Raw genomic sequence first — 57281 nt, 5'->3', positions numbered from 1 at the left:
GACAGGATAAAGAGCACGGGCCAACCGATGACTCACAGACTACGAGTCGGCGGCCGACCGCCGACCCACGATACCTCAGTATGAACCGAACCGACGACGACGCGCTCGACTCGCTCACCGGCTGGCTCATCGTCGCTCTCGGCCTGACGATCCTCGTACTCGATTGGGGCCTCATCTTCACCTTCACCGTCTACTCGGACGCGCTCGCGAGTGCGTTCGGGCTCTCGGGGTTGCAGGTCTCGTCGGTGTTCTCGATCACCACCGCCACGTTCTACGTCGCCGGAGGGCTGATCGGCGTTCTCATCGCCCGCGTGCCGCTCCGTCCGGTCGTCGCCGTCGCCGGAGTGGGCTTCGGCGTCGCAGTCGCCCTGCTGCAGGTCTCCGGCTCGTACGCCGGCCTCGTCGCGGCCTTCGCCCTCGTCGGGATGGCCGGCGGATCGATGTTCGTCATCGTCGTATCGCTGGTCCCGCAGTGGTTCGACCAGTACGAGGGCCGAGCGATGGGTATCACGATGATCGGGAACGGACTGGGTATCCTCGTGCTGCCCCCGCTGTGGATCTGGCTCCTCGAGCGAACGGGTATCCGCGACGCGTTCGCCGTCGTCGCGGGGGCGATGGCGCTCGTGATCCTCGGTGCCAGCCTCGTGTACCGCCGGCCGCCCGGCAGCCGGTCCACGTCGTCGCCGGTCGACGTCTCCTGGCTGCGGGCGAACCTCACCGATCCGCGGTTCGTCGGCGCGCTCGCCGGGTTCTCGTTCCTCTGGAGTTGGTACTTCGTGCTCTCGGTCGATGCCGTCGGCGTGCTCACTGCGAACGGGATCAGCAGATCGGTCGCCGCGACGGCGTTTGGGATCATCGGGGGCGTCAGCGTCGCCGGTCGCGTCGCCAGCGGCGAGTTCGGCGACCGGATCGGAATGCGGGTGACGCTGACAGGCGGCGTCGCGCTGGCCGCACTGGCGATGGTGGCGCTCCCGTGGATGAGTTCTCGGCTGATGATGTACGCGCTGTTGGTCCTGTTCGGGATCGGCCTGGGGACCGTCGCGCCGCTGTTCTCGCCGATCATCATCGGGCGCTTCGGCCCGGCGAACGCGACGGCCATCGTCGGCCTCTTCATCCTCGGCCAAGCGGCGACGTCGTTCACCACCCCCGTCGCGCTGAACGTCCTCTACGACCTCTCGGGTGGGTACACCGTCCCGCTGCTCGCCGTCGGTGGGCTGACGCTGCTCGGCGGGGGACTGTTCTACCGGGGCACGGCTCCGACTGACGACCCGACCGCCGGAAGCTGAACCCGGCCGCGCGAGACTACCGCGCCAGGCCGGCGGCGAGCGCCTCGATCGGTGTCGGCGGCTCCTCGCGATCTCGGTTCTCGCGAGCTAAGAGCGCGTGATCGACGGTCGTATCGAAATCGGAGAGTTGCGTCCGGCAGGAGGCACCGGGGGCGACGACCGACTCCGCGCCGCTGTCGTCGATCTGTTCTTTCAGCGTCTCTCCGATGGCCGTACTCATCGCGTGGTGTTCGGCCTCGTATCCGAAGCTCCCGGCCATCCCACAGCAGCCCGAGTCGAGCGGGTCCACGCGGTAGCCCGCCCGGCGGAGCACGCCGACGGCGTGGTGATCTTTCTTCGTCGCCTTCTGATGGCAGTGGCCGTGGTACGCGACCGAGCGGTCGGGGGCGTCGAACTCGATCCCATCGTCCAGCCGGAACGTATCGAGGTACTCACAGACGCCGTAACTGTTCGCCCGGAACGTCTCGACGTCGGGGCCCGAGAGCAGGTCGCCGTAATCCGACTGGAGCATCACCGCGTCGGAGGGTTCGGCGACGACGACGTCCCACCCCGCCTCGATGCGCGGGAGCAGCGCGTCGACGTTCTCCCGGGCCGTCTCGCGGGCGACGTCGAGGAACCCTTTCGAGAACGCCGGGCGACCGCTGTCTGTCACGTCCGCGACGTCGACGTGCACGCCGGCGGCTTCCAGCACTTCGACGGCGGCCTTTCCGACGTCCGGGTGACTGTAGTTGGTGTACGTATCGGGGAGGAGCACGACCCGGTGCTCGGCGTCGTCGGGATCGACCCGTGACCCGCCGCGTGCCTCGAACCAGTCCTGCAGCGTTTCGCGCTCGAAGGTCGGGAGCGTCCGTTCGGTCGCGATACCGATCGTCTGCTCCAAGACGGTCCGTGCGCCGGGCACTTTCGTCGCCCAGTTGGTGAGTGGCGCGAACGTGCTCCCCAGACTGGCGAGCGTGTCCACGTTGGCGAAGATCTTCGAGCGCAGCGAGGACCCGTGTTCCTCGTGGTAGGCGTGCGTGACCTCGGCTTTGAGCTTCGCGAGGTCGACCTCGCTCGGGCAGTCGTTCGCACAGCCCTTGCAGCCGATACAGAGGTCCATCACCTCAGTGACGAATTTTTCATCCGTCGGGTCGTCGGGGAGGTCGCCGCTCATCGCCTGCCGGAGCATATTCGCCCGCCCGCGGGTCGCGGTGATCTCCTCGTCGGCCGCGCGGTAGGTCGGGCACATCACGCCGCCGTCGGACTGCTGAGTCCGACAGCCGCCACACCCGTGACAGAGTTCGACCATCCCCTGCATCCCGTTCTCGTTGTCCCACTCCAGGGCGGAATCGAACCCCGCCTCGAACTCGTAGTCGGGATCGAACCGGAGGTTCTCGGTGAGCGAGACGTCGCCGCAGACCTGTCCGGGATTGAGCAGCCAGTCGGGATCGAACGCGGTCTTGAGATCCTGGAAGGCGAACCAGAGTTCGTCGCCGTACAGTTTCCGGTTCCACTGGGTCCGCGCGCGTCCGTCACCGTGCTCGCCCGAGACTGACCCGCCGAGCTCGACGACCAGGTCGGTGACGGCCTCGCCGATGGCCTGCATCGCGTCGACGTCGGGCTGGGACTTCGTGTCCACGAGCGGGCGGACGTGCAGGACGCCCGGACCGGCGTGGGCGTAGAACGCCGCGAACGTGTCGTGTTCGTCCAAAACGTCCTGGAAGCCGGAGACGAACTCGGGGAGGTGCTCCGGCGGGACGGCGCAGTCTTCGAGGAAACTGATGTGTTTCGCGTCGCTCGTCCGGCTGAGGAGGATCGGAAGCCCCGATTTCCGGAGTTTCCAGAGCTCTTTGCGGTCCGCCTCGTCGTGTGCTTCCAGCGCGTCGAAGGCGTAGCACTCCGCCGCGCTGTCGGCGTCGTCGGCATCGCCGTCATCTTCGGCGTCGTCGGCGCCCCGTCCGGGGACACGATCGGCGAGGAGCCTCTGGATCTGCTCTCTCCCGTCGTCCTCGTCCTCGGCGTAGAATTCGACGAGCAGCGCGGCTTCGGTTCGGTCTGGCAGTTTCCCGGCGACTTCCTCGAACTCGGACGTCTCCGCGGCGAGTCCGATCAGCACGTCGTCGATGAGTTCGACGGCCGCGGGGTCGTGCTCGAGGACGTGAACGACGTCGCTGACGGTGTCGAGGACGCTGTCGTAGGTCAGCAGGGCGACCGATTTCGTCTCGGGTTTCGGTTCCAGCGAGACGGTCGCCTCCGTGATGACCGCGAGCGTGCCTTCCGATCCCGCGAGCAGTCGCGCGAGGTTGACCACGCCCGCCTCGCCGAACTCGCCTTCGGCCTCCGCGTGCAGGCGATCGAGGTTGTATCCCGACACGTTCCGCTTCATCTCGGGGTAGCGCCGCTCGATCTCCTCGCCGTGTTCGTCGAGCAGTTCGACGACGCCCGCGGCGATGCGTTCCGCTGCGTCGCCCTCGGGATCGGCGCGCTCGCGGAGTTCGGCCACCTCGACGTTGCCGAAGGTGGTGACCGTGCCGTCGGCCAGCACCGCTTCGACCTCTTCAACGTAGTGGTCCGTCTTCTCGTAGACGAGCGAGTGCGCGCCGGTCGAGTTGTTCCCGATCGCGCCGCCGATGGCGCTCCGGTTGCCCGCCGCCGGATCAGGGCCGAACGTCAGTCCGTGCTCGGCCGCGCGGTCGTTGAGCGTCGCGAGAACGGTACCCGCCTGCACTCGCGCCTCGCGGGCGTCGGGGTCGATCGACTGCACGCCGTCCATATGCCGCGTGAAGTCCAGCACGACGGCCTCGTTGACCGTCTGGCCGGCGAGGCTCGTCCCGCCGCCACGCGGGAGGACCGGGATCTCTTCGTCCGCGCAGTAGGCGACGACGCTCGCGACGTCGGCCGTCGACGTCGGGAAGACGACGCCGATCGGGGTCACCTCGTAGGCGCTCGCGTCGGTGGCGTACATCTGTCGGGTGTACGTATCGAAGCGGACCTCGCCGGTGACGCGCGCGTCGAGCGCGTCCACGAGGTCCGGCCGTTCGACCGACTCGGAGACGTACTGGTAGTCCGAGCGGTCGTCGCGGGCCGGCGCGGGACGTGCCACGCCGCCGTCGGGGACGGCATCGCTGTCGCGATCAGGCATATTGCCTATTACTGAGTGGAACGGGCACTTATATTCGCCGCTGTCGGGACCCCGGGTGCTCGTGAGTCGGCGGTGAGGAGAGCGACGTGAGCGGCCACACCAGCCGTCACCGAAGGTACTGTTTTCACCCTCCGCGCCGAGGTGCCTGCATAGGTGTCGGCGACCACCGAGCGATTGCAGGAACTGACCGATCGACTCCTGGTCCGCGACGCCGCCGCCCACGCGGACGCCATCGACGCGCTCGCCACGGAGGGCGACGAACGCGTCGTCCCCCACCTGGCCGAACTGATCGTGATCGACAGCATCGCCAACGACTGGGACTCCTTCGGCTTTCCCGCGGTCCTCAGAGACCGAGACCCCCCGCGGTATCTGGACCTCCCGGAGGTGCGCTGGCCCGGTGTCCGTGACGCGCTCGCGGCGCTCACCGAACCGGATTTCGACTCCGATCACGCGTGGGTCGAGTGGGAGTCGTGGTACTCTCAGCAAGAAATCGATCCCCTCCCGGGCTTCGAGGACTGGAAGCGTCGGCTCTATCACTCGTATCTGCCGCCCGTGGGCGGACTGCTGGACTGCGAACCGCGCGACTTCGAAATCCAGGACATCCGCTGGGGCAACTGCGACCGATCGTTCCTCGCGGCCCTGAACGCGCCGACGTTCGTCCCCGGCGACGCTGTCGACGCCGGAGCGGCGGGGGCCACTGAGGCGGACACCGACGCGGGCGACGGTGACGACGCCCCGGAGCGCTACCTGGAGGACGACCACCTCGTGTTCGGGTTCGAGATTCAGGGGACGGCCTACGCCGTGCCGCGATGGGTGCTGTTCCCGCACGAACTCCTGAACGCGGAGCTCGACGGCGTCCCGGTGAGCCTCACCTACTGCACGCTCTGTAACGCGCCGATCCTTTACGACCGACGGCTTCCGACGGGCGAGGGAGGCGACGACGGAGCCGCGCCGGGCGTGCGGACCTTCGGTAACAGCGGGATGCTCGCGTCCGGCAACAAGGTGATGTACGACGAGGAGACCGAGACACTCTGGGACCAGCACGCCGGCACGCCGATCGGGGGGCCGGAACTCGCCGAGAACCCGGATCTGTTCCTCGACCAGTTCGCGGTCACACAGACCGAGTGGGGTGACTGGAAAGCTCAGTACCCGGACACACTCGCGCTCGACATCGAGACGGGCTACGGGTACGACTACGCGCACTACGACGGCGACATCGGCTTCTTCGAACATTACTGGAACCGTGAGGAGGTCGTCCAGCCGGGCGTCAAGCGGGCCGATGGGCCGCTTCCGGAGAAAGCCTCGGTCTACGGTCTCACAGGCGACAGTCCGGACGAAGTCTGGGTCGTCCCCGTCGACGCGCTCAGCGAGCGAGAACACGGCGTGGTCACCGGCGAAGTGGCGGGTCGACGAGTGGTCGCGACGCTCGATGCGACCGACGACGTCGCCGTCTACGAGTCCCCAGGGTCGACGGTCGAGCGCGTCGCCGACGCGGACGGGGTCGCCCTCGTCGACGACTCTGGGACGCGCTGGGACCTCCACCGCAACGAACTCCGGTCGACCGACGGCGAGACGCGCGAGCGGATCCCCGGTCGCCACGGCCTCTGGTTCGCGTTCCGGACGCACTACGAGACAGTCCACGTCGTGGAGTGACCCGGCCGGCGGATCAGGTCCGCTCGGTATCGAGGTCCTCGACGCGCTGTGCCACCGCGTCGACCTGCTGTTCGAGGTCCGCCACCTGTCGTTCCAGGTCGTCGAGCCTTCGTGTTACTGTTCTGATCCGTTGCGCCAATTCTTCGTCCCGTCGCTCCGGCTGTTGACCGTCGGTGTCGCGGTTGAGGAATGCGACGACGCCCAGGAAAATCGGCACCGTCACCAGTCCGAACAGCAGGAGGACGAACGCCGTTCCGGGGTCCATCGTCGGACGTGGTCACGCCCGGAAATTATCTGTTGTGCTTCCCCGTCAGAGACTCGTTGCTACCGCATAGAAACCACGAGTGTGTTTATTCAGCTCCCCTAACTGCCTATTGCAGCCACCCTGCCTTCCCATCCAGTGACTGAAACGCCCTTTGGCGGTCGCTACGACAAGATATAGTTCAGAAGAAAACTATATAGTCGTTCTTATGCCTGCTCGCGATCCGCGAGCGCGGCCTCGACGTCGTCGACGAACTCCCGGTTGCCGACGTAGACCGGGGTCCGGGCGTGAAGGTCGTCTTTCTCGACGTCCAGCAGCGACTGCGACCCGTCGGAAGACGCGCCGCCGGCGCTCTCGACGATGTATCCGACCGGGTACCCCTCGAACTGGACGCGGAGTTTGCCCTCGGCCGCGGTTTCGAGCGTCGGATACGCGAAGATCCCGCCGTAGGTGAGCACTTGGTTCACGTCGCCGATCATCGCTCCGCCGTAGCGGAGTTTCATCGACGGGTCCGATTCGACTCCCGCGGCGAAGTCCGCGAACTCGTCGACCCAGTTGGGGACGCGGCCGCCGAAGCCGTACACCGAGGGGTCCTCGGGGATCGTGACCTCCTCCTGGATGACCTGGTACTGGCCGTCCGGATGGATGACGTACTCGGTGACACGTGACTCCTGGGCGGCCATCATCGTCGTCGTCGCTCCGTAGAGTACGTACGCCGCCCCCACCAACTGGTCGCCCGTGGCCGGCAGGTCCCCGTCGTAGATCGCGACGATCGTTCCCATCGCCGCGTTCGGTTCGAGGTTCGACGAGCCGTCCAGGGGATCGACGCACACCGAGAGCCCCGACCCGACGTCGATCGGCTCGGGCTGTTCCTCGCTGGCGTACGTGCCGACGCCGTCGAGGGCTCCGAGCCGCGATTCGAACAGCTCGTCCGCGTAGACGTCCGCTTGCTTCTGCGTCTCGCCGGAGGGGTTTTCGCCCTCGATCGTCGCCCGGCGACCCGGGAGACCCTCCCTGACGTCGGGCGCAGATTGTGCGACGACGTCGAAGACGGCGTCGACGGTCGCGCTGATCGATTCGGCGTCGGATGGAGCGGAGCGGTCGGGCATAACTGTGAGATCACTCGAGTTACGGCGTGAGTAGGAGACGATGCGACGACAGATCACATAAAATCTTTGTTCAAAAATCGATCGGTATCGAAGGCATACCGGCCGAATTCGCGTGCTTCTCCCTCCCGCCGATCGCCGGCTGTCGGGATACTGGTCGCGCTCGTCGTGTCGGGTTACTGACCGCGCCCGTCGGCGTCGTGGTCGCGGGCGCGTTGCCGCCACGATCGCACGCGTTCGAGGTCGATGTCGAGCGCGTCTGCGACGCTCTCGGGATCCGCCGTCGCGAGCCGTCGAACCGAGCCGATCCCCGCCTTTCGGAGGGTCGTCGCGACGTCGTCGTCGAAGCCGTCCACGGCCGTCAGCGGGGTCGGAGCGCTCCGGTCCCGCCAGATCGACTCGGCATCGCGGTCGGCGGCGGCGGCATCGCGGTCGGCGGCGGCGGCGTCGCGGTCGGCGTCGTCGGCATCGCGGTCGTCTGTGTCGTCGGCGTCCTCGGCCTCGTCGACCGCTGTCATCTCCCCGGCGCGCCACGCCGCTTCGCCGGCCGTCGACGGCGACCCGTCCGTGTCGGAATCGTCGTCGTCCGCCAGTTCGTTCGTTCGAGCCTGCCAGACGGCCTCACCGGCGGTCGCGTTCCCAGATCCGTCGGCCTCCGCGTCGGCGTCCGAATCCGACTCTGACCAGCCCGACGATTCGGCGATCCACGCGCGTTCGTCGTCGTCGAGTCCGCGAATCTGGTCGGAGCGCCGATCCAGATCGGTCCCGCCGCCGTCGAGTGACCACGACAGTGAGTGCTCTCGCCGGATCTTCGCCGCGACGCCGGGGTTGACGCCCGCGTCCGTCAGATCCCGGTAGGAGACGCGCTTCTTCCAGATGTCCGCGACCGAGATCTCCGACGCCGCGAGGAGCGGCGCAGACTTCGGGCCGACGAACCGGAGCTCCTCGAACTCCGCTGGGACGGGGCGATCCTCGGAGGTGTCCGCGCCTATGCCGTCGCCGCCGTCGTCCGTGTCTGACGCATCGGCTTCAGAAGCCGCATCCTCGGCGCCCTCGTCCGGGATCGTGTTCCACGGCAGCGGGATGTCGAGCGGTTCACCGTCGGGGACGTCGGCACCGCTCTCGAACCCCGGCTCCTCGGCGTCGGGATCGGGAGCGATCGGCTCGCTGGACTCGTCCCCATCGTCTGTCACAGTTGCCCCTCTGGTTGTAACTCCACAGTCGGTAACTTGAGTATTTCCGTCATCGGATCGACCAATCTCAGGGCTGATAGCCTCGCCGGCGGCTTTATTCGGGGTGCCGCCGACGATCCGACAATGGCGACGATACGTGTCGAGGGACTCAGAAAGACCTACGGCGACTTCCCCGCGGTCGTCGGGAGCGACTTCAGCGTCGACACCGGCGAGATCTTCGGTATCGTCGGGCCGAACGGCGCGGGCAAGACGACCACGCTGAAGATGCTGGCCGGACTCGTCGAGCCGACAGCGGGCGTCGCCGAGGTGGCCGGCCGCGACGCCGGCGATCCGGAGATGCGTCGAGACCTGGGGTTTCTCCCGGAGGAGTCTCCGCTGTACGAGGATATGACGCCGCGGTCGTATCTGGGATTCTTCGCGGACCTCTACGACGTCCCCCGCGAGGCCGCGCGCGAGCGAACGGAATCGACGCTCGACCGCCTCGAACTCGAACACCGCGAGCGACGCCTGGGAGATATGTCGAAAGGGATGAAGCGAAAGGTCGCGATCGCGCGCTCGCTCGTCAACGATCCGGATCTCCTCATTTACGACGAGCCTGCGTCCGGACTCGATCCGCTGACGACGAACTACGTACTGGAGTTCACGCGCGACCTCGCCGACCAGGGGAAGACGGTCGTCTTCAGCGCGCACAACCTCTATCACGTCGAGAGTATCTGCGATCGGATCGTGATCATGAACCGGGGCGAGATCATCGCCCGGGGGACCGTTCCGGAGATCCGCGAGGAGTACGGAACCACCGCGTACCACGTCTTCACGACCGTCCCGGTGGCGGGCGCAGAGCGCGACCATCGCGCCGATACGGAACGCTACCAGGCCGTCGTCGACGATATGGCCGCCGTGGAGTCGATTCGGGAGGCCGCCGCTGCGGCCGACGGGGAAGTCGTCGACATCCGGACGCGCGAGCAGAGCCTCGAGGACATCTTCCTCGACCTGGCGGACGAGACGCCGCCCGAAGCGGCCGCCGGTGGCGGGCGAGCGCCGAGTGAGGCGGCCGCGGAAGAAGCGAACGCGCAGCCGTCAGACGGCGGGCGAACGGGCGCGGAGCCATCGAACGGGAGCCGCGAGCAGTGACGCGCTCGCTCCGGGAACACCTCTCCGCGATCCGTCGGATCGCCCGCTGGGAGATCGAGCGCTCCGCCGGGATCGTCGATCGCCGGACGGCCGCCCTCGGGGCGGTCGCACTCCTCCTCGCCGGGGCAGTCGTCGGCGCGGGCGCGATGGCCGGCGGTGTCTCGCTCGACCGCGACATCTACCGCGTGGGCGTCGCCGAGGACAGCCCCTACCACGGGCCCGTCGAGCGAAGTGTCGCGCTCGAGGCGACGCGGCCCGATCCGGACGCGCTCCGCGCGGGCGACGTCGACGTCCTGGTAACCGACGGACGCGTCCGCATCGCCGACACGCCGAAGGGGCGCGCAGCGCTCTCGGAGTTCCGGTCGGCGGTTCGCTCCGCCAACGTCGAACTGATGCGAACGCAGGAGAACGGCTCCGCCGCGTTCCCGGTCGTCGTCGTCCTCCAGTACGTCTCGCGTTCTTCGGGACTTCCCGACGCGGTTACCGACGACGACGGCGGCGGGGGAATCAGTGGCGGCGACGGGGGCGACAGCGGCGGCGACGGAAGCGGTGGCGGAACGGCGACGCCGACCGGTGACGACAGCGATGCGGCAGCCGACGGTGGGAGCAGCGGGCCCCTCGGCGTGCCGGGACTCGGCGGCATCAACCCGCTCGGGAGCGGTGGATCGGGATCCCCCGCAGAGATCCAGCCGCCGTTCCCGTTCGGATCTCTGGTGCTGGCCTTCGCGTTCCTGGTCCCGATGAACTTCGTCGTGCAGGCCTACGGCAGCACGATGCTCAACGAGCGGATCAACCGCCGCGGCGAACTGCTGCTGGTGGCCCCGGTCTCACCGGCCGACATCGTCGCTGGGAAGACACTCCCGTACCTGGGTGCGATGATCGTGCTGACGGCGCTCGTTGCGCTCGGCGTCGGCGGGAGCCTCGTCTCCGTGGCGGCCGTCCTCCCGATCGCGCTCGTGTTCCTGGCCGCCACGTTCGCGGGCGCGATGTTCGCCCGGTCGTTCAAGGAACTCACCTTCGTGACGGTCACCGTGTCGGTGTTCTTGACCGCCTACACGTTCGTGCCCGCGATCTTCGCGAACGTGACGCCGATCGCGCTCATCTCGCCGCTCACGGTCGTCGTCCGCGACCTCCAGCCCCTGCAGTCGGTGACGCCGGACGCATTCCTGTTCGCGACCGCGCCGTTCACGCTGTGTGCCGGGGTGCTGTTCCTGCTCGGTGTCGGCATCTACCGGGAGGAGGACCTGTTCACACAGCGGCCGGTGCCGCTGAAATTCCTCGACGCGCTCGACGCTCGGGTGTCGCGACCGCGAGACGTCGCGATCCTCTCGGGGCTGTCGATCCCGTTCGTCTTCGTCGCGGAACTACTCGCCATCGCCGTGCTCTTCGCACTGCCGGTGTCGCTCACGATCCCGCTCTTGCTTTTCGTCGTGGCACTGATCGAGGAGGTCGCCAAGAGCCTCCACGTCTACGCCGCGTTCGAGAGCGGGACCTTCGCCGGAACGCGGCGCGTCGCACTCGTCCTCGGCGCGCTCTCGGGGCTCGGCTTCTTCGTCGGCGAGAAGTTCACCGCGGTCGCGCAGGTCGTCGGCCTCCCGGAGTTGGCGCTGGGGCAGGCCGCCTTCGCCCCCGCCGGGATCGGCCTGTTCTCGGCCGCCGGGTTGCTGGTCGCGCCGCTCGTCTTGCACGTCACCACGGCGAGCCTGACGGCGCTCGGCGCGAAGCGGGATCTCCGGTGGTACGCGCTGGCGTTCGCCGGCAGCGTCGTGCTGCACACGGCGTACAACCTCACGGTGGTGAGTCGCCTTGGCTGATCGGACCGACCCGCGTCTGACGATCGCCCGGCGAGAACTCGGGAGCCTCCGGAAGGAGAAGACGATCGTGCTCGCGTTGGTCTTACAGCTATTCATCGCGGCGTTCTCGTCGTTCCTGGTCGTCGGCCTCGTGTCGCTGTACGACCCCGGGCAAGTCCAGGGGACCGAGGTCGACATCGCGGTGACGGGCGACGCCTCCGAGGATCTGATCCGGGCCGCGAGCGAGGTCCGCGGTGTCGACGCGCAGTACTACCGCAGCGAGGAGACGGCCTTACGGGCGTTCCACGAGTACCGGGGGACTGGGATCGACGCGGTGTTGGTTGCGGAGACCCGGGACGAACGAGTGTTCGTGCGAGCGGTCGCCCCCGACGGCAACGTGCAGACGACGGTCGTCGTCGTCCAGTTGCGCGAGGTGTTACGGTCCTTCGAGGACCTCAAGCGCACCCAGCGCGCGGCGTATCTGGACTCGCTCCCGCTGGAGTTGCCGCCGGAGACCTCCTCAAGCCCGTACTTCGGGTTCACCTACACCGTGCTCCTGCCGCTGTTGCTCTTCCTCCCGGTGTTCATTTCGGGGTCGATCTCCGTCGACGCACTCACCGAGGAGATCGATCGCGGGACCTTGGAGTTGCTCCGGGTCGCACCCGTCTCGATGACTGACGTCGTCGACGGGAAGCTCCTCGCTGCCGCGGGGCTCGCTCCCGCGCAGGCCGCGCTGTGGGTACTCCTGCTCGAACTGAATGGGACCAGCGTCTCGAACGTCCCTGCCCTGCTCGTGCTGGTCGCGGCGATGGCGCTCCTGGTCTGTTCGGTCGGTGCCGCGGTCGCCCTGCTCGCCCCCGAGCGTCGGGCCGCGCAGCTCCTCTACTCGCTGGGGGTGTTGCTCGTCTTCGGCGGAACCGCGGTGTTCCCGAACGGGCCGATCAACGCCGCCGCGCGGCTCGCTATCGGGAGCGCCAGCGGGATCGAGTACGCGGCGGTGGGGGCCGTCGTCATCGCGTCGCTCGCCGCCTACCTAGGGCTCCGCGGGATCGTCGGGCGTGTCGATCCCGACGCGCTCTGATCAGGCGACGTTGAGCGGAGCCGGTGCGCGACGGTCGAAAGCCGGAACACACACAACCCCCGGGCGTCGAGAGAGCATATGGGACTCGGAGGCACGGCAAAGAAGCTCCAGAAAGTGACGGAGATGGCCGAGGACGTCTACACGCGGCTGAACGATCTGCGGGACCAGATCATCGGGATGCGTGAGACGACCCAGGAGACGGCCGACCGGGTCGAACGGCTCGAGAACGAAACCGCCGAGATGCGGGCGATACTCGAAACCCTCGCCGAGAACGAGGGAATCGACATCGACACCGTGACCGCTGAGGCACACATCGCAGAGGCCGAAGCCGACGACGCTGCCGCTGCGGACGGAGCGGAGGACTCGGCTGAGGCTGCGGACGCGGACGAATCAGACGCCTGATCTGAGTTCGCAGCCGTCTCGCCCGATTGCGCCCCCGATACCCGGGCGCGGAATCAGTCAGCGAGCCGGGCGTGTTCGACTTTCATACACTTGTCCTGGACGTAATCGAGTCCGGCCTCAACAGCGCGGTCAGCGGCGTCGTCGTTGGTGATGCCGAGTTGGAGCCACACCGCAGCGACGTCGCCGACGTTCTCGTGGCGGTCGATCGCCGCGTCGACGATGTCGCCGGTTTCCTCGCTCGGACGGAACACGTCGACGATGTCGATGTCGACCGAATCCGGAACGTCCGACAGCGAGTCGTAGGCCGTCTCGCCGAGGATCTGGTCCGCGAAGGGGTTGATCGGGATGATCTCGTAGCCCCGCCGCTGGAGGTACGCCGGGATGTCGTGAGCCGCTTTCCCGGCGGTCGTCGAGCATCCGACCACGGCGACCGTCTCGCCGTCCAGTACCGATCGGAGTCCGGTGTCGTCAGTGATGTGCATAGGTGGACAGACGTGCGCGGGGCGTAAAATACTGCCGTACGGCGGGGCTCGTCTGTCCCGTCCACCGGAGTCGGGACGAAATTTGAACGGAGTTTGCACTCATCCGGAGGGGATCTGGAGGTGACTTCGGATCGACCTTGAAAAATGTACTTCCGGGCATCGTGTCTCGACACTCGTAGATGAGTCACTCCATCCTCACACGACGGCGGCTGGTGCGTGCTGTCGGGGCGGCAACGGCCGCCGCGCTGGCCGGGTGTACGACCAGGTCCGATGACGGGGCACAGACGGCCGGTGACGACGAATCGACCGAGGCGTCGATGGACGGCCAGACCACAGACGACTCGATGGGAACTGAGACGATGAACGACTCGATGGGAACTGAGACGATGAACGACTCGATGGAGACCGAGACAATGAACGACTCGATGGAGACCGAGACGATGAACGACTCGACGGAGACTGAAACGATGAACAGTGCTATGCAGACAGAGACCGTGAATGAGACGATGACCGAATCCACGAGCACCGAGATGACGACCGGGACGTCGGGGTGACCGACAATGAACCGTAGACTCAGGCTCGCCGGCGCGGCCGGTGTCGGAGGCGTCGCCGGGTCGTACGCCGTGACGGGGTACTCCCGTCAGTTCGTCGTCGCCCCCATCGACGCGTTCGTCGTCAGAGCGACGCCCGGCCGGATCGTCTCGTTTATGATCACCAACGTCGGCTCGGAGGCGCACGTGCTCCACGTCGCGCTCGCGTTGGTCGCCGCGATCGGAGCGCTCGGAGCGGCCGGCTTGGTCGGGTACCTCGGTGCACAGCAGATCGGGCTTCGACCGCGCGTCGTGGGACCCGCGCTGGGTGGGGTCCTCGCGTGGGGTGTCACCGTGGGACTCACCGGACTGCCGGTCGAGTCGCTCGGCGCGGCCGTTCCGGTCGCACTGCTCGTCGCGCTGGAGGCTTCCTCGGGGGCGTTCGACCGCGACGCGACCACCTCCTCGCAGCGGCGCGTACTCCTCGCCGAACTCGGCTCGCTGGGAGTCGCGGTGCTTGCCGGCGGCGCCGGAGTGCTCCGAGCGATCGACGTCGGGAGGACGGCGGGGACTGAGACGGACGCCGAGGCGGTGAGCGAGCCGACCCAGACGTCCGAACCGACCGTCGAGGGGGAGGCCGAACCCGAATCGACGCCCGAGCCCAGCGAGGTGGAGCAGTTGCTCGGACAGGCCGAGTCGCAGTCGCTGGCGTTCGCCGGCGACGGGCTCCCCGGCCTCGTCAGCGAGATCGGCTCGTTCTACAACGTCGACATCGCGCAGTTCGACCCCGAACTGCCGCCGGAGGACTGGTCGCTGACGTTCACCGGGGAAGTCGGCTCCGAGCGCACCATCACGTTCGAGGAACTGACCGATCGCCCCGTCGAGCACCGGTACGTCACGTTGCGGTGCGTCGGTGAATCGCTCAACGGAAAGAAACTCGACACGGCTGTCTGGACGGGGACACCGCTGAAGCCGCTGCTCGACGAAGTCGATCCGCAGGGCGCCTGCGGGTGTGCGATGCTGCGGGCCGAAGACGATTACTTCGTCCAGTTCCCGGTCGATGCGCTCGAAGACGCGTTCCTCGCCTGGGAGATGAACGGGCAGGCGCTGCCGACGTCGCACGGTCACCCGGTTCGGGTGCTCGTCCCCGGCCACTGGGGCGAAACGAACGTCAAGTGGGTCACAGAGATCGAACTGCTGGAGGCCGAGGCCGACGGATACTGGGAACAGCGCGGGTGGCACGGCACCGGCCCGGTGAACACGGTCGCCAAACTGTGGAGCACCACGACGCTCGAGGACGGTCGCGTGGAAGTGGCCGGACACGCCTACGCGGGAACCCGTGGCATCGAGCGCGTCGAGGTCTCGACGGACGGCGGGTCCACCTGGACGGACGCCGAGCTGTCGGAGCCGCTCCCCGGCTCGGACGTCTGGCGGCAGTGGCGACACGTCTACGAGGCCGATTCGACGCACGAAGTCGTAGTCAGGGCCATCGACGGGACCGGGACGATGCAACCCAAAGAACAGTCGGACGCGTTCCCCAGCGGATCGACCGGCTGGGTCTCAGAGACCGTGCGACCCTGACCCGCATCGGGAGTAATTTATCAACACGCGCTGAATGGTCCGCAACTCGCGATGGAGAAGGCACTCTGGTATCTACTGGCGGGCACGCGCGGTGGGGCGAACCGGGCCCGCATCATTCGCCTCCTCGACGACAGACCGCGCAACGCCAACCAACTCGCGGAAGCGCTGGAGGTGGACTACAACACGATTCGACACTACCTCGACGTCCTTCTCGATCACGACGTCGTCGAGGCCGGCGGCGAGGACTACGGCGAACTGTACTTTCTCTCTGATCGGTTCGAGGCGAACCGGGAGGCGTTCGGTCGAATCGTCGACAGAGTGGAGTTCGAGACGGAGGATGAGAGTGATGACACACACACCGACTGACGCGGGCGCACAGCCGATAGACAGCCGCAGAGGGGAGGACCGAGTTCGATGACGCCCCTCTTGAGTTTCGCTGCGGCGCTCTCAGTGGTGAACGTGGTGCTGCTCGCCGTGGTGAGTGCGGTCTGGGCTCGAAACTACCGGACGTTTCGGTCGCCGCTCACGCTCGGACTCCTCAGTTTCGCCGCCGTCCTCGCCGTCGAGAATCTGGTCGCGCTGTCGTTCTTCTTCAGTATGGGGATGCTCTACACCGGGTCGGCCGCGGCCCAACAGGCGGTGCTGGCGATGCGGGGTCTCCAGTTCGTCGCCATCGTCTTCCTGACGATCGTGTCGCTCCGATAACCCCCGCAAAAGCGGTTCTACAGCGCCTCGCTCGTGGCTCGACCGCTTCTGTTCCCGAGGCGGACGCGCTACGGCTCCTGTAGGACGCCAGCGAGGTGATCCGCCACCGGCGGGACGTACGTGGCGTAGTGGAAGGTGTGTTTCAGACCGCCGTACACGTCGTTGATCAGACGCGTCGGCACCTCGCCGCCGTCTTCTGTCACTTCCTCGCGGAACTCGCGCATCCGGTAGTCGAATACGTCTGTCGCCGGCCAGTCCAGTTCGATCCGGATGCCTCGCGGCGCACCGGACCATACCATCCGGAGTGCATCGACCGCGTCGTCGTACGCCGACGCGATCTCCGTCGCCGAGTCCGGGACGCCGTACTCGCCCGCCTGAATCCCGTCGATGACCGTACGGAACGTTTCGATTCCGGCCAGTCCGGCGGCCGCCTGGAGAGACCACTTCGCGGGCTGGCGTTCGAGTCCCCGCCCGCGGATGAAGTCGTCGTCGACGAGATTCAGGGCAGCGCGGTAGAGCTCTTCGGCCGGCGTTCCATCGATCGATCGCGTGAACGGCGGCTCGTTCAGGTCCAGATAGTCGTGCACATCTGCGCGCGAGGACGTGATCTCGAACTCCCTGACTAACTGCTCCGCAGCCGCCTCGATCCGCGGGCGGTAGGCCGTCGGTTCCGAGAGCGAGTCGCGGTACGCCTCCCGGAGCGCCATCGCGTCGGCGAGTGCGGCCTCAGCGGATTCGACCGAGGCCGCGACGTCACTCACCCGGAACACGTCGCTTCTGGGCGCCTCTGGAAGGTCTTGACCACGACGGAGTGACCGTTGAACCGCCGCGATAAGAGTCTCGATGAAGTCGTGGACCAGCAGGGCCTCCAGCGGCGACGCGCCCTCGTACCGCCACGAAGCCAGGAAATCGTACATCGCCGACCGGACGGACTCCCGCCGCGATCGGGGGGACTCTGGATCGATCGCTCCGATCGCCGCACGGTAGGCCGCGTCGAGCCCGGCCGCTTCGGCACGAACCGACCGGAGGCGGGCCAGCCGTTCTCGGTCGGTCGACGGTCGCAGGGAGTACTCATCCCGGGATTCGCGGGATGAGCCCTCCCCGCTATTGAGTTCGCTGAACCGATCAGCGACGTGCGATCGCTGCTCCGCGAGTTCGGCCGAGAGCGCCTCGTTCGGGAACTCGGGCGATTCTGGGACGCCACCGAGGAGCGTCCGGATCCGGGACCGGTGCCGATCCATCGCCTCGGGTGGGATCGAGAGCGGAAACGGGTCCGGCCGCGTCGGCGGCGACCGCTCTGCTACCTCGGCCAAGGCGGCCTGATCGTACGAGACCGTGTCGTCGTCGCCCAGGAGCGACTCGCCCACCCCGCCGCACCCTGCGAGCGTCGCCGCGAGCGCCGTTCCGGCACCGGCGAGGAGGTCCCGACGTGAGCGGCGAGTCATCCTGCACCACCGCCCGACGCCGAGGTCGACGTCGCGGTCTCGTTCGACATCGGCGTGACTGGCTCGAAGTTGAGGACTGACGGTCGGTCCCTGCAGGAACTGCTGAATCCCATCCCGAGACTGTTGAACGAATCGCCAGCGAACGGGAGTCGGATCGCGACCCCGACCGTGTCTTCGGCATCCTGTTCGCACTGCACGTCGGCGGGTCGCATCGACCGGCAGTACTCGGAATCGACGCCGTCGTCTTCCTTTCTGACGGCGGTGAGTCGGAGTTCGTAGCACTCCGGGATCGGCCGGACGAGGAGCAGCACCGAGTCGGTCTCGAGGTCGGTGTCGCTGACGAATGCTTCGAGTTCACGGGCTTCTGCGACATCGCTGAATGCCGGCACGCTCTCGGCGTCGGTCAGGTGATCGTAGAAGTGGATCCGGTCGGAGGAAGCGCCGTCTGCGACGAGTGCGGCTCCCGCCTCGTTTCTGACCGTTCGTCGCTCGTAATCGGTGACTGGCTCTGTTCGGTGCGACGAGAGATCGACGTCCTGTCGGGCGCTGTCGCGGAACTCCAAACACCCGGCGACGCCGCCGAGGATCGGGAGGGAGGACGCCCTGAGGAAGGCTCTGCGGGACCAGCGGGACATAGATGGCTCCACAGCGCGGTACGGTGAAATTCTTGTGTCTCCTGCCAGCGGACCGGATCGAGGTGTTGAGCGCGCCTCGGTGAGTGGCCGTTCGACGTCGGCGGGACTCGTCCCGGGGGGTCGTCTGAGTGACAATCGGCCGACACCGAGCGGGCAGCCGTCGCCGTCGGGAACGAGGCCGAGATCTCCCCTTACTGTCTACCGGTAGCTTCAGCCGATGAAGCCGGCCGCTGGCCCTGATACTCCTTCCACCCCTCTATCCGGGTGTGATGCAATCGATCCGCTCACTGCTCGAACGACTCACCAACGAACAGCCGGTCGTCGTGTTTTCGATCCTCGCGATCGGCGTCTCCTGGACGGTATGGCTCACGACGTTTTCGGTGACCACGCCACGGTCGGGACTCGGATATCTCGGTATGGGTCTGGGTGCCTTCGGCCCCGGGGTCGCGGGAGCGGCCGTGACGCGTCTCCGTGGCGAATCAGTCCGCGCTTGGCTCGCGACGATCTTCGAGTGGCGACGACCACTCCGCTGGTACGGACTCGCAATCGCGGTCCCGGTGGTCGGAGCCCTCGGAGTCGGTGTTGTCGTCTTCTCACTCGTAGGGCTTCCCGACAGCAGTTCCCTCGGGCAGCTGGCCCCGCTCTTCCTGTTTAATCTGGTGCTGGCGACGCTGTTCACCGGCGGGAACGAGGAGTTCGGGTGGCGGGGATTCGCCCTCCCACATCTCCAGAAGCGATTCAGTGCGCTCACCGCGAGTGTCCTCGTCGGTGGCGTCTGGGCACTCTGGCACGTCCCGATGTTCGTCTACGACGTGTACCCCCACTCACCGGTGCTGTACACTGCCAGCGTGGTCAGTTTCGCGGTCATCCTCACGTGGTACTACAACGCGTCGGACGGATCCGTTCTCGGTGCCGTACTGCTCCACGGGACGATCAACGCCGCGGTGAACGTCCCTGGACAGGTCGTCGGTGGCGCTGCTGCGGTGCCGGTTCCATACGCGGTGATTTTGACCGGCGTGTTCGGGGTGCTCGCTGCACTGCTCGTCCTCCGCTATGGTCCTGCGACGCTGTCACACCGGGACGTGGTCCGGCCGCGGTGGACGGAGACCCAGTCGACTGACGGATCCGCGGCCGGGAACGCTACCGGCGGTCGCCCCGCCGCCGACCCGTCCGACTGACGCACCGACCGAACCGCGATGTTCGTTCGAACCGCGTCGAGTCCGACGGACGACGAGCGGTCTCAGTCTCGCCGCGGGGCCCAGAGGCCGTAGAGAATCAGTCCCAGCCCAGCGACCTCGCTGAACTGGCTGATACTGTTGACGACCGGCGCGGGAACGTTCAACAGGAGATACAGCGTGACGGCGAGGACGCCCGGAACGAACAGCACCAGGACGAATCCGACCGCGATGTACAGCATCGGCCGGCTCCGGTTCTGTCGATACGCCCTGTAGGCGATGTAACTGATCGCCAGTCCGAGAAGAACGATCACAGCCTCGCTGAGCTGGCGAGCGGTGCGTAACGCGTCGAGATCGATCGACTGGAGAATGAGGTCGAGCATCTTATCGTCCCTCCACGAACCGAGTGAACCGGTCGGTCATCCGTTCTCCGCGCGAGACCGTGATCTCGAAGCCGTCCTCCTCGAGGTCGAGTTCGATGCCTTCGAGTTCCGTCCGATAGACCTTGTAGTTCTTCCCGTCGGTGACGGGCTGGATGTCTTCGGTGACCAGATCGTACTCTCGGAGCCGTTCGAGCCGACGATACACCGTGGGTTCGGAGACGCCGGCGCAGTCACTGAGTTCTGCCGCCGAGCGTGGCTCCTTCTTCGCTTCGACGAGGATCGTCCTGGCACAGTCGTCTCCGAGCAGGTCCGCGAGTGCGTCTGGGTCTCGCACGTCGGACACGGTAGCTGATCCATCTCCCGGTTTCCCAATATGCGTTGCGTCGTTTCAAGCCCCTGATCAGCTTCACGCAGTGCAGTCAGTTGGAGCCGAGACTCGGGTTCGCCGGAGACGGGGAACAGATATCGACGAGACGGGGCGATCAGTGCGGATCATCCCCTCGTCGAGGCTGCTCGAGGCCCGTGACACTGCACACGGTCCCTTGCGACGCTTCACACCACCCCTCGGTCCAGGCCGATGGACCTCGCACCGGCGTCTGCAGGGGGTTCTCACTGGACTCTCCGCCGAGTACCCACAGACCGCCGCGGCAGCGAGGAGCCAGCGGGTCGGCAGGGTTTTTGCATCCGAGTCCGGATGCCGGGGTATGCAACGCCGGCTGGTCCTCGGGTGCGGGTCGACCGCACGCGGGACCGTCAAGCGCCTCGCTGAGTGGCCCGGCGAGCTGACGATCGTCGTCGGCGACGACTGCACGTTGCCGGAGGGGATCGGGAGCGATGTCGATATCGAGCGGCGTTCGCTGGACGATCCGACGGCGTACCCGCCGGCGGTGGATCTCGTCTACGTTGCGGGCGGTAACGACGGCACCAACGTCGACGCGGCCGAGCGCGCCCGCGAACACTTCCCCGATGCGGAGATCGTCGGATTTCTGAGTGGTGAGGCCGATCCCGAGGCGCAGACGCGGTTTCGACAGGTGGTCGATCAGGTCGTCGACGCCCGGCGCGCGCTGCTGGATCGCTTGGACGACCTGACCCGTGGCCCGGGGGCCGAACGGCTCAAGCGGCTGTTCGCGACGCTCCGCAGCACGCAGGGTCGGCTGGCGGTCGTGATGCACGACAACCCTGATCCCGACGCGATCGCCAGTGCACTCGCGCTCGCGCGGGTCGCCTCCCGCGCCGGGGTCGCCGCGGACGCGTGCTACTTCGGCAACATCGCTCATCAGGAGAACCGCGCACTGGTGAACCTCCTCGAACTCGACCTCGTCGAACTCGACGACGCCTCGTCGATGGACGACTACGGGGGCGTCGCGCTCGTCGATCACTCCCGGCCCGGCGTCAACGACGGCCTCCCCGAGGAAACGACGGTCGACATCGTCGTCGACCACCATCCCCCGCGTGCACCCGTAGAGGCACGCTTCGTCGACATTCGACGGGACATCGGAGCCACCAGCACGCTCTTGTCGGACTATCTGCGCCGCGCTGGCATCGACCCCGACGAGTCGTTGGCGACGGCGCTGCTCTTCGGGATCCGGGTCGATACCGACGACTTCACGCGTGAGGTCACGACGATCGACTTCGAGGCGGCCGCGTGGTTGCTCACGCACGCCGATCTCTCGGTCCTTGAACGCGTCGAGTCACCGAGTATGACCTCCGCCGTCGTGGAAACACTCGCCCGAGCCATCCGGAACCGCGACGTTCGCGGGGACGCGCTGGCGACGAACGTGGGGTCGATCTCCGACCGCGACGCCCTCGCGCAGGCCGCCGACCGGATCCTGAATATGGAAGGAGTCAAAATCGCTGTGGTCTACGGGTTCACCGACGGGACGGTGTACGTCTCCGGCCGGGCCCGCGGCACCGACGTCGACCTCGGAGAGACGCTCAGAGACGCCCTCGGTGCCATCGGTAGCGCGGGCGGGCACGCCGATATGGCCGGCGGACAGATCCCCCTGGGGATCCTCGCGGAGGCCGACTCGTCTCCCAACGAGTTGCAGACGATCGTCACGGACGTGATTGCCGGCCGTCTCTTCGAGACGCTCGAAGACGCGACGACGCTCCTCGACGCCGCCGACGACGAGACCGACTGGACGGTCGAGTTCCCGTTCGACGGTCACAGCGGCGAGCCGGTCGGCTCGGAGCCCCCGGGTGGCGGACGATCGCTGGACCGTCCCGAGGGCCCGGACCAGTGATCGTCGGCCGAAGGCACGGAGACGCTCGCGGAGCCCGCCGGCGGCCACGAGGAGTACGTTTTTGCGCGGCCACCGCGTATCGCCGCCAATGAGCGGGAGACCGAAAGTCGAGGAGTACATGACGCGAGAGGTGCAGACCGTCTCGCTGGACGATACGGTTGCCGACGTCGCTCGACGGATCAAAGAGAGCGACGGACACAACGGCTTTCCGGTCTCGAAGGGCCGCAAGGTCGAGGGCTTCATCACGGCCCGAGACCTGCTCTTGGTGGACGACGAGGATCCGGTGTTTACGGTGATGACTGAGGACATCATCGTCGCGGATCCGGATATGGATGTCATCGACGCGGCGCGGGTGATCCTCCGCTCAGGCATCCAGAAACTCCCAGTGGTCGACGACGCTGACAATCTCGTGGGCATCATCTCCAACACGGATGTCGTTCGCTCACAGATCGAGCGCGCCACGCCGGAGAAAGTCGGGAAACTGATGCGAACCCTCGAACAGATACACGAAACGACCGTCCATCAAGAGCCGCGGATCGTCGAACTCGACGATCTCACGCCCTCACAGGCGCGAGTCTATGCCGACGAACTCGAGGGACGGCAGTACGAACTCGAACGGGGCCTCGCGGAACCACTCGTCGTCATCGACAACGGCGGTTCACTGCTCCTTGCGGACGGGCACCACCGCGTGATGGCGGCCCACCAACTCGGCATTGAGGAGATGGACGCCTCGGTCATCGTCCTCGACGAAACCGTTGAACTGGGAATGGAACGGACCGCCGAACAAGAAGGCTTAGAGACGATCGAGGACATCGAAATCGCCGATTACGGCCGTCACCCGTTGATCGAGACGACCCAGCGGCTTCAGGAGTGACAGACACCAGTACTCACTCGGCGTCACTCGCGGCGTCGCGCTTCCACCGTTCGAGCAGGGAGGTGGCCGCCTCGGCGTCGTCCACGCGTTCTCGGCGGTAGGCGCTGCCTTCCGGGGATTGATGCAGGCGATCGAGCCTGACGACCCACGACCCGTCGGGGTGATGTCGACGACGCAGCGTCACGTACCCGTCCTCGCGCGTCCACTCCACGAGGTCCTCTTCGTCCCGCGTCCGTTCCCACTCCATACGCAGTGCATCGGCTCGGCGCGGTCTGTATGTTCCGGTCCCCAGAGATGAAGTCGCCGAGCGAACGGCACCAGGACCCGTCAGTCGGCGAGTTCCGGCTCGACTGCCTCGGCGGCTTCGACGCTCGCGAGCGGCCCGGTGCGGGCCGCGCACTCGGGACACTGGGGATAGCCCAGGTCGTCGTACTGAACCGAGTCGGCCGGGAGTTCGGTTCCACACGCGGCGCACTCGAAGTACGTTGGCCAGTCGAAGTCCATACGCCATCTTTGGAGGCATATGTAATAGTTAATGACTCGTTATGGCCGTCGAGCGGCCGGATTCGGATCGTCAGACGCGCGGCTGACGCTTGTATGACTGGCGACCGACGCGGGAGCGACGAGCACGGTCCCTTCGACAACCTTCTTGTGCGCATACGCGCACCTGCTACGTGTGAATCCGTACGAGCGCCGCACTGAAGCGGTCCAAGCCGAACTCGCCGACAGTGGCGCGGACGCGCTGATCTGCGTCCCCGGCCGGTCCCTCCAGTACCTCACGGGGTTCGCCGACGAACAGCGCGAGCGACACCTCTTCTTGCTGCTTCCCGCCGTCGGCGACGCGACGTTCTTCGCGCCCGAACTGTACGAATCGCAACTCCGTTCGACCACCTGGGTCCGGGAACTCGAGACCTGGGGCGACGCTGCGGATCCGGTGACAGCGCTCGCGACGCTCTTCGACGACCTCGGCATCCCGGCCGCGCCGGACCTCTACGTCGACGATCGGATGTGGGTGACGTTTATGCAGGACCTTCGGGCCGTCAGGCCGGGGGCGACGATCGAGCTCGCGAGCGGCGTGCTCGCCGACCTCCGGGCCCGGAAGGACGACGCGGAACTGGCGGCGCTCCGGACCGCCGCTCGGGCGGCAGATGCGGCGATGGAGCGCGTCCGTGCACTCGGCGAGGACGCGATCGGACTGACCGAGGCCGAACTCGCCGGTCGTATCGAGTCGTTCCTCACTGAGGCCGGCGGCGAAGGCGTCTCTTTCGAGACGATCGTCGGCTCCGGGCCGAACGGCGCAATGCCGCACCACACGCACGGCGAGCGGCGAATCGCGCCGGGCGATCCGGTCGTCCTCGACTTCGGGACGCGCGTCGACGGATACGCGAGCGATCAGACCCGAACCGTGGTCTTCGACGGCGACCCCGGCGAGCGGTTCCGCGAGGTGCACGCGGTCGTCGAGAAAGCGCAGGCGGCCGCAGTCGACACCGTCGCGCCCGGGGTCACCGCGTCGGCGGTCGACGAGGCGGCCCGTTCAGTGATCGAGGACGCCGGATACGGCGACGCGTTCGTCCACCGGACCGGGCACGGCGTCGGCCTCGACGTCCACGAAGCCCCCTACATCGTCGCCGGCAGCGATCGGACGCTGGAGCCGGGGATGGTCTTCAGCGTCGAGCCTGGGGTCTACCTCGACGGCGCGTTCGGCGTTCGAATCGAGGACCTGGTGGTCGTGACCGAAGACGGGTGCGAGCGATTGAACCGGACGACGAGAGGATGGGAACTGGACGCGGCAGCCGACTAGTTGGTCGGCCGTGAGCTATCGTTCGAGACGGACTCCGGGAGTTGGAACCCCCGCTGCGGCGCTCAGGTGTCCGCGTCCCCGTCGGATCCGTCTTCTGCCCCCTGCGGTGAGCCGAGCAGTGCGTCCACGTCGGCGTGGTCGTTGAGGAGGTCGCGCATCCGATCGATGGTCTCGGCGTCGCGGGCGCGGCCGGTGTTGACCACCGTCTCGGCGCGATCGACGACAGAGAGCGTGTCACCGGTGGCCAGGAGGATCGGCACGCCCTTCTCCTCGGCGTTCCCGAGCACGGCCGGGGTGGGACGATGTCCCCCGGTGAGGATGATGGCGTTGACGCCCGGGGCTTCGAGAGCGGCGGTGACGATCTCCGAGCGATCGCCGCCGGTGATGACCGCGGCGTTCTTCGTCCGACGGAAGTACCGCAGTGCGGCGTCGCCGCCCATCGCACCGACGAGGAACCGCTCGACGTAGGCGTCGCGATCGCCGCTGACGAGGTCCTCCGCGCCCAGTTCGGCCGCGAGCGCGTCGACGGTCACGCCCGCGAGGTCCCGCTCGCGGGAGACGATGCCGATCACGGGCACGCCGCGGCTCTCGAGGAACGGAACCACCTCCTGTTCGAGTTCGTCGAAGACGGCGTCCGCGACGCCGTTGAACAGCACGCCAGCGAGGCGGTCACCGAACGCGTCGGCGGCGGCGAGCACGTCATCGACGCTGCCGGGTTGCTCGTAGTCGGCGACGAGCAGGACGGAGGCGTCGAGTCGGGCAGCGACGTCTGGATCGGTCAACTCCACGATACCGCCGGTGGTCCACGAACCGCCGCCCTCGACGAGCATCAGGTCAGTGCCGGCGGCGAGGTCCGCGAAGTGTCCCTCGACGACGCCGGCGAGTTCCTCGGGGTCCTCCTGCCCCCTGATCGCGCCGTCGATGAACGTCGGCGAGTAGACGATCGGCTCCATCTGGTGCATCTCGCTGTCGAGATCCAGCAGTTCCCGCGCGAGCATCGGATCCTCGTCGAGCGTCTTGCCGACGTTCGACTGGAGGCGGGTGCCCATCGGTTTCATATAGCCCACCGAGAGGCCGCGGTCCTGCGCCAGGCGGCCGAGCGCGAGCGTAACTGCCGTCTTGCCGGTGCTTTCCTCCATCGAGGTGACGAGTAGGGTGTTGGTGTGCATCTGTGGGGTCCTCCGTCAGAGTCGGTCGGGGTCGACGGTGAGCCGCACGTCGACGGCGGAAACGCCGTCTGGCCCGGCCACCAGTGGGTTGATGTCCAGTTCCAAGATCGCGGGGAAGTCGGTCACGAGCTGTGAGAGCCGCTGAATCGTCTCGACGACGCCTTCGACGTCGACCGGATCGCGGCCGCGCGCCCCGCGCAGGAGCGGCGCGGCGTCGATCTCGTCGGTCATCGCCGCGGCCTCGGGGCGCGAGACGGGGGCGACGCGGAACGTCGTGTCTTCGAGCGTCTCGACGAAGATCCCACCGAGTCCGAAGAGTAAGAGCGGTCCGAACTGTGGGTCGCGGTTGACACCGACGATGGTCTCGACACCGGCGTCGAGGTCGACCATCTCCTGAACCTGAACGCCGATGATCGTCGCGTCCGGCTGGTAGTTGCGAGCCCGCGAGACCAGGTCCTCGTAGGCGTCGTAGACGTTCTCGTGGGAGACGCCGACCTTGACGCCGCCGATGTCCGATTTGTGCAGAATGTCGGGGCTGACGATCTTCATCACCACGTCGCCGTCGATGTCCTCTGCGATCTCCAGTGCGTCTGCGGGCGCATCCACGATGCCGCCTTGGGGTGTCTCGATGCCGTACGCGTCGAGCAACTCCATCGCTTCGACCCCGAGTCGGGTGTCCTCGCGGTCCTCGACGGCGGAGAGGATCTCTCGCGCGCGGTCGCGGTCGACGTCGAATTCGGTCGGCTCCCGGTACTCGCGTGTCGAGATGTCGCGGAACTGCGAGAGGGCGTCGAGGCCGCCCACAGCCCGCGCGGGATCGAAGTAGTTCGGGATCCCGGCCTCAGCGAGCGTCCGCGCTGCGGCGTCGACCCGCCCGCCGCCCATAAAGCAGGCCGCGACCGGTTTGCCGTGGTGGGCCTGCAGCGCGACGGTCTCCTCGGCCAGCGCCTCGTAGTCGAGGACCGCCGTCGGACAGGCGAGGACGATGACGCTCCCGACGTTCTCGTCGGCCAGGGCGACGTCGATTGCGTCGCGGAAGCGCTCGTTGTCTGCGTCGCCGACGACGTCGACGGGGTTGTAGACGTTGCCGCCTGCTGGCAGCGCCTCCCGGAAGGCGTCGAGCGTCTCGTCGGTGAACGAGGCCATCGAGAGCCGCGAGTCGCCGATGGCGTCTGTGGTCATCACGCCCGGGCCGCCCGCGTTGGTGATCACCGCGACGCCGTCGCGCTCGGGAACCGGTTGGCTCTCGAGGACGCGGGCGGCGTCGAAGAGTTCCTGCACCGACTCCGCGCGGATGACGCCGGCCTGATCGAGGCCCGCCTCGTAGGCCTCGTCGGACCCGGCAATGGTGCCGGTGTGACTCGAGGCCGCCTGCGCGCCCGCGTCGGTTCGGCCCGATTTCACGAGGACGATTGGCGTCTCCTGGGTGACTTCGCGGGCCGTCCGGATGAACTGCTGTCCGTCGTCGATGCCTTCGAGATACCCGATGACCACGTCGGTATCAGGGTCTTCGCCCCACGATTCGACGAAATCCGATTCGTCGAGGACGGCCTTGTTGCCGAGCGACACCACGTCTTTGAACCCGATCCCCTGCTCGTTGGCCCAGTCGAGGACGGCCGTGATGAACGCGCCCGACTGGCTCATAAACGACATCCGGCCCGACTGTGCGTCCTCGGGGCCGAAACTGGCGTTCATTCCGACCGGTGTCGACATAATCCCGAGGCTGTTCGGGCCGACCAGGTCGATGTCGTACGACTCGGCGACCGCTCGAAGCTCCTGCTCGCGGGCGGCACCTTCACTCCCGGTCTCGCCGAAGCCGGCGGTGATGACCACCACGCTCTTGATTCCGGCTTCACCGGCTTCGCGGACGGCCTCGACCGCGATGTCCGGCGGGACGACCACCACCGCGAGGTCGGCGTCGGTCTCCGCTACCCCGTCGTAGGCAGTGCGGTCGAAGACCGCCTCCCTGCTCGGATTCACGGGCACGACCGCACCGACGTAGGAATCGATGAGGTTCTCCATAATGGCCCGTCCGACGGAGCCCTCGCGATCGGTCGCGCCCACGACGGCGATGCGCTCGGGCGCGAACAACTCGGATAGCTCTGCCATCGGCTGGGGATACTCCGCCTCGGTGCTTAAATCCAGCCTTCGTGTACTCGGTTTCGAGTTATCGATCGCCGAACCGGTCGCTCACGTCCGATTGCTCCCGAACGCTCGATCGGCGCGAGAGAGATACTGATTACTCTCGTCCCGTACCGTCGGGCGCCGTCAACGGGGGGGCACCCGGCGGTGAATACTGAGAGTACCCACTAGCAGACGTCCACGACCGTCGCGTCGGTGAGTTCGACGAGTTCGTCCGGAGCGATCGGGAAGACTGCAGTGGGGGCACCCGCGGCCGCCCAGACGGTGTCGTGTGCGAGCAGTGTCTCGTCGACGTAGACCGGGAGCGACGCGTCGTGACAGAAGGGTGGGACACCGCCGATCGACCACCCCACGACGTCTTTGATTTCCTCGGGGGCGGCCATCGAGACGGACTCGCTCCCGAGATGCGACGCGAGCCGAGACTCGTTCACGCGGTTCGCACCGCTCGTCACGACGACGACCAGGTCGCCGTCGGCAGCGAACACCAGACTGCTCGCGATCTGTCCGACCGCACAGCCGATCGCCTCGGCGGCGTCCGCAGCCGTCTCCGTGCCCTCGGGGAACCCCTGGATCGTCAGATCGAGGCCGTATCGCTCGCGTGCTCGGTCGGCGAACTCGCGTGCTCGTGCGTGCATATACGCTCACTCCGTGCCCGGCGGCAAGAGCACTTCGCCGTGAGGGGTCACTCGCCGGAGCCTGGCGCCCCTCCGTCGTCGATTCGCGCCTCGTACTTCGCGATCGATTCCTCGAGTGCCGCTGCAGCGTCGATATCGAGTTCGTCTGCCAGCGCGAGCAGAGCGAAGAGCGCGTCACCCAGCTCGTCGCGCTGGACCGACAGCGCGTCGGGATCGGAGCCGTATCCGCTGGACGCTGTCGCGTCTGCGGCCAGTTCGCCGACCTCCGCGCTCAGGTCTAAGAGTCTGTACGCTGGCGGGGCGTGAAGGTCCTCGTCGTCGAGAAATTCGGCGACGCGTCGCTGGCTGTTGCGCATCGTCCGTCGCATACGAGTGTTCGGTCGAAAGTGTTTCGATTGTGAAACGACGCACACTGCGATCAGTCCGAAGCCTCTCGAACGGCTGATTTAGGTCTGCCAAAATTGGTAAGGAATATGAAATATTTATACTCGTTCGTCTGCTAGCCACTGGTATGGTGGCTCTCGGAGCGTTCCTCTTCGTCTTCGTCGCAGGGTTCATCACCGCGCTCGCCACCGGGTTGGGCGCGCTGCCGTTCTTCTTCGTCTCGGACGTGAGCGACCGATGGAACGTCGCGCTGTGGGGGATCGCCTCGGGGATTATGCTCTCGGCGTCGGTGTTCGGACTGGTACTCGAAGCCCTGGGCGCGTACATCAACGTCTCGCTGTCGGGGGCCTCGATCGAGGCGATTCCCCGACAGCAACTCGTTCTGCTCGGCACCGGGCTGTTCGCTGGGGTCGTTTTGGTCTACGTCGCACACGACCTCATCGAAGCCGCCGAGGTCGACCCGCGACAGTACGAGGAGGCCGACTTCAAGAAACTGGTCCTCATCCTCGGGGTCCTGACCATCCACTCGTTTCCCGAGGGCGTCGCCGTCGGCGTCTCCTTCGCCGATCTGGGTCTGGCGGGCGGAGCCGAGCTCTTCGGCTTCGTCGTCCCGCTGCTGGCGATCTTTATGACGATCGCGATCTCGATCCACAACATTCCCGAGGGCGTCGCGATCTCGATTCCGCTGCGCTCGATGGGCGTGAAGAACTGGAAACTCGTCTGGTGGTCGGTCTTCTCCAGCTTGCCCCAACCGATCGGTGCGGTGCTCGCGTTCTATTTCGTTCGCGTGGCGCGGCAGTTTCTCCCGGCGGGCTTCGGCTTCGCTGCGGGCGCGATGATCTATCTAGTGCTCTCTGAGTTCATTCCCGAGGCACTGGAAGCCGGTGCGGGGCTCCCCGGCGGCGGCCGGCGTGAGTTGCTGGCAGGCGTTACCGCGGGCGTACTCGCAATGGTTCCGCTGGCGTTCGTCTGACGAATCCCGCAGACGGCCTCAGTGGCTGTGGCCCATCGCCTCTTCGAGCGGGACGCCGAAGCGCTCCTCGAAGAGTTCCTCCATCTTCCCGTTCAGCGCGTCCAGATCCGCAGGTGTCTCGCCCTGACTGTGGTGAACGACGGCGTGCGCCTGCTGGGCGAACGACTGGACGAGGAGGTCGCCGACGACGGCCGTGGACGACTCGCCCTGCTCAGTGAAGACGTCGGCGAGTCCCTCGGGGAGTTCGAGTTCCTCGACGTCGCCGTTCGGCGCTTCGATCGTATAGGTCTCAGTGTCGACCATACCCCACCTGGGGGGGCTCGACATAAGGGTCTGTGGGAATCGGCCGCGAACCGCACCAACGCGACCGTGTCGATCAACACCCGACGATCCGGACTGCGTGTGAGTCGGGTCGACTCCCGACCGAGCGCGTCAGTCGTCGTCGGTGGTCGAGGAGGCAACCGGGGCTGCGTCGTCCGACTGCGCCACCGACGGGCTCTGGTCCTGATCCGACGAGAGCAGCGGTGAAACCGACTGGAACTCCCACGCCATCCCGGCTATCGCGACGATCGAAATGAGCGCGAAGGGGAAGCCCGTGATGATGGCGGAGGAACGGAGGGCGTCGATCCCGCCGCCGACGATGAGCAGAGACGCCAACCCGCCCATCAGTCCACTCCAGATGAGCCGATTGACCGTCGAGGGGTGCTCTTTGCCGCCGGTGGTGAGCATCCCGAGCGCCAGCGTCGAGGAGTCCGCCGACGTGACGAAGAACGTCACCACGAGCAGCATAAATACCGCCGAAAGAACGCCGCCGAACGGGAGCGCCCCGAACAGCGGGAAGCCGGAGACGGAGACGCCGTACTGGTCGACCATCTGGAGCATCGGCGCGATGTTGTTGCGCTCGAAAAAGATGGCGCTCCCGCCCATCGTGAGGAACCACGGAATCGTCGAGGCCGTCGCGCCGATGAGCGCCGTCGCGACGACCTGTCGGATCGTCCGCCCCTTCGAGATGCGGGCCACGAACAGTCCGCCGAAGGGCGCCCAGGAGAACACCCAGGCCCAGGAGAACACCCAGGCCCAGTAGAACACCGTCCAGTTACCGACCCACTCGCCGGTCCCTGTCGCGTTGGTGTAGAGGCTCATCGAGAGGAACTCACCGAAGTAGCTCCCGACGGCCTGGAGCCCGGTGTTCATAATGTAGTTCGTCGGTCCCAGGAGGAACGTCACGACCGCCAGACCAGCGAAGACGGCCATATTGAACAGTGAGACGCGCGCGATCCCCTTCTTCACGCCGAGCGTCACCGAGACGGTGAAGGCGACTGTTAGACCGGTGATCACGACGACGGTCCCGGCGTCGCCGAGCGACACGCCGGCCGTGTACTGCAGGCCGGTGAGGAACTGCCGGCCGACGAAGCCCAGCGTCGTGGCGATGCCGCCGATCGTCGCGAACACCGCGAGGACGTCGATCGTCTTCGCCCAGAAACCGTCGAGGTTGTCGATGCCGACGAATGGGGCGATGAGCGTCGAGACACGCATCGGCGCGTCCTTCCGGAAGGCGTAGTACGCGATCGGCAGCGCGACGATCAGGTACGGCACCCAGTAGGAGATCCCCCAGTGAAAGAGCGTGTACTGAATAGCGCCGACCGCAGCCCCGGGCGTCCCGGCTTCAGCGCCGATCAGCGGCGGAACGGTCTCGTAGTGCGCGAGCGCTTCGGCCGGCCCCCAGAACACGATTCCGGCTGCGATGCCGGCCGAGAACATCATCGAGAAGAACGACAACAGGCCGAACTCCGGTTCCTCGTTCGGCTTGCCGAGTTTGATGTTGCCCCAGCGACCGAACATCAGCCAGAGGCTGAACGTCACCATCAGGAACATCGTCCCGATGTACACCCACATAAACTCCGTCCAGAGGTATTCGTTTATTTGGCTCATCCGGTCCGCTGACGCGTCGGGATTGAGGAAGAAGACCAGAATGGCTACGAGCGATACCGAGAACCCGACCCCGAACACCACGGAGTCGAGTTCGTCCACGAATCGTTTCAGGCTCTCGCCTCCCATTCGCATACACGTACGGACCCTCGGATGAGACACTGTCAATTATGATAGTGCATATGTAACCCATTGAAATCCCCAGCGGTCAATCGACCGCTGAGGGTGTCTATCGAAACCCACATAGCCTCGTCCCGTCCTTTCGACGACCCGCGAGTCCAGGTGAATCAGTCGCTCGGATCGGGACGGTACCCGCGGCTGACGACCTTCCAGCGGTTCGAACGGAACCGCCAGAGGTTCACCGCCATCGGAATCACCTTTTCGGCCAAGAGCGCCACGAGCAGGCCGCTGATTCCGATTGCCGGGACGACCGTCCCGAGCCACGCGGCCGGGAGCGCGACGAGATACAACCCAGCGAGTGCCGAGAGGAAGGGGATTCGGGTGTCGCCTGCGCCCCGGAGGGCGCCTGTCACCGAACCGTCGACGCCGAGTGCGATCACGCTGATGGCCGCGACGCGGACGAACCGCGCCGATAACGCCTGATTGGCGGGATCGTCGACGAAGATTCCCGCGATCGGGTCCGCGAAAACGACGACCGCGGCGGCGACGACGATGTAGATCAACAGCGAGAGTCGGACGATCCCCCAGCCGTAGGCCTCCGCTTCCGCCTCGCCACCGGAGCCGAGTTCCTGACCGACGAGCGTCGAGGACGCGATCGAGAAGCCCCAGGTGAAACTCCCCATCAGTTCCCGGACCTGGCGCCCAACGCCGATCGCTGCGACTGCGACGGGACCGAACGTCGCCGCGATGGCGAGCAGCGGGAAGACGACGAGGCCCTGTGCGGCACGCCGGGCGATGAGCGGCGCAGAGACGGTCGCGAGTTGCCGGAGCAGTTCCCGATCGAAGATCGGTCCCGAGAGCGTCAGTGGGACGGGACTCGCCCCGCGACCGCGGACGTACGAGCGCCCCGTCATCCCCCACGCGAACACCACCGTCACGAGCGCCGTCGCCACCGCCGTCCCGAGGGCCGCGCCGGCCACACCCATCTCGAACCCGACCACGAACGTGGCCGAGAGCGCGATGTTCGCGACCGCCCCACCGGCCCGGACCGCCATCGGCGTGACCGTATCGCCCACGCCCGCGTACGTCCGGCTGGCGATCAGGTTCAGGTACTCGAAGAAGAGTCCCGGCGCGACGACGGCGAGGTACGTCGCACCGTAGCCGATGCTTTCGGCGTCGCCGCCGAGAAGCGACACGAGCGGCTCGGCTCCGAGCCCGAAGAACGCGACGACCGGGATGCCGGTCAGGATCGAGAGCACGACGGCCAATCGGACGACGGCGGCCGCGCGGTCGTCGTCGCCGCCGCCGTAGTTCTGCGAGACGAGTGCGACGGTTCCCCCGGCCAGCCCGATCGCGAGGAACTTCGCGACCATCCAGAAGGCACTCGCGAGCGTCAACCCCGCGACGGCCGTCGGCCCGATGACCAGTCCGACCAGTGCGAGGTCGACTGTCCGCTTGGACATAATCGCGAATCCGGTGACGACCCGCGGCCACGCCAGGTCGACGGTGTCGTGGAAATGCGGCTCTTCGATGACGCCCGCGGTCGCCAGTGCGCGTGCGATGGACGATTCGATCCCCCGGGGACTGGACACAGGCGAACGGAGGAACGCCTCGGGCTAAGGGATTCCGTTCTGTATCGATCGCTCACACACAAAATATCAATTTCGATAATTTTGACACTAGCCTTATATGTGGTGGAGATGAATCCGCAGTAGGGAGCGAGATACAATGCAACTGAAGAACTTATTTACAGACGATTCGGCGGTCAGTCCGGTCATCGGCGTTATCCTGATGGTCGCGATCACGGTCATCCTCGCGGCCGTCATCGGAACGTTCGTGCTCAACCTCGGCCAGAGCGTCCAGCAGACGGCGCCGCAGGCGTCGTTCGATTTCGACTATAATTCAAGCGACGTCACTGTCACACACTCAGCGGGGGACACGATCAGCAGTGGGAGCGTATCAATATCCGATGGGACACAGAATGAGTCTTGGACTACGCCGATTTCAGCAGGTGATTCGAAGGTTCTCACCGACTATGAACCAGAAAGTACAGTGCGAGTGATCTGGACGTCGACGAACGGAGAAACCTCCGCCACAATCTCACAGAGTACGGCCCCCTGATCGGGCACGCGATTTCGATTCGATCGTACCGAGCGGAGAGCACGGATTTTCGCGTCGCGATGAGTCGAGAGTTATGTCGTCCGATAGAACCGATCAGCAGTTGGTATCGCGAACTGAACGCGCCAGACGGGTGGCGGATACCTACGACGGCACATCCGGGTGGAGCGCGTCGGTGAGTACGAACGCGTGATGCGCTGGCGAGCGGCACACACCGAGGGAGGAGCGTACGCGGCCAGTCGGGCGCTCGGACTGCCGCGGGGGCGGATTCGCCCGTGGTTCGACGGCGCGAAGCCGCACGCCCAGCGGGCGATCGAGACCGCGGCGCGGCACGGCTGGCTCGACGCCGAGCCGGGGAGCCGGGCGTTCGAGGGACTGGTGGTCCTTCACGCGTGGCTGCTCGCCAGCGGGAGCATCGCGAGCGAGACGTTCGTGCCGTCGTGTGTGATCGGGACAGACGATCCGGAGGGACTCCTCCGGGCGGCGTTCGACGCTGCCGGCGTGCCGTCGCGGATCGTCAGCGGGGAATCGGATGGCCGGACAGCCGAGCGCAGACCCAGCGGGTCGGGTGGGAGTCATCTGGGCCGGTTCCTCGCCGGTGTCCTCGGTGCACCCGTCGGCTCGAAGGTCGGCGTGTCGCCGGCGGCGGTCCAGTGGCTCGAATCGGCTCCGCGATCGACGCGGATTCGTTGGTCGCAGACCTACACGGTCCGCCGCGGGCGGTCACTGGAGGCCGGACCGGACGGCTTCGCGGTCAGACTCGGGGGACGGTGCGACGCAGCCTATCGAGAGGCAGTGCTCGCCGTGTTCGGGAGCGTCGTCGATGACGCGGAACTGACGGCGACAGCGGACGCCGTGTTGCTCGGGCCGAAAGCGGCCCGATGCCTCCGACGGGTGCCGACGTTGCCACCGCAGTCGGCCGATTGGGACGAGAGCCCACCGAGCGGGAACGACCAGCCTTCCGAGCCGTTCGCGGGCTGAGTCCGGAGCGGCCGAAGGCGCAGCCGAGGCCGAAAAAAGTGGGTTAGTCGGACTCGGCGGTAGCGACTTCCCCGCTCGTCTCAGCCTGCCCGGACCGTTCCAGTTCCTCGAGGTAGTCGTCGGCGTCGAGGGCTGCCTTCACGCCCATTCCGCCGGCCGTCGCGGCCTGCTGGTAGTGGTGATCGACGACGTCGCCCGCGCCGAAGATACCGGGAACGTCCGTGGCGGTCTGCCCGCCGCCCTCGCCACCCTGCGTATCGAGGTATCCCTCGTCGTCGAGGTCGACGCCGGTGCCTTCGAGATACGACGTGTTCGGGGTGTGGCCGATGGCGTAGAACACCGCGCCCACATCGAAGTCGAACTCCTCGGTGTCGGGGTCGTCCAGTTTGTCCGTGGGATGACCCTCGGGGTTTTCGACCAGAGTGACGTGATCGACGCCATCCGCTTTGCTTCCGTGGATCTCCGTCAGTTCGGTGTTCCGCATAATCTCGATCTCGCCGTCGTCGACCTGCTCCATCACGCGGTCGATCCAGTAGTCCTCCGCGCGGAACTCCTCACGGCGGTGGACGAGATAGACGGTGGAGGCGAACTTGGTGAGGAAGCTCGCTTCCTCCATCGCCGCGTCGCCACCGCCGACGACGAGAATCTTCTCGTCGCGGAAGAAGGCGCCGTCACAGGTGGCACACGTCGAAAGCCCATAGCCCATCAGTTCGTCCTCACCGGGGACGCCGAGCGTCCGCGCGGATGCGCCGGAGGCCGCGATGACCGCGTCGGCGGTGTAGACGTCACCGTTCGCCAGTTCGACGGTGAACGGTCGCTCCGCTCCGTCGACGCGCTCGATGATGCCGTTTTTGATCTCCGCGCCGAATCGCTCGGCCTGCTGCTTCATATTCTGGACCAGCTCGGGTCCGGAGATTCCCTCGGGGAAGCCGGGGTAGTTGTCGACTTCCGTAGTCAGCGTGAGTTGGCCACCAGGCTCGTCGCCCTCGAAGACGAGTGGATCGTTGTTCGATCGGCCCGCGTAGATTGCGGCTGAGAGGCCAGCAATGCCGGAACCGGCCACGATGAGCGGTCGGTGGTCGACGACGTCGTCTGCGTCTGATGCCATATACCATCCCTTCGGCAGTGCCCTCCTTTTAGGTTCCGCTGTCGTGCGTCGCCTCTGCCAAACTGTATTGCACGTTTTTCACAATATCACCTCCGGCCAGTGCTCGTCGGCCGCTCCCGAGACGGTCGAGAGCGCGCACCTGGCCCCCTCGAAGGACCGATATCGCCTCGTCACGCCTCCGAGTCCGGCTCGTCTCCCGCCGGCACGTCGACGACGGCGACGTTCCCGTCCTCGTATCGGAAGTGCAGGTCGCCTCCCAGGGCGGAGACACACCACGTGGCCACCCAGAGGCCGATGCCGCTGCCGTGTTCCAGTGCGGTCTCGGTTCCCGATTCGATGGGCGCGAGTTCGGCCGCATCGATCTCCGGATTGCTGTCGCGGATCTCGATGCGGATCGTGCCGTCGGCCCCGTCGGTGACGCGAACTGATACTGTCGGCTCCGTCGGGGCGTGAACCACCGCGTTCTCGACCAGTGTCGAGAGCGTCAGAGACAGAAGTTCCGGGTCGGACCGGACCGTCGGTCGCGAAACGTCGATGTCGACGTCGACGGACGCGGCAGGGTGCTCGTCGCTACTCGCTTCGACCACGTCGGCGACGATCGAATCGAGGTCGACATCGACGGACTGGACGTCCCGTTCGACGACCCGCGCGAAGTCGCGCGCTTTCTCCGAGATCGACTGGAGTCGCTCGCCGGCCTGTCGGATCGTGCGGGCCTGCGACCCGGGGTCGGCATCCGGCGAGGACTCGATCAACCGGGCGCGTCCGAGGATGACTGTCAGTTCGTTCCGGAGGTTGTGCCGCAGGATCCGATTGAGGACGTCGAGTTGCTGGGTCTGCTGGCGCTCGGTCGAGATATCGTAGAGCACCACTAGCCCCCCGACCTCCGTGCCGGCGGGATCGGTCAGTTCGGTGTAGGAGACCGAGAAGACGGCTCCCCGCTCCCCGTCGACCTCGATCTCTCCGTCCCGGAGCACCGTCTCGAGGTCGACGCCGATGAGCCGTTCAAAATCCGTCGGTCGTCGCGCCGTCGAGTCGACATCGAACAGCGACGCAGCGCGGTCGTTCAGTTTCACCACCCGGCTGTCGGTGTCGACGACGAGCAGTGGGCTGTCGAGGTCGTCGAGCGCGCTCCGTGCGGCGGCCCGCTGGGTCGTCGGGTTGGTCTCGAACATATGCGTGCCCACGAACGCGTAGGTGTCGAAGAGGACGTGCGGGACCAACATTGCCACGCCGAGATTGAGTTCCGGCCAGGGACCCACCCCGGCGAGCCAGACAACGAACGCCGCGGCCGGCGGGAGCGTGCTGACCGCGACTGCGATCGCCTCGCGTCGGTACAGCGGCCCGTACGCGACGATGGTCTCGACTAACAGCAGGACCGCGACGGCGGCGGCGGCGAGGGAAGCCAGCGCGAGAGCGTAGCCGAGCGGGTGGATAGCGTACCGGACCGTTGCGACCTCGAACAGCGGGGAGAGCCGGAATCCGCGCCACAGGAGGTCGTGCGCCGGATGGGTGAGCGCGAGCAGACTGCCAGCGGCGGGGACGGCGAACAGGAGCCGAAAGCCACGCGAACGGAACAGATCCGTCCGGCCCGTATAACTCAGGGCGAATGCCAGGAACGACGGGCCGAGCCAGACCAACCCGATCCACACGCTCGCCTCCGCGTACCGGCGAAGCACCGGATCGAAGGTGAGTAAGCCGACACCGTACGCGGCGGCGACGACGGCCTGTGCACCCAGGGTGAGGATGAACCACCGAGCGCTGACTGTCTCGCGGTACTGGCGCAAGTACCACATCAGGCCGAGCGTGCCGGTGGCGGCCGCGAAGGCTGCGAGGACGACGAGCGCGCCGAGTGGCTCTACCAAATCGGTCTCACAAAACACGAACCGACTAATAAACGTTCGTCTCGAATGCCTCGAAACATCGAGGGGTGTCCCAGCGGCGGGTCATCGAAGTCGCCGAGGCCACCGGGACGGAGCGCCCCGGTCGGCAGAAGCATACTTACCCTCGCGAAGGGGAGTGTCAGTATGCCCGCTGATCTGGCCGAGAAGACGGACAGGTACGAGGCGATGCTCGCCGATGCGCTCGCCGAGGCAGAGGTGGCTGTCCCAGAATCGAGCCCGCTCGGTGCGGCGGCCACAGAGAGCAGAGAGATGGCCGTGTCCTACCTCGAGGACGGCCGGCACTTCCGGGAGAACGGCGATCCGGTGAACGCGCTCGCCGCGTACTCGTACGGGTACGGCTGGCTCGACGCCGGGGTCCGATTTGGTCTGTTCAGGATCCCCGACGAGACGGAACTGTTCACGACCGACTAACGGCCCTCGCACCGCAGCGACGGCTCACTCGAAGCGATACGTCGTCCCGTCGTCCTCGTCCTGCACCTCGACGCCGAGGTCGGCGAGGTCGTCGCGGAGTTCGTCCGCCCGCTCGTAGTTACCGGCGTCGCGTTCGGCCTCGCGAACGTCGAGCACGAGTTCGACCAGTTCCTCCGCGAGCGTCACCGTCCCCGAATCCGTGGCCGCGTCACCGAGAGAGAGGCCGAACACCTCGCCACCGAGGTCCTCGAAGGCCTCGATGGCCTCCCGGAGCGCCCAGTAGTCGTAGGCGTCGTGATCGTCGACGTGTCGGTTCGTCGCAGTCGCCAGTTCTAGGAGGGCGGCCATCGCCTCGCGGACGTTGAAGTCGTCGTTCATCGCCGCCTCGAAGTCCGCGCGCGTCTCGGCAATCGCCTCTCGGAATTGCGCGTCCTCGACTTTCGCGTACGCGTCGGTCCCGTCGCAGATATCGACGGCGGTCTCGTAGGCGCGTTCGAGTCGCTCCCAGCGCTCTCGTGCCTCTTCCATCTCGCGCTCGCCGAACGTCTGCTCGCTCCGGTAGGCAGTCGAGCAGTAGAACGTCCGGACGACGTCGACGCCGTACTGGTCGAGCGCCTGGTCGACGGTGAGGAAGTTCCCGAGACTCGAGGACATCTTGTCGCCAGCGGTCTGGAGGAGGCCGACGTGGAGCCAGTAGCGCGCGAACTGCTCGCCCGTCGCGGCCTCGCTCTGGGCGACCTCGTTTTCGTGGTGTGGGAACACCAGATCGCGGCCACCGACGTGGATGTCGAGGGTGTCGTCCAGATGGGTCATCGACATCGCCGAGCACTCGACGTGCCACCCCGGTCGCCCCTCGCCCCACGGTGACTCCCAGGTCTGGCCGGAGGGCTCCTCGATGGGGTGGAGGTCGGGATCGCGGTGTTCGGCGACGTCCGCGGGGTCGACCGCGCCGGCCTTCCAGAGCGCGAAGTCCGCCGGGTGGCGCTTCTCGGAGCGCTCCTCCTCTGGCCCCTGCGTCTCGATCTCGTCTAACTGCTGATTCGAGAGCTTCCCGTAGTCGTCGAACGACGTGACGTCGAAGTACACCGACCCGTTCGACTCGTAGGCGTATCCGCGCTCGACGAGCGTCTCGACGAGATCGATAATTTCGGGGACGTGCTCTGAGACCCGCGGATACACTTCGGCCCGCTTGAGGTTCAGCCCGCGCATATCGCGAATGACGTGCGAGGTGAAGTGCTCGGCGACGTCCGCCTCGCTGTCTCCGTATTCGTCCTCGCCGATCCGCGCGACGATCTTCTCGTTGACGTCAGTGAAGTTCTCGACGTGTCGGACGTCGTAGCCCTCGTACGCCAGCCATCGGTGCATCACGTCCGCGTGCGCCCACAGGCGAGCGTGCCCCAGGTGTGCGTCGTCCGAGACCGTCAGCCCACAGACGTACAGCAGGACCTCGTCGTCGTTCCGCGGTTCGAACTCCTCGCGCTCGCCCGTCAGGGTGTTGGTCACGGACAGCGTCATCGCCTCCTCATACTCCGGACGCGTTTTTCAAGTCGTCGGAACGGCTGGTGCTGTCAGTGTCCCCTGTCGGCTCGCGGGACGCCGGTGGACGGTCTCACCCCGCGACGGATACGGCACAAGTATTTACTCATTACTCAAATAACACTGAGACATGAGTGAACCCGGTGGGACCGGAACGGTCGCAATCGTCGGCGGCGCGGGCGCAGTGGGGTCGAGCACGGCCTTCGCGTTGATGGACAGCAGCCTCGTCGGCGAGATCGTTCTCGTAGACATCGACGACGAACGGGCCGCCGGCGAGGCGATTGACCTCAACCACGGCGCGTACTTCACCTCCTCGGTCACCGTCCGCTCGGGTGGGTACGAGGACTGCTGGGACGCCGACGTGGTCATCGTCACCGCGGGCGCCAGTCAGCGCCCAGAGGAGACGCGCCTCGATCTGCTCGAGCGCAACGCCGACATCTTCGCCGAAATGATTCCGGAGGTGACGGCGGGTCTCAACGACGACGCGGTGCTTCTGGTGGTCACGAATCCCGTCGACGTCCTCTCGCACGTCGCCTGGCAGGTCTCGGACCTCCCGGCCGAGCGCGTGATCGGGTCGGGGACGGTGCTCGATACGTCGCGGTTTCGACACGCGCTCAGCCGCGAGTTCGAGATCGACTCGGCCAACGTCCACGCCTACGTGATCGGGGAGCACGGCGACAGCGAGGTGCTCGTCTGGAGTTCGGCAAACCTCGGCGGCGTTCCGATCGACACCTACTGCGACCAGCGTGGCGTCGACGACGTCGAGGCACTCGAATCTCGGATCGAGACTGCAGTCCGTGAGGCGGCCTACGAGATCATCGAACGGAAGGATCGGACGAACTACGGCGTCGCCCGTTCCGTCTCCGCAATCGTCGAGCGGATCCTCGGCGACGACGACGCGATCCTCACCGTCTCGACGCTCGTCACCGGTCGCCACGGCATCGACGGGGTCTACTTGAGTCTCCCCTGTGTCGTGAACCGCGGCGGTGTCCGTGAAGTGCTGGGTTTCGACCTCGCGGCCACGGAGCGGTCGGCCCTCCGTGACTCGGCCGACGTCATCCGAGAATCCATCGAGCAGCTGGACCTGGACGACGAGTGACCGTCTCCGAGGACGCTATTACCCCTCTCGTCGCGATGGTCCGTTCGAGCAAAAAACTGACTGTGATCCAGCCGTCAGCGACCGCGTGCCTATTGAGCGATACGGGGCAACGGTAGGCGGGAGAATGAGGGTTTGATAGTCGGTATCGGCCACTCCACTGGCTCCTGTTGCGGATAGCCTGTAATTTGATACTCACGGAGAGTCATCTCTACCGGCACGCAGAGACGCAAAAAGAGGATACGCGTCGAAATTACCACCTACGAACGAGAAACTGTCCGGAAATGTTGTGTTCACTGGGAAGGGGCTATCAGATGAAATCCTCCCCCGCCCTGTGGATTTCTCTCAACCGATCTACCTGCCAGGCGTTGGCTCGGTACCCCACTGACGATAGCGAGAGTGCCACGCTGGCGTTTCGGGTGAGATTAATCGCTTTTTTGGCTACGCTCGGATCTGGGTATCGGACGATGTGATACGTGGCGGCTGTGTCATCATCTCTTACGGTCATCGCCCCGTGTCGGTTCTGCCCCTAGATCACGGTGGCTTCGATCCGGACTGGTCCCGGGTTCGTAAGCTGTGGTGGGTCCGTCCCCGCGTGACCCTTGCTGTCCTCATCGTCTAAATCACACGGGGGCGTTCGTCCCTTCCGGGCTGGTAAGTTGTCCATAACAGTAGTTAACAGGCCACGTTTTTCTCTGGCTCGTTTTTCACAGACATCTTGTGTTTCGATCAACCGAGTGAATCGGAGTCGAAAGCACGCCGGTTGTTGGCCCGAAGTAAGCCATCTCCCAATCGCCGAATACCCACGGTGCAATCGCAACAATCGCAGCACTACCGACAGGAATACGGAAACTGCGGGCGGTACTGAGAGGACCGACCCGAGTTAGTAAGACAGGGACTACCGAGACGAGTCGAGTTACGAGGAGAGCGGATCGACCGTCACTCCGGGACCATCTCCAGCGCCGATTCGACGAGTCTGAGCGCGTTCGCCCCGTCGCTTCGGGGGACGACGACGACCAGGGTATCGCCGCTGACGCCCGCGGCATCGACGAGGACGTTCTCCGCGCGGAGTCGGCCGACGACCGCGGAGAGTGCAGCTGCATCCACCGCGCCCTCGACGACGATGGCCGTCAGACTGCCATCGGTCGTGACAATCGCCGAGTCCCCGACGCTGAGAAGGACGTCCGCCGCCGACTCCGGCGTCGATTCCGCGTCGGCCACGTCGACGCCGGCGAGGCCGACACCGCTGCGCATCCGGACGGTGACGTCGCGGGAGGCGGCCGCCGCCGGATCGATGTCGTCCTCGAACCGTCGGAGCGCCGTCGCGATCGAGTCGGTGTCGCCGTCGACCGCCAGCGACTCCGCGGCGGCCGTGTAGTTGATCACCCCTGCTCTGAGCGCCCGGAGCAACCACGGCCGGTCTCGAACGGCGGCCCGCGTCTCTGCGGCCAGTGACATATCACTGCCCTCGGTCGACGACCGGAAAAGTCCCGATGGTTTTCGCACACCGAACCGGCGCTTCCGAAAGGCGAAGAATCGTTGGCTGAACCCGAAGTCCCTAAGGGCGCTCCGTCCTCTGGTTCCTATATGCAAGCGCTGGTTATCGTGGCGCACGGGTCGCATCTCAATCCCGACTCCTCGACGCCGACGCACCGTCACGCGGACACGATCCGCGAAACGGGCGCGTTCGACGAAGTGAAAACCGGATTCTGGAAGGAAGAGCCCTCACTCAGAGAGGTCCTGCGGACCGTCGAATCCGACGAGGTCTACGTCGTTCCGCTGTTCATCAGCGAGGGGTACTTCACCGAGCAGGTGATCCCGCGCGAACTCCGGCTTTCGGACTGGGACGTCTCCGAGTGGGACTCCGACGGTCTCAGCGCCGACACGGCGACGCTGACCGCCGAAGACACCGGACAGACAGTCCACTACTGCGGTCCCGTGGGGACCCACGAGGCGATGACGGACGTACTGGTCCGCCGCGCGGAGACCGTGACTGGAGACCCCGACGTGGGCGAGGGCTTCGGCCTCGCCGTCGTCGGACACGGCACCGAACGCAACGAGAACTCCGCGAAGGCGATCGAGTATCACGCCCAGCGCGTCCGCGAGATGGACCGCTTCGACGAGGTCCAGGCGCTCTACATGGACGAAGAGCCGGAAGTGGACGACGTGACCGACTACTTCGAGGCCGAAGACGTCGTCGTCGTTCCGCTCTTCATCGCCGACGGCTTCCACACGCAGGAAGACATCCCGGAGGATATGGGGCTGACCGACGACTACCGGACGGGCTACGACGTCCCCGCCGCGGTCGACGGCCACCGAATCTGGTACGCCGGTGCGGTCGGGACCGAGGGGCTGATGGCCGACGTGATCCTCGAACGCGCCGCGGACGCCGGGGCCGATATCGAGGAGGCCATCGACACGGTCCGCGAGGCCACGCGCGAGGCAGAGACGGATTCGGCGTCCGAATCCGGAACCGAGGCGGCAGGTGACTGACGTGCGGGACGACCAACTGGACGCCCTCGTCGAGCGAGTGACCGACGACCCGGTCGCTTTCGACGGTCTCCACGCGGATGCGACCGAAGACGGATACGCGCTCGCGATCGACGGTACGGAAGTCGACCACGAGGGACTCACCGAATCCGAGTTCCGGGAGGCGCTCACCGAAGACCTCGCTCCGTACGTGACGAACTGGTACTACTGGCAGGTCACCGTCGGCGACAGCGGACGGCACCGTCGAGCGTTCCTCCGGCACGCGGAGGCGGCCGAGAAGCACCCCGTCCCCGAACGCTACGACGCGCTTCGAGACGGAATGGAAACTGCGTGGGGCGAGGTGCTGATCACCGCGACGCTGGGCGAGGACGGCGAACGGCGGTACCACGTGCGGCACGAGGACGACGCCGGCACCGACGCCGAGCACCTCGACGCCTACGACGACCCGCTCGACGCCCGGGAGCTCGCGACCTACGACGACCGCGGTCGCTACCGCCCACTGAAGACCGCCCCGTCGCTCGTGTCGGGCTGGGTCTTCCCGGATCTCGACGGGCGCGACGCCGTCGAGACGCTCGACGTGCTCTACCCCGCCTCGATCGCCAACTGGAACCGCGAGCGCGAAGGCGAACTGGACGTGACCCACTGGCGGGAGACCGCCGAACGGCAGACCGGCATCTACGACGTCATCGAGGAACTGCCCCGTGAGGGGGTCGAGTGGGTCGCGTCGGCGTGCTGCGTGGACTCACAGTGCCTCAAGCGCCGCGAGTGGCAGTACGACGAGGGCGACGAACTCGAAGCCGACGGGGGAACCGGGACGTTCCCGTGTCGGGAACCGTGTTCGCTCGTGGTCGCCGCCGCGCGGAAGTGGACTAAGCTCGAAGAAGAAGAGACCCACACGTACGAGTTCGAACTCACGCCCTCCGAAAAGGAACAACTCGAGGAGATCGTCGACTCCGTCGCCGACGGCCGGGTCGAAGAGATCCGCGAGGCCGACGTGTACGAGGGAGCGAACCGATACCGGGCGCGCTTCCTCCGGTCGAAGCGGTTCGACGACGAGGGGAACCTCTCGGGGACGCCGACGCACCCCGACGACCACGAGGAAGCCAACGCGGCCGAGCACGACGACCACTGAGTGGCCGGCCTCCGTCCCGATCGGTTCGCTGACGTTCGCCGACGTTCGCTGACGTTCACTGACGTTCGCTGACGAACCGGGCGACGTCGCCGCTCAGCGCTCTTCGAGCAACTGGTGCGCATGCGCGTCCGACTGCGCCCGCTTCCAGCGGACCTGTTCGGCATCGCCGTAAGCCAGTTCCTCGCGGAGCAGATCGGGCAGGAGGCCCGCTTTCGCCTCGATGACGGTGCCTTCCCCGTCACCGAACTCGACGAGTCCGTAGGCGTCCGGTGCGCGACCGACGGTCCCCCGATCGAGCGAGCGCCACGCCTTCCTGAGCGCCATCAGTCCTCGCCAGCGGCCGCAGCGTCGTCGCGATCGGCGGCCTCGCTCTCGGTCACAAATTCGTAGGACGACTCGCTCCAGTCGTCCTCGACGAAGACGAACACGCGGCCGCGAGCGGTCTCGGGGTCGGCCTCGATCTCGGTCCGCATCCCGCCGAGGCGTCGGACGGCGACGCCCGGGAAGAGTTCCTCCTCCTCGCCTTCGTCGAGGATGACCCGGCCGACGCCCGTCGATTCGAGGACGTCGTCGTGGGTCTTCAGATCGTTCACGTAGAGCATCACGCCCTCGGTCTCTGTCGGGTCAGTCACGAGGACGTGAGTCTCCTTCTTTGGTGGGGTGGTGAGCGTGTCGGTGACGGGTTCGGGCACTCCTCGGTACAGCGTCGTCCGGCCGTCGATGTATTCGACTTCCACGCCGTGATCGAGGAGTTCGACCCCGACAGTGTCCGGCGGGATGTCGTTGCGGGCGCTCATACCGCCACGTTCGCCCGGGCCACCCAAAAGCACCGCGATGAGGCCCTGTGTCTCGGCGGGCGAGTGTACTCACTCCAGCGCGATCACCTGACCGGGACGCGCCGTCCGGCCGCCGTAACTCGCATCGTCGGTTCCGACGAACACCCGGTTGGCGACTGGCACGACGTGCGCGACGGACCCCGAGATCGGCACCCGCCAGCGGACATCGCCGTCGAGCGTGAAGGCCGTGACGCGCCCCGGTGGCGGCGTGTCGTCGGTGCTCGCACCCGCTTCGACCTCACCGGGTCCCGCTGGGCTGACACCGTCCCACCGGGTCCCCGCCAGCACCAGATCACCGGCGACCACGACGGCCCGGAGCCAGTTCGAGAACGACGCGCGCCACTGCAGAGTGCCGGTCGTCGCCTCCCGACAGACGAGCGCACGCCGCCGCTGTGCGTCGGTCCCGGTTCGGAGGGCGTGGAACAGGCGGTGTTCAGCCGCACAGAGTTCCTTGACAACCGTGGGATCAGCACGTGACGCCGCATCCACCGCGGTCCATCGCCGTGTTCCGTCCGAGAGCGCGTGCGCACGCACTGTCTGTACGTCGTCGTTGTACATCCCCAGTGTGCCGGTCGCGATCAGCTCCGATCCCGAAGTCGCGTCTGTGACGACAGCCGGATCGAGCGTGTAGCCCACCGGATTCCGCGTCCAGACTGGAGTCGGTACCTGCTTGCGGACGACTTCGCTCCACCGGCGTGCGCCGTATTTGCCGACCCGGCCGCCAGTAAGGACGAGCGACCCGTCGACGAGGAGCGGCGTGGTCGGCGCGCCCCACGTCTGCCCGCGGAACACCCGACGGCCGCTGTCGCGGCTCACGGCCTCGAGACCGGAGTGACTGCCCACGTAGACCGTCCGCCGAGAGAGGAGGAGTCGTTCGCCACGGTCCCGGACCGGCCGTCGCCAGCGTGTCTCACCCGTCGTGGCGTCGAGTCGAGCCACGGACCCGTACGGCGGTTCCCGGTCGTCGGTGTCGCGCTCGTCTGCGGCGGTTCCAGTGGCGTACACAGCGCCGTCGGCGTACGCGAGACGCGTCCCCGGAGCCTGCTCGGTCCACTGGACTGTCCCGTCGTCTCTGGCGAGGGCGGCGACCTGCGGCGCCCGATTGTCGCGCCGTTGGCTCCCGACGTAGACCTGCTCGGGGCCGACGACGAGCGAGTCGACCGCGGGGACCGGGCGCTGTCGCCACGCCACGGATGGCGCGCTCGGCGGCGTCGCGCCTCGGGCGGCACTCGTTCGCGTGGCGTCACGGTCGGCGACGGGCCAGGTTCCGTCCGGTGTGGCCGTCGCCGTTGGCGCCGCCGTCCGCATTCGACCCACTCCCCACGCGCCGAGGGCCACGCCGCCGGCGAGGAGGAGTCGCCGCCGAGTGAGCCGTCGGCCGACCCCACTGCGGAGTGAGTCGTCACTGGAGGCGTCGGCTGCAGATCCGTCGTCCGCGGAGACCATACACGACGCCCGGAGAGCCCACAATAAGTGTCTTCGGCTCTCCTGAATGGCCTGAGCACGACCGCGGGAACCCAGCGGTTATCACCCGTGGCACCGAGTGCCGTCCTATGACCGACGACGCAGTCGCCGACCGAGACGGCGATGATCGACTGACGTACGCAGACCTCGCTGTCGGGGAGCGATTCGAGGCCGACGAGACGGTCACGTTCACCCGAGAGTCGATCATCGACTTCGCGTCGGCGTACGACCCCCAGCCGTTCCACCTCGGCGAGGCGGTGGACGATGCCGCGCCGTTCGATGGCCTCGTCGCGAGCGGACTCCACAGTTTCTGTGAGTGCAACCGCCTGGCGACGGCGGCGTTCTTCGGGACGGTCGCGTTTCTCGGCGGCCGCGGCGTCGACGACTTGCGCTGGCACCGACCGATCGCACCCGGCGACACGCTCGCCGTCGACGTCGAGGTCGCCGACAAACGGCTCCCAGAGGCGGACGACAGGCGTGGCCACGTCGATGTCGACGTGACCGGTCGTGGACCCGAGGGTGCACCAGTCGTCACCTGGCGCGTTTTGGGAATGGTCAGACGCGACCCCGAAGACGGGTCCTGACGCGGAACTGTCACGGCGGATCGCTACACCTTTCACGTCGGTCGATAGCACTCCTGTATGCACGGCCGAGCAGTCGCACTCGGAGCGGGGACGGTGCTGAACGCCCTCTCGACGGGCGTCGGATCGGCGTTCGCGATCGACGCCGAGACGACCGCGACCGTCGAACTCGACGACTCCGGACAGGTCAAGGGAGCCGTCGCCGAGGACGACACCGCCGACACGCGGCTGATCGAACGCTGCGTCGAACTCGCGATCGAAACCTACGCGACAGCGGACGACGAACCGGTCTCGGGTGGAACGGTCAGAACTGAGAGCGACGTCCCGATGGCGGCCGGTCTCAAGAGTTCCAGCGCCGCCGCCAACGCCACCGTACTCGCGACCGCTGATGCGCTGGGGGCGGACCCCGACCGCCTGGACGCCTGTCGGCTGGGTGTCGAGGCGGCTCGGGACGTCGGTGTGACAGTCACCGGTGCTTTCGACGACGCCTCAGCGTCGATGCTCGGTGGTGTCACCGTCACCGACAACGACGCCGACGACCTGCTCGCCCACGACGAGGTCGAGTGGAGCGTCCTCGTGTGGACGCCGCCAGAGCGCGCCTACACCGCTGACGCCGACGTCGAGCGGTGTGCGAACGTCGCGCCGATGGCCGAACTGGTCGCAGACCTCGCACTCGACGGTCGGTACGCGGAGGCGATGACGGTCAACGGACTCGCATTCTCGGCGGCGCTCGGCTTCTCCGCCGATCCGGCCGTCGAAGCGATGCCGCACGTCGCCGGCGTCTCGCTCTCGGGGACCGGCCCCAGCGTCGTCGCCGTCGGCGATGAGGACGGACTCGACCAGGTCCAAGAGCGCTGGGACGAGCGCGGGGGACAGACGTGGCGAACGACGACCCGAACAGACGGAGCACGACTGGAATGACTCGAGAACACGACACTGACACTGATCGGAGCGTCGACACCGACGAGATGTCGCTGGACGAACTGCGGACGGAGATCGAAGACATCGATCGCGAGATCGTCGAGTTGATTGCGCGGCGCACGTACGTCGCCGATTCAGTCGCGCAGGTGAAAGCCGAACGCGACCTGCCGACGACCGACGAGGGGCAAGAAGAGCGGGTGATGGAGCGTGCGGGGCGAAACGCCGAACAGTTCGGCGTCGATTCGAACCTTGTGAAGGCGGTCTTCCGACTGCTCATCGAACTGAACAAAGTCGAACAGCGAGAGACTCGATAGTCGACGATGGGCCGGTTCTCGGTGCCGGCCCAGTCGCAACGAGTCCCGCGGTGAAAGGGCTCCTGATCTGCGACCCTTTCGGAGAGAAATTGCGGAGGTAGCTTGCTCCCAAGGCTGCACGCTACCGCCATAGCCGTCGGCCACGTCTGGGATTGGTGAAGACAGCGGATTCCCAGACGAGGGAACCAAAGAGGCCCGAAGACAGCGTCGAATCCGTGGGTTTAAATCGACCCACGCCGGAGACGGGAAGTGAGGGCGCTTAGCTCAGTTTGGACAGAGTGCTTGGCTTCGGACCAAGTTGTCGCGGGTTCAAATCCTGCAGCGCCCATTCGATTCTCGAACGACCAACATCCGACAGACGGCGTCGGGTTGTTTATAAACCGACTTTGGCTGCCGAATTTGATTTCGTTCGATAGTCGAACGATTCCGTTTGAGTGGGGTGCCGTCTGGTGGTTCGCGTACATCCAAACCCGGGTGGAAAGGGTATAATCATTGGGTCATTGGATGTGACGCGGGATCGAAACGATTGGACGCTCTTTGCCCAGTGGTCGAATAGTCGCACCGGTCATCGACGAGCGCGCGCTCGCGGTCGTACAAGCTCGCGTCTGTGATACAATGGAGACGTTCTCTAATGTCCGCACTCAGTTGAGCCACTACATCTGTTCACAGGGTTTCATATGGTGGCCGCTAGTCGTAGCTAAATAGGATGAATAGGGACGCTGTTAGGGACTATGTGAAACAATCTGACGCTGTTCTTGAAGCCTCTCCCCAAATGGATGAGGCCAACACGAAGGCCGCCATCTTGCGTGACTTTTTGGACCTACTCGACTGGCAGATCCCACAGAATACCCAACTCGAATACTCTGTCGAAGCGTTTGGACAGACGTATAAGGTCGATTATGCGTTGATTCTCGACGGAACACCGGTCGCCTTCCTCGAAGCCAAAGGGGCGGACACCGCCCTAACGGCGGACCACGACGAACAACTCTCGTCCTATATGATGAACAAGAACGTCAACTACGGAATTTTGACGAACGGGAAGCAGTACCGTTTCTTTCAGCGTCGGGTTGACGCCTCGAACGTGAATGTTCAGCAGGTCGGTGACATAGCCCTCGAAGACCTTCCCAACCGTCTCGCAGTGGTGAAAGCCTTCGAGAAGGACGCCATCGAGTCGGGGGAGTCTGGGAAAATCCTTGGTAGAATCAATGAACTCCGGGAAGCCCGTCGTACCCTTGAATTCGAAAAGGACGACTTGGCGGTTGAACTCTCGAACGTGCTGGCTGATGAGGTTTCGGACGCTATCTCGTCGCTTGCGGAAACGCAGGCTAAGGAAATGATTGACCGACTCGTCGCGGATATTGAGTCTGAAATAGACGCTGATGGTAGCACTGAATCTCCGAAAGACGGTGGGACTGGTGATCCTGGTCCTGACCCAGTAGACAGCCACATCGTAGGACGAATCAAGCGCAGTGAATTTGAGGGCGACAACGACGCCAAAGTAGCGGTCTTCCCTACGAAAAGATCGGGTCTGGAGTTCCTGCGTGAAAACAATGCTTGGGGGTTCGTCCGTATCGGTCAGAATCCAGAATATGTGGCGATGTACCTCTCTGAAGATGTACGAGAAATAAAATACGTTGCTCGTGTCAGTGATATAGTCCCAGCCACCGAGGCAGATCTCGCTCGTCCCCGTGAAGCATACTTTGAATCGGCGTCCGACGAAGCTCAAGCCGGATTCGACCCTGACCAGCAGGTAGTGGTCTTTGAGGAAGGTAGCCTATACGAATTGGAAGATCCGGTTCCCTACGAAACGAAGTATCCCCAGTCGCTCCAGTATACGACACTCGGAGCGCTCCGGACAGCAGAGACGACTGACGATATGCTCTAATCCTCTGATCTGTTTTCACTGAAAGACCACGAGATGTTCTGTGCTAACTACTAAGTCAAACTGCCGGTTAAATTGGGTAACACGATGCTTTCTCTCCCCCCACTCGTTGATAACACTGATAGGACACTTGAGGACATCTACAAGAAGATCATCCCCCAGATCGAAGAAGCTCGCATCGCAACGGGGTATTTCTACCTCTCCGGGTTTGACCTCTACCGCGAAGATCTCGAACAACTTGCAGATCCCGAAGAACTCGGCCACGCACCACTTCGGATCCTGATGGGGCGACAGACGGACAGGAGTACTGCCGACGAAATTAGCGAGGGAAAGAACCTACGGGAAGAACTCAAGGACGAAGTACGGGAGAGTATTTCGGAGCTGAACAATGCACAGATCGACCGACTTGATCGGCTCCGCGACTTTATAGCAGAAGACAAGGTCAACGTCCGTGTGCGAAACCCAGAACACGGCTACTTCCACGCCAAGGGTGCATCGTTCAGAGCCCCACCCGAAGACGATGGCTGGGGAGAGGACGATACAGATACCCGTGCCTGTGCAACCGTTGTCGGATCGTCAAACTTCACTGCGAGCGGGCATCGCAACAATATCGAACTGAATCTCACGAGTCAAGAGCGCCGCGAGGCCGAAGCCTTCGAGAAATGGTATGATAACCAATGGGCGAATGCCGAAGACTTCAGCGAAGAGATCATCCGAATCATCGAAAACAGCACCGAATACCAAGAGTGGAAAGAGCAGCAAGACGATGACACCGGAGATGGAGAGGAAGAGTCGGACGATGAACTTGGAACTTACCTCGAACCGTTCGAGTTGTACAAGCTCCTCGCCTACGACGAACTAAACGGGAACGTCACCGTTCGTGACAGCCCGCTCTACTACTTCCAAAAACTCGGGTACGAGAGCGCTAAAGAGAAACTCTCCCAATTCAACGGCTGTATCATCTCTGACTCAGTCGGTCTTGGCAAATCATTCATCGGCGGAGAACTCCTGCACGACTACCGACAACGCGGTGATCGCTGCCTGCTCATCGTTCCTGCGAACCTCACTGACCAGTGGGAAGACCTGCTCGAAGACGATACCGACGAAGATGGGAACCCGTACTTCGGGTTAGAGGTGGATGGCACGCACCTTGATGTGATGAGTATCAGCAAATTCCAGAATCTCACTTTCGATGAGGTACAGGGGCTCAAAGACGCGTTCGACGTACTGCTCATTGACGAGGCTCACCGGTTCCGGAATTTCGGAAAGTGGCGACCGGATCCGGATCACGATGACGACTACAAGGGAACGCGTCGGCACGCGAACCTGCGACAGCTCCGGGGGAAGACGATGATCATGCTGACCGCGACGCCGATCAACAACAGCGCTACTGACCTGAAGAACCTCATCAGTCTCTTCACGAGTCCTGAAGAGATCCGGAACAAGACATCGCTTGATTTCGATGCATTCGACGAGTACATCGACCTGTCGGAGACGCGGAAGCAGATCGCTGCTGGAAAAGAAGAGGTGACTGACGAAGAACAGAAACAGATCAATAAGGACTTACAGCGCCACTCCGAGGAGATCTCGGACATCCTCAATGAAGTAATGGTACTGCGGACACGGACACACGTCAAGGACCAAGTCCAAGAGGATGAGGACTTCGAGATGAGTTTCGAACCCCCGAAGCTCTACAAACAAGAGTACTCACTCCCACCGGCCTATCAACCCGTGTACCAGATGTTGCCGGACGTGATGGACGCACTCCATTTGCCGCACATTACGGTAAAGAACCCGAAAGCCGGCAGCACACTGAAAGCCCTGTACAAACTGAATCTGCTGAAGCGACTGGAATCCTCAACGTACGCCTTCGTCCAATCTATTGAGACACTTCATGAGAGCGAACGCCAGCTCCTGGGATTACTGGATGGGCTTCCTGAGGACGAGAAGATCGATATGCTGCGAACGATTCAGGACGGCGATGAATCCGAAACGATTGGCGATTTCGTCGAAGGGAAAGATGCTGCAGAGGATCTCGAACAGACGCTGGAAGAGTTCGGATTTGATACCACTACTGTTCAAGCCGAGAATGCCGGAGAGAGTGCGGACGCGGACGAGTTAGCAGACGCGACGATCGGTGACGTGAAGACGTACATCCGAGAAGATCTGACGCTACTCGCGTATTTCCTCTCGCAGTTCATCGGGGACGTTGCACGGGATGCTGGTGACGTGAGCGATCACGCTGTCACCACACGTCAGTGGCTGTATGATCACAATGCGGGTGTTCTCCCGGATGTTCCCGAGGACAAGTTGAATCCGATTCTGTACCCACAGAGTGACCTGAGCGATGTTGATGCAGCCACCCGTGACTTCTACGAAGCCGTGTTTTCACTACGCGAGTTCCGTGACCCGAAGATCGACCGACTCGCGGACGTACTCAATAGATATGATGATGAGAAGGTACTCATCTTCACACAGTACCGAGCAACAGCCGATTACGTCTACCGTACACTCCTGACGAATCCGGATTCGCCGCTAACAGATGCGAATAGTGCAGTCGTCAAAGGCGGTGACGAGAATAAACAGGACGTGATACAGCGGTTCGCTCCTGAAGCATCCGGGTACCAACAGACGCTTGCGGAGACCGATGAATCAGAGCTCCAGTACGTCGTTGCAACCGACACACTGTCTGAAGGTGTCAATCTTCAAGATGTATCAGTTCAAGTATCATATGACCTGCCGTGGAACCCTATGCGGATCGTTCAGCGAGTCGGTCGGATCGACCGCATCGGGAGTACCGCCGAAAAACACGTTCACAACTTCTACCCCGACGGTGATATTGAGGCTGCGATTAAACTTCTGGAACGCTTGCAGGCGAAAATCAACGACATTGCGTTGATCGTCGGAAAGGAGAATAACATCCTTGATCCGAATGAGGATCAGCTACTCAACCAGGCCGGTGTTGAGACGGAGAAGACGATCGGAGAGTTACAGATCGACGAAATCGAGGATTCACTCAAGAAATCTCGTGACATCGAGGACGTGAACGAACTCGACGACACGAGCAAGAATCCGCTACTCCGGAACGCTGGGAGTAACGAAAACGCCGCATTCGAACGGTACCTACTGAAGCAAGAACTGAACGAGGACTTCGGGCTCACAGAGGACGACTTCGAATACGCGCAAGACTACTTCGGCACCCCACCAGCGGAACGAGACTTCCTGTACACGAACGTCACCAACCATGATTCTGGTCCGAGACCCGGTGTGTTCGGGCTCGCACATCTCTGGTTCGACGATGACGACCACGAGTCACCGCTCGGGCGTGTTCGGCGGGCATTCTACTACAAACCGTTCGCTGACGACGTGAAAGAACGTCCTGTGAGTACGCTCAAGATCGACCCAACGGTAGACGGTGAACCGATCACCGGAAGCACCGAAAACGTGCTGGCAGACCGAGACGCAATTCAGCAAGTTCTTGATGACCGCTTGGAAGCGATCCGGAGCAGTCAGACAGAGGAGATATTCAAGCAAGGGAATAAATTCTCAAAAGAGCAGGAAACGATTCTGGACTTTATTGATCACTACCTACTACCAAACCACGGTGAAACGTCTGCTCCCATAGAGGAGCACGCAACGCTTGAAGAATGGGCTACCGATCTCCACGAGCGACTCCGTGACGTGAAATTGGCGAACACTGATGAAGATCAGATTCTCAGGGATATATTCCGTCATAACGAACAGTATGATTCATTCACAGAATGGCCCCCCGTCGAGTTCCTGGAAGAGCTTGAGGCATTCTTAGAAGAGAACGTAGAGGCATCTACCGAGTATCAGGCCAAGTTAGTAGGAGAAAGCGAAGTTCAGGCTCGACTGATGTGCTGGGGTGTCGTGGGACATTAACTGAGCGACCGACGAATCAATCCCTACAGCATCGGACCTTCTTGATCCAGTATGTCGAACTTTTCAGAGACCATTTCAAAGTAGTTCTCGTTCATAATACGAGGATTCGTTACTCTGTGGAAGTCATCAAGCACGAATTGTACTTCGTCTTGTTCCAGTCCATAGGCGTGGAAGGCTGCTGCATCAATCTCGGCCTGTAGTTCTCGCCTTTCTTTTTGAGTGGTCACGGGATCAACTCCGCCCAAACGGTCGCGCATCTCAGCGAATTCATCACCGTAGCAACTCAGCTGAGCAGCCCGTTCAGAGATGTAGTGGAACCAGTTATCATCCTTGGAGAGATCAGGCATCTGTGACTCTTTGAACTTGTACATCACAATGCCGGTGTCTACTTTGGTCCTAAGAAGGTAGTCAAGCGGAATTGAGTTGAGCAAACCAAGCTTAGCAAACAACTCTTCATCCGAAAACATCCGCTCATAGAAGTTATGGAGCGGATCTTCGGATAGTCCCTCTTCGTATGGCTGAATCAGGTAGCTCGGTATAGTCAGCAATGTATTGTGACAAACGATTCCCTTCGGAAGTACCGATGCGATGAGGGTACGTTCGTTGGTAGAGTTCGTAATCCGTCGAATACCAATTCGATACTCCGTACAGTCTAAGAGAACGTCATCTTCGGAGAGAGGCTTTCCTCGATGTTGCTTCAGTAGATCATTGACGAATCCCTTCTGAGATCCGGTGCCGTCGAAAGCTTCGTAAATGGCCGATTTGAGATCACGCACCGTCTTCTCCCGCATCCGCTGTTTGGCACTTCGATCAGGATCTTTCTCTTCTTCGACGCTCCAAAATTCGGGTTCCTCTACGTCATTTATAAACTCGGGGGTGTACGAATATTGGTATATATTCTTACCACCGTAGACGGGGTAGTCAGCTTCTGACTTATCTACGAAACGGTCTGCATCACTCGTTCGGCGGAGTCCCTGATACGGCTCCATATACCCGGTTGGGGCACCCTCTGGTGCGATTGGTGGGTTATCAATAATCGATTCTAGGACACGGAGTTTGTGTTCTGATTCGATATACGGGAAGATGCCTGCTTCGGGAGAGTACGATTCAAGCACATCGCGTGGGATTTTGATCGCCTTTTCATCAAAATTGTTAAAAATAGAGAGATTACCTGCCTCGTATTTGCCTGAAACATACTCTGTTGAACCGCTGTTTTTGAATACTACTACACCGAATTTGTATCGATCATCAACCCCTTTGAAAATACCGTGATTCTCAAAGATTGTGAGTACATCGAGGGTAGTATTATTCAACAGATGGGTTCGTAGGTCTTTGCCTGACGCTCCATTGAAGATCGCACCGGGAAGAATTTGGGCGACACGAGAGGAATCACCGGCAAGCTCGAAGACCCGTTCGAAGAAAAGAGATGAAAGATCGTTTGTGCTTGGGTTGACCCTACCATCAATCACCGGTCGTTGTAGGTTATATGCAGGAGTGTTCTTGAAGTACTCAGCCCGGAGCTCCATTTCGTCTTGGTATTCCTGCCACCCTTCCGCAATCTCATCGTCTGTGAGGAGTTCTTCCTGCACTCTGTCCTTGTCGTCTGGGAGACGTGTCCGGAACGTCTCATCGAATTTTGAGAAGTAGTCATCACGGAGTGGTTTGATTCTGTCCCATGGGGGGTTTCCTATGATTACGTCGAATCCACCATCCTCGTACACCGGTGCGAATTCGAGCACCCAATGGAACGGGCTGAAATCCTGCACCTTCTCTGCATCAACTTCTTTCAACCCAGCAGCGTGGAACTGCTCCAGTACCTTCTCGTTTAATTCACGGCTATGTGTCTCAACAAGGGATTCTGCGGTTTTGCGTGCATTCTGTGCTTCAGTAGCACTAGTAGCATTCTGGTGGCGTTCAATTTGTTTGATAACATCTTCGTAGAGTTCCCTAACTCCGGTTCCGACTCCACCACCCCAATTCGTAAGTGCTGCATCACCGTCATCGGTCACCTCTACCAGATCCATTCGTCTTTAGCTAAGACTCACACCTCGGTTGCGTAGCGGTAGCGAGCGTCTCTTGCAGGATCGGTCGTTGTTGGTGGATCTTCTGTGCGTCTTCGATCAGTCGCTCCAGCAGTGGCGGTGGCGAGTAGCCGAGGAACTCGCCGAGTTCGTGGAGGATGAGCTGGGCGTGCGACCGGAAGGTCGCCGCCCAGCGTTCCGGCGGAAACACGATTTCATCGGCGGCCTGCTCGGTGACCAGACCCAACAGATCACGACTCACCAGCAGTGACAGCAACGCCGCGTACAACAGAATCTTCACGACATCCGGGTCGCTCGTGTCGAACTTGTCCAGTTCGTACTGTGTCTTCAG

At 64.6% G+C, this 57281-nt stretch carries 52 protein-coding genes, 1 tRNA gene and 1 pseudogene; 27 read left to right on the top strand and 27 right to left on the bottom strand.

Going from position 1 to position 57281, the window contains the following annotated elements:
- Positions 1-80: 80 nt before the first annotated feature.
- Positions 81-1286, top strand: a complete 1206-nt coding sequence (locus tag BLU74_RS10120; RefSeq protein WP_175454613.1) for an MFS transporter — start codon at positions 81-83, stop codon at positions 1284-1286.
- 16 nt (positions 1287-1302) lie between these two features.
- Here BLU74_RS10120 and BLU74_RS10115 read toward each other — a convergent pair whose 3' ends face one another.
- Positions 1303-4407: an FAD-binding and (Fe-S)-binding domain-containing protein gene (locus tag BLU74_RS10115; RefSeq protein WP_089767166.1), complete on the bottom strand. Its 3105-nt coding sequence runs from the start codon at positions 4405-4407 to the stop codon at positions 1303-1305.
- A gap of 153 nt (positions 4408-4560) precedes the next feature.
- Between BLU74_RS10115 and BLU74_RS10110 the strand changes: the two genes are divergently transcribed.
- Positions 4561-6060 (top strand): DUF3179 domain-containing (seleno)protein, encoded by a 1500-nt coding sequence (locus BLU74_RS10110; RefSeq protein WP_089767165.1) that lies wholly within the window; start codon positions 4561-4563, stop codon positions 6058-6060.
- A 13-nt stretch (positions 6061-6073) separates the two neighbouring features.
- Here BLU74_RS10110 and BLU74_RS10105 read toward each other — a convergent pair whose 3' ends face one another.
- From BLU74_RS10105 to BLU74_RS10095, 3 genes are all read right to left on the bottom strand, one after another.
- On the bottom strand, positions 6074-6325 hold the full coding sequence (locus BLU74_RS10105; protein WP_089767164.1) for a hypothetical protein: 252 nt from the start codon (positions 6323-6325) through the stop codon (positions 6074-6076).
- A gap of 203 nt (positions 6326-6528) precedes the next feature.
- Positions 6529-7431, bottom strand: a complete 903-nt coding sequence (locus BLU74_RS10100) for a class 1 fructose-bisphosphatase (RefSeq protein WP_089767163.1) — start codon at positions 7429-7431, stop codon at positions 6529-6531.
- A gap of 173 nt (positions 7432-7604) precedes the next feature.
- Entirely contained in the window at positions 7605-8621 is a 1017-nt protein-coding gene (locus tag BLU74_RS10095; RefSeq protein ID WP_089767162.1) for a helix-hairpin-helix domain-containing protein, read from the bottom strand.
- A gap of 123 nt (positions 8622-8744) precedes the next feature.
- Between BLU74_RS10095 and BLU74_RS10090 the strand changes: the two genes are divergently transcribed.
- The 4 genes from BLU74_RS10090 to BLU74_RS10075 all read left to right on the top strand — a co-directional run bounded on the left by BLU74_RS10090 (position 8745) and on the right by BLU74_RS10075 (position 13028).
- On the top strand, positions 8745-9752 hold the full coding sequence (locus BLU74_RS10090) for an ABC transporter ATP-binding protein (RefSeq protein WP_089767161.1): 1008 nt from the start codon (positions 8745-8747) through the stop codon (positions 9750-9752).
- Positions 9749-11566, top strand: a complete 1818-nt coding sequence (locus BLU74_RS10085) for a PrsW family intramembrane metalloprotease (protein ID WP_089767160.1) — start codon at positions 9749-9751, stop codon at positions 11564-11566. The genes BLU74_RS10090 and BLU74_RS10085 overlap by 4 nt, the downstream gene beginning before the upstream one ends.
- Positions 11559-12626 (top strand): ABC transporter permease, encoded by a 1068-nt coding sequence (locus BLU74_RS10080; protein ID WP_089767159.1) that lies wholly within the window; start codon positions 11559-11561, stop codon positions 12624-12626. Before BLU74_RS10085 ends, BLU74_RS10080 begins: the two co-directional genes overlap by 8 nt.
- 78 nt (positions 12627-12704) lie before the next feature.
- The gene (locus BLU74_RS10075; RefSeq protein WP_089767158.1) at positions 12705-13028 is read left to right on the top strand and encodes a DUF5798 family protein; all 324 of its coding nucleotides are present in this window, start codon (positions 12705-12707) and stop codon (positions 13026-13028) included.
- A 53-nt stretch (positions 13029-13081) separates the two neighbouring features.
- Here BLU74_RS10075 and BLU74_RS10070 read toward each other — a convergent pair whose 3' ends face one another.
- Positions 13082-13510, bottom strand: a complete 429-nt coding sequence (locus BLU74_RS10070) for a CoA-binding protein (protein WP_089767157.1) — start codon at positions 13508-13510, stop codon at positions 13082-13084.
- A 179-nt stretch (positions 13511-13689) separates the two neighbouring features.
- Between BLU74_RS10070 and BLU74_RS10065 the strand changes: the two genes are divergently transcribed.
- Genes BLU74_RS10065 through BLU74_RS10050 form a run of 4 tightly spaced genes read left to right on the top strand, consistent with a single transcriptional unit; the run spans position 13690 to position 16326 of the window.
- A complete protein-coding gene (locus BLU74_RS10065) occupies positions 13690-14064 on the top strand; it encodes a hypothetical protein (protein ID WP_089767156.1) in 375 nt (124 codons plus the stop codon).
- 6 nt (positions 14065-14070) lie between these two features.
- On the top strand, positions 14071-15621 hold the full coding sequence (locus tag BLU74_RS10060) for a molybdopterin-dependent oxidoreductase (protein ID WP_089767155.1): 1551 nt from the start codon (positions 14071-14073) through the stop codon (positions 15619-15621).
- A 51-nt stretch (positions 15622-15672) separates the two neighbouring features.
- Positions 15673-15987, top strand: coding sequence for a winged helix-turn-helix domain-containing protein (locus tag BLU74_RS10055; RefSeq protein ID WP_089767154.1), 315 nt, complete (start codon positions 15673-15675; stop codon positions 15985-15987).
- 48 nt (positions 15988-16035) lie between these two features.
- Positions 16036-16326, top strand: coding sequence for a DUF8036 family membrane protein (locus BLU74_RS10050; RefSeq protein ID WP_089767153.1), 291 nt, complete (start codon positions 16036-16038; stop codon positions 16324-16326).
- A gap of 68 nt (positions 16327-16394) precedes the next feature.
- Here BLU74_RS10050 and BLU74_RS10045 read toward each other — a convergent pair whose 3' ends face one another.
- Both BLU74_RS10045 and BLU74_RS10040 read right to left on the bottom strand, forming a co-directional pair.
- On the bottom strand, positions 16395-17771 hold the full coding sequence (locus tag BLU74_RS10045; protein WP_089767152.1) for a hypothetical protein: 1377 nt from the start codon (positions 17769-17771) through the stop codon (positions 16395-16397).
- On the bottom strand, positions 17768-18406 hold the full coding sequence (locus tag BLU74_RS10040) for a hypothetical protein (RefSeq protein ID WP_089767151.1): 639 nt from the start codon (positions 18404-18406) through the stop codon (positions 17768-17770). Before BLU74_RS10040 ends, BLU74_RS10045 begins: the two co-directional genes overlap by 4 nt.
- A gap of 269 nt (positions 18407-18675) precedes the next feature.
- Between BLU74_RS10040 and BLU74_RS10035 the strand changes: the two genes are divergently transcribed.
- Positions 18676-19584: a type II CAAX endopeptidase family protein gene (locus tag BLU74_RS10035; RefSeq protein WP_089767150.1), complete on the top strand. Its 909-nt coding sequence runs from the start codon at positions 18676-18678 to the stop codon at positions 19582-19584.
- Between the two features lie 62 nt (positions 19585-19646).
- On the opposite strand, the gene BLU74_RS10030 is transcribed toward BLU74_RS10035, so the two are convergent.
- Positions 19647-19964, bottom strand: coding sequence for a DUF7521 family protein (locus BLU74_RS10030; protein WP_089767149.1), 318 nt, complete (start codon positions 19962-19964; stop codon positions 19647-19649).
- 1 nt (position 19965) lies between these two features.
- Positions 19966-20307, bottom strand: a complete 342-nt coding sequence (locus BLU74_RS10025; protein WP_217635359.1) for an ArsR/SmtB family transcription factor — start codon at positions 20305-20307, stop codon at positions 19966-19968.
- Between the two features lie 361 nt (positions 20308-20668).
- Here BLU74_RS10025 and BLU74_RS10020 point away from each other — a divergent pair, with 361 nt between their 5' ends.
- Positions 20669-22207, top strand: coding sequence for a DHHA1 domain-containing protein (locus tag BLU74_RS10020; RefSeq protein ID WP_089767147.1), 1539 nt, complete (start codon positions 20669-20671; stop codon positions 22205-22207).
- 88 nt (positions 22208-22295) lie between these two features.
- Positions 22296-23081 carry a CBS pair associated ParBc domain-containing protein gene (locus BLU74_RS10015; protein WP_089767146.1) on the top strand — a complete coding sequence of 262 codons (786 nt, stop codon included), beginning with the start codon at positions 22296-22298 and terminating at the stop codon, positions 23079-23081.
- 13 nt (positions 23082-23094) lie between these two features.
- Here the strand turns inward: BLU74_RS10015 and BLU74_RS10010 are convergent, their stop codons facing one another.
- Together BLU74_RS10010 and BLU74_RS18930 are read right to left on the bottom strand one after the other, a co-directional pair.
- Positions 23095-23328 carry a DUF7543 family protein gene (locus tag BLU74_RS10010; RefSeq protein ID WP_089767145.1) on the bottom strand — a complete coding sequence of 78 codons (234 nt, stop codon included), beginning with the start codon at positions 23326-23328 and terminating at the stop codon, positions 23095-23097.
- 80 nt (positions 23329-23408) lie between these two features.
- Positions 23409-23585, bottom strand: coding sequence for a hypothetical protein (locus BLU74_RS18930; protein ID WP_175454612.1), 177 nt, complete (start codon positions 23583-23585; stop codon positions 23409-23411).
- A 172-nt stretch (positions 23586-23757) separates the two neighbouring features.
- Here BLU74_RS18930 and BLU74_RS10005 point away from each other — a divergent pair, with 172 nt between their 5' ends.
- Entirely contained in the window at positions 23758-24882 is a 1125-nt protein-coding gene (locus tag BLU74_RS10005) for a M24 family metallopeptidase (protein ID WP_089767144.1), read from the top strand.
- A 62-nt stretch (positions 24883-24944) separates the two neighbouring features.
- Here BLU74_RS10005 and BLU74_RS10000 read toward each other — a convergent pair whose 3' ends face one another.
- The 4 genes from BLU74_RS10000 to BLU74_RS09985 form a co-directional block, all read right to left on the bottom strand.
- Positions 24945-26051 carry a phosphotransacetylase family protein gene (locus tag BLU74_RS10000; RefSeq protein WP_089767143.1) on the bottom strand — a complete coding sequence of 369 codons (1107 nt, stop codon included), beginning with the start codon at positions 26049-26051 and terminating at the stop codon, positions 24945-24947.
- Between the two features lie 15 nt (positions 26052-26066).
- Positions 26067-28160: an acetate--CoA ligase family protein gene (locus BLU74_RS09995; RefSeq protein ID WP_089767142.1), complete on the bottom strand. Its 2094-nt coding sequence runs from the start codon at positions 28158-28160 to the stop codon at positions 26067-26069.
- Between the two features lie 200 nt (positions 28161-28360).
- The gene (locus BLU74_RS09990) at positions 28361-28828 is read right to left on the bottom strand and encodes a YbaK/EbsC family protein (RefSeq protein ID WP_089767141.1); all 468 of its coding nucleotides are present in this window, start codon (positions 28826-28828) and stop codon (positions 28361-28363) included.
- 47 nt (positions 28829-28875) lie between these two features.
- The gene (locus BLU74_RS09985; protein WP_089767322.1) at positions 28876-29184 is read right to left on the bottom strand and encodes a MazG nucleotide pyrophosphohydrolase domain-containing protein; all 309 of its coding nucleotides are present in this window, start codon (positions 29182-29184) and stop codon (positions 28876-28878) included.
- Between the two features lie 155 nt (positions 29185-29339).
- Here BLU74_RS09985 and BLU74_RS09980 point away from each other — a divergent pair, with 155 nt between their 5' ends.
- Positions 29340-30185 carry a ZIP family metal transporter gene (locus tag BLU74_RS09980; protein WP_089767140.1) on the top strand — a complete coding sequence of 282 codons (846 nt, stop codon included), beginning with the start codon at positions 29340-29342 and terminating at the stop codon, positions 30183-30185.
- 18 nt (positions 30186-30203) lie between these two features.
- Here the strand turns inward: BLU74_RS09980 and BLU74_RS09975 are convergent, their stop codons facing one another.
- The 3 genes from BLU74_RS09975 to BLU74_RS09965 all read right to left on the bottom strand — a co-directional run bounded on the left by BLU74_RS09975 (position 30204) and on the right by BLU74_RS09965 (position 33826).
- Positions 30204-30488, bottom strand: coding sequence for a DUF7545 family protein (locus BLU74_RS09975; protein WP_089767139.1), 285 nt, complete (start codon positions 30486-30488; stop codon positions 30204-30206).
- A gap of 129 nt (positions 30489-30617) precedes the next feature.
- The gene (locus BLU74_RS09970; RefSeq protein ID WP_089767138.1) at positions 30618-32249 is read right to left on the bottom strand and encodes a BCCT family transporter; all 1632 of its coding nucleotides are present in this window, start codon (positions 32247-32249) and stop codon (positions 30618-30620) included.
- Positions 32250-32401: 152 nt separating this feature from the next.
- Positions 32402-33826: an MATE family efflux transporter gene (locus BLU74_RS09965; RefSeq protein WP_089767137.1), complete on the bottom strand. Its 1425-nt coding sequence runs from the start codon at positions 33824-33826 to the stop codon at positions 32402-32404.
- Positions 33827-33962: 136 nt separating this feature from the next.
- Here BLU74_RS09965 and BLU74_RS09960 point away from each other — a divergent pair, with 136 nt between their 5' ends.
- On the top strand, positions 33963-34355 hold the full coding sequence (locus BLU74_RS09960; protein ID WP_089767136.1) for a type IV pilin domain-containing protein: 393 nt from the start codon (positions 33963-33965) through the stop codon (positions 34353-34355).
- A 159-nt stretch (positions 34356-34514) separates the two neighbouring features.
- On the top strand, positions 34515-35333 hold the full coding sequence (locus BLU74_RS09955) for a hypothetical protein (RefSeq protein ID WP_089767135.1): 819 nt from the start codon (positions 34515-34517) through the stop codon (positions 35331-35333).
- 43 nt (positions 35334-35376) lie between these two features.
- On the opposite strand, the gene BLU74_RS09950 is transcribed toward BLU74_RS09955, so the two are convergent.
- A complete protein-coding gene (locus BLU74_RS09950; RefSeq protein ID WP_089767134.1) occupies positions 35377-36441 on the bottom strand; it encodes an NAD(P)/FAD-dependent oxidoreductase in 1065 nt (354 codons plus the stop codon).
- A 170-nt stretch (positions 36442-36611) separates the two neighbouring features.
- Positions 36612-38303: a sensor histidine kinase gene (locus BLU74_RS09945; protein WP_089767133.1), complete on the bottom strand. Its 1692-nt coding sequence runs from the start codon at positions 38301-38303 to the stop codon at positions 36612-36614.
- Positions 38304-38465: 162 nt separating this feature from the next.
- Between BLU74_RS09945 and BLU74_RS09940 the strand changes: the two genes are divergently transcribed.
- Positions 38466-38753 carry a DUF357 domain-containing protein gene (locus BLU74_RS09940; protein ID WP_089767132.1) on the top strand — a complete coding sequence of 96 codons (288 nt, stop codon included), beginning with the start codon at positions 38466-38468 and terminating at the stop codon, positions 38751-38753.
- A 24-nt stretch (positions 38754-38777) separates the two neighbouring features.
- Here BLU74_RS09940 and cysS read toward each other — a convergent pair whose 3' ends face one another.
- On the bottom strand, positions 38778-40268 hold the full coding sequence (cysS, locus tag BLU74_RS09935; RefSeq protein WP_089767131.1) for a cysteine--tRNA ligase: 1491 nt from the start codon (positions 40266-40268) through the stop codon (positions 38778-38780).
- A 151-nt stretch (positions 40269-40419) separates the two neighbouring features.
- Here cysS and BLU74_RS09930 point away from each other — a divergent pair, with 151 nt between their 5' ends.
- Positions 40420-41388, top strand: coding sequence for an L-lactate dehydrogenase (locus BLU74_RS09930; RefSeq protein WP_089767130.1), 969 nt, complete (start codon positions 40420-40422; stop codon positions 41386-41388).
- A 936-nt stretch (positions 41389-42324) separates the two neighbouring features.
- Here the strand turns inward: BLU74_RS09930 and BLU74_RS09925 are convergent.
- Positions 42325-42843, bottom strand: a complete 519-nt coding sequence (locus BLU74_RS09925; RefSeq protein ID WP_089767129.1) for a DUF7523 family protein — start codon at positions 42841-42843, stop codon at positions 42325-42327.
- 129 nt (positions 42844-42972) lie between these two features.
- Here BLU74_RS09925 and BLU74_RS09920 point away from each other — a divergent pair, with 129 nt between their 5' ends.
- Entirely contained in the window at positions 42973-43878 is a 906-nt protein-coding gene (locus BLU74_RS09920; RefSeq protein WP_089767128.1) for a CbiX/SirB N-terminal domain-containing protein, read from the top strand.
- Positions 43871-45007, top strand: coding sequence for a DR2241 family protein (locus BLU74_RS09915; RefSeq protein WP_089767127.1), 1137 nt, complete (start codon positions 43871-43873; stop codon positions 45005-45007). The genes BLU74_RS09920 and BLU74_RS09915 overlap by 8 nt, the downstream gene beginning before the upstream one ends.
- Before the next feature lie 93 nt (positions 45008-45100).
- Here the strand turns inward: BLU74_RS09915 and BLU74_RS09910 are convergent, their stop codons facing one another.
- From BLU74_RS09910 to BLU74_RS09900, 3 genes are all read right to left on the bottom strand, one after another.
- Positions 45101-45331 (bottom strand): DUF7508 domain-containing protein, encoded by a 231-nt coding sequence (locus BLU74_RS09910; protein ID WP_089767126.1) that lies wholly within the window; start codon positions 45329-45331, stop codon positions 45101-45103.
- Positions 45331-45804 (bottom strand): DUF5796 family protein, encoded by a 474-nt coding sequence (locus BLU74_RS09905; protein ID WP_089767125.1) that lies wholly within the window; start codon positions 45802-45804, stop codon positions 45331-45333. Before BLU74_RS09905 ends, BLU74_RS09910 begins: the two co-directional genes overlap by 1 nt.
- A gap of 69 nt (positions 45805-45873) precedes the next feature.
- Positions 45874-47289, bottom strand: a complete 1416-nt coding sequence (locus BLU74_RS09900; protein ID WP_089767124.1) for an outer membrane protein assembly factor BamB family protein — start codon at positions 47287-47289, stop codon at positions 45874-45876.
- Positions 47290-47396: 107 nt separating this feature from the next.
- Between BLU74_RS09900 and BLU74_RS09895 the strand changes: the two genes are divergently transcribed.
- The 6 genes from BLU74_RS09895 to BLU74_RS09870 all read left to right on the top strand — a co-directional run bounded on the left by BLU74_RS09895 (position 47397) and on the right by BLU74_RS09870 (position 54908).
- Positions 47397-47891, top strand: coding sequence for a MaoC/PaaZ C-terminal domain-containing protein (locus tag BLU74_RS09895; protein WP_089767123.1), 495 nt, complete (start codon positions 47397-47399; stop codon positions 47889-47891).
- A gap of 57 nt (positions 47892-47948) precedes the next feature.
- Positions 47949-48809 carry a shikimate kinase gene (locus BLU74_RS09890; RefSeq protein ID WP_089767122.1) on the top strand — a complete coding sequence of 287 codons (861 nt, stop codon included), beginning with the start codon at positions 47949-47951 and terminating at the stop codon, positions 48807-48809.
- Positions 48806-49123 carry a chorismate mutase gene (locus BLU74_RS09885; RefSeq protein ID WP_089767121.1) on the top strand — a complete coding sequence of 106 codons (318 nt, stop codon included), beginning with the start codon at positions 48806-48808 and terminating at the stop codon, positions 49121-49123. The genes BLU74_RS09890 and BLU74_RS09885 overlap by 4 nt, the downstream gene beginning before the upstream one ends.
- 253 nt (positions 49124-49376) lie before the next feature.
- Positions 49377-49451: transfer RNA gene (locus tag BLU74_RS09880), tRNA-Arg, on the top strand.
- A 378-nt stretch (positions 49452-49829) separates the two neighbouring features.
- Entirely contained in the window at positions 49830-51008 is a 1179-nt protein-coding gene (locus BLU74_RS09875) for a type I restriction enzyme HsdR N-terminal domain-containing protein (RefSeq protein WP_089767120.1), read from the top strand.
- Positions 51009-51092: 84 nt separating this feature from the next.
- Positions 51093-54908, top strand: a complete 3816-nt coding sequence (locus tag BLU74_RS09870; RefSeq protein ID WP_089767119.1) for a helicase-related protein — start codon at positions 51093-51095, stop codon at positions 54906-54908.
- Positions 54909-54931: 23 nt separating this feature from the next.
- Here BLU74_RS09870 and BLU74_RS09865 read toward each other — a convergent pair whose 3' ends face one another.
- Together BLU74_RS09865 and BLU74_RS09860 are read right to left on the bottom strand one after the other, a co-directional pair.
- On the bottom strand, positions 54932-56917 hold the full coding sequence (locus tag BLU74_RS09865; RefSeq protein ID WP_139175711.1) for an Eco57I restriction-modification methylase domain-containing protein: 1986 nt from the start codon (positions 56915-56917) through the stop codon (positions 54932-54934).
- A gap of 25 nt (positions 56918-56942) precedes the next feature.
- Positions 56943-57281, bottom strand: a pseudogene (locus BLU74_RS09860) (IS4 family transposase); the annotation flags it as partial.

The sequence above is a fragment of the Halobellus clavatus genome (genome assembly GCF_900107195.1).
Lineage (GTDB): Archaea > Halobacteriota > Halobacteria > Halobacteriales > Haloferacaceae > Haloquadratum > Haloquadratum clavatum.
Note: the sequence above shows the minus strand (reverse complement) of the source record. Positions and strands in the feature narration are given on the sequence as shown.

Bases quoted from the DNA above. Each gene is read 5' to 3' on its own strand.
- BLU74_RS10120 (WP_175454613.1), top strand. From the start codon at position 81: ATGAACCGAACCGACGACGACGCGCTCGACTCGCTCACCGGCTGGCTC.
- BLU74_RS09985 (WP_089767322.1), bottom strand. From the start codon at position 29,184: ATGCGCAACAGCCAGCGACGCGTCGCCGAATTTCTCGACGACGAGGAC.
- BLU74_RS09900 (WP_089767124.1), bottom strand. From the start codon at position 47,289: ATGGTCTCCGCGGACGACGGATCTGCAGCCGACGCCTCCAGTGACGAC.
- BLU74_RS09960 (WP_089767136.1), top strand. From the start codon at position 33,963: ATGCAACTGAAGAACTTATTTACAGACGATTCGGCGGTCAGTCCGGTC.
- BLU74_RS10065 (WP_089767156.1), top strand. From the start codon at position 13,690: ATGAGTCACTCCATCCTCACACGACGGCGGCTGGTGCGTGCTGTCGGG.
- BLU74_RS09950 (WP_089767134.1), bottom strand. From the start codon at position 36,441: ATGGCATCAGACGCAGACGACGTCGTCGACCACCGACCGCTCATCGTG.
- BLU74_RS09905 (WP_089767125.1), bottom strand. From the start codon at position 45,804: ATGAGCGCCCGCAACGACATCCCGCCGGACACTGTCGGGGTCGAACTC.
- cysS (WP_089767131.1), bottom strand. From the start codon at position 40,268: ATGACGCTGTCCGTGACCAACACCCTGACGGGCGAGCGCGAGGAGTTC.
- BLU74_RS10075 (WP_089767158.1), top strand. From the start codon at position 12,705: ATGGGACTCGGAGGCACGGCAAAGAAGCTCCAGAAAGTGACGGAGATG.
- BLU74_RS09925 (WP_089767129.1), bottom strand. From the start codon at position 42,843: ATGTCACTGGCCGCAGAGACGCGGGCCGCCGTTCGAGACCGGCCGTGG.
- BLU74_RS10050 (WP_089767153.1), top strand. From the start codon at position 16,036: ATGACGCCCCTCTTGAGTTTCGCTGCGGCGCTCTCAGTGGTGAACGTG.
- BLU74_RS09995 (WP_089767142.1), bottom strand. From the start codon at position 28,160: ATGGCAGAGCTATCCGAGTTGTTCGCGCCCGAGCGCATCGCCGTCGTG.
- BLU74_RS10105 (WP_089767164.1), bottom strand. From the start codon at position 6,325: ATGGACCCCGGAACGGCGTTCGTCCTCCTGCTGTTCGGACTGGTGACG.
- BLU74_RS09890 (WP_089767122.1), top strand. From the start codon at position 47,949: ATGCACGGCCGAGCAGTCGCACTCGGAGCGGGGACGGTGCTGAACGCC.
- BLU74_RS10010 (WP_089767145.1), bottom strand. From the start codon at position 23,328: ATGGAGTGGGAACGGACGCGGGACGAAGAGGACCTCGTGGAGTGGACG.
- BLU74_RS10035 (WP_089767150.1), top strand. From the start codon at position 18,676: ATGCAATCGATCCGCTCACTGCTCGAACGACTCACCAACGAACAGCCG.
- BLU74_RS09975 (WP_089767139.1), bottom strand. From the start codon at position 30,488: ATGGTCGACACTGAGACCTATACGATCGAAGCGCCGAACGGCGACGTC.
- BLU74_RS10090 (WP_089767161.1), top strand. From the start codon at position 8,745: ATGGCGACGATACGTGTCGAGGGACTCAGAAAGACCTACGGCGACTTC.
- BLU74_RS10060 (WP_089767155.1), top strand. From the start codon at position 14,071: ATGAACCGTAGACTCAGGCTCGCCGGCGCGGCCGGTGTCGGAGGCGTC.
- BLU74_RS10055 (WP_089767154.1), top strand. From the start codon at position 15,673: ATGGAGAAGGCACTCTGGTATCTACTGGCGGGCACGCGCGGTGGGGCG.
- BLU74_RS10040 (WP_089767151.1), bottom strand. From the start codon at position 18,406: ATGTCCCGCTGGTCCCGCAGAGCCTTCCTCAGGGCGTCCTCCCTCCCG.
- BLU74_RS10000 (WP_089767143.1), bottom strand. From the start codon at position 26,051: ATGCACACCAACACCCTACTCGTCACCTCGATGGAGGAAAGCACCGGC.
- BLU74_RS09895 (WP_089767123.1), top strand. From the start codon at position 47,397: ATGACCGACGACGCAGTCGCCGACCGAGACGGCGATGATCGACTGACG.
- BLU74_RS09970 (WP_089767138.1), bottom strand. From the start codon at position 32,249: ATGCGAATGGGAGGCGAGAGCCTGAAACGATTCGTGGACGAACTCGAC.
- BLU74_RS09910 (WP_089767126.1), bottom strand. From the start codon at position 45,331: ATGGCGCTCAGGAAGGCGTGGCGCTCGCTCGATCGGGGGACCGTCGGT.
- BLU74_RS10070 (WP_089767157.1), bottom strand. From the start codon at position 13,510: ATGCACATCACTGACGACACCGGACTCCGATCGGTACTGGACGGCGAG.
- BLU74_RS10115 (WP_089767166.1), bottom strand. From the start codon at position 4,407: ATGCCTGATCGCGACAGCGATGCCGTCCCCGACGGCGGCGTGGCACGT.
- BLU74_RS18930 (WP_175454612.1), bottom strand. From the start codon at position 23,585: ATGGACTTCGACTGGCCAACGTACTTCGAGTGCGCCGCGTGTGGAACC.
- BLU74_RS10020 (WP_089767147.1), top strand. From the start codon at position 20,669: ATGCAACGCCGGCTGGTCCTCGGGTGCGGGTCGACCGCACGCGGGACC.
- BLU74_RS09870 (WP_089767119.1), top strand. From the start codon at position 51,093: ATGCTTTCTCTCCCCCCACTCGTTGATAACACTGATAGGACACTTGAG.
- BLU74_RS09990 (WP_089767141.1), bottom strand. From the start codon at position 28,828: ATGCACGCACGAGCACGCGAGTTCGCCGACCGAGCACGCGAGCGATAC.
- BLU74_RS10045 (WP_089767152.1), bottom strand. From the start codon at position 17,771: ATGACTCGCCGCTCACGTCGGGACCTCCTCGCCGGTGCCGGAACGGCG.
- BLU74_RS09875 (WP_089767120.1), top strand. From the start codon at position 49,830: ATGAATAGGGACGCTGTTAGGGACTATGTGAAACAATCTGACGCTGTT.
- BLU74_RS10015 (WP_089767146.1), top strand. From the start codon at position 22,296: ATGAGCGGGAGACCGAAAGTCGAGGAGTACATGACGCGAGAGGTGCAG.
- BLU74_RS10100 (WP_089767163.1), bottom strand. From the start codon at position 7,431: ATGCCCGACCGCTCCGCTCCATCCGACGCCGAATCGATCAGCGCGACC.
- BLU74_RS09885 (WP_089767121.1), top strand. From the start codon at position 48,806: ATGACTCGAGAACACGACACTGACACTGATCGGAGCGTCGACACCGAC.
- BLU74_RS09920 (WP_089767128.1), top strand. From the start codon at position 42,973: ATGCAAGCGCTGGTTATCGTGGCGCACGGGTCGCATCTCAATCCCGAC.
- BLU74_RS09980 (WP_089767140.1), top strand. From the start codon at position 29,340: ATGGTGGCTCTCGGAGCGTTCCTCTTCGTCTTCGTCGCAGGGTTCATC.
- BLU74_RS09940 (WP_089767132.1), top strand. From the start codon at position 38,466: ATGCCCGCTGATCTGGCCGAGAAGACGGACAGGTACGAGGCGATGCTC.
- BLU74_RS09930 (WP_089767130.1), top strand. From the start codon at position 40,420: ATGAGTGAACCCGGTGGGACCGGAACGGTCGCAATCGTCGGCGGCGCG.
- BLU74_RS10030 (WP_089767149.1), bottom strand. From the start codon at position 19,964: ATGCTCGACCTCATTCTCCAGTCGATCGATCTCGACGCGTTACGCACC.